We start from the raw sequence: 57,671 nt of genomic DNA on the forward strand, positions 1-57,671 counted from the left end.
GACGGCGGCGAGACGGGACTGTTCGCCGATATCGGCGCCGCGGAGCCGACACCCACGGTGGTCGTTCCGCCACTGGACAATTCGATGGTCGTCTTCGAATGCACGCCGCGGTCCTGGCACACCTTCCTCGGCGGCAACACCGCGGCCCGCAACAGTGTGGTGATGTGGTTGCACCGGCCCAAGGAGCAGGCGGCGAGCCGCTGGGGAGGGGACCGCATTGTCCAGTGGTGACAGCCGTCGAGTGTGCCTGCTCACCGGGGCGGGTGGGCGATTGGGCGATGCGTTCTGCCGCGCGTACTACCGGGACTACGACATCGTGGCCGTCTGCCGCAATCGGGTTCCGGCCGCGCCCTCCCAGGAGGAATGGTTCATCGATCCGCTGGAACCCTGGCAGCCGGTTCCGGAGAACGACTCCCGCATCTTCGTCGTGCGCGCCGATCTGCGCCGCGAGGGCGAGGCCGAGCGAGTGGTGGATCTGGCACTGGCGAAATTCGGCGGGGTCGATCTGCTGGTCAACAATGCGGCGCAGCTGGATCTGCAGCCGAACGGCCTGGTCGACGGCGACACCGCCCTCGACGCGCTCGCCCCGCAGTTCGCGATGAACGTCGAGGTGCCGCTGCGACTGGCGACGCGGCTCGCACAGCGTTGCTGGCTGCATCGCGGCGACGAGAATCGGGCGCGCAATCGCAATATCGTCAACGTCTCGAGTTTGTCCGGATCCCGGGTCTACTCCGGCGGGCAGGCCGTCTATTCCGCGACCAAGGCCGCACTCGACCACCTGACCAGGCATATCGCCGCGGAATTCGCCGAATTCGGGGTCCGCGCGAATGCCGTCGCCCCCAATTCCTTTCCCGCGCTGGTGCCGACGGAGCTGGTCGCGGCCGCGATCGCCGAACTCGACACCGGCACCATGACCGGCGGTATCTTCAGCGTCGGCGACACCGACGCACTCGAACCCGTCACGGCCGGCTCGGGACCGCCCGGGTGACGCTGCGCCCTGCCGGTCCGCGAAGACCCGGGCGCTCGCGCGGTGGCCTCGGCCCGAGCGAGCGGAGATCCGGACGCGGAGCAGCCACCCGAGTTCGGTCGGCTCGTGTGGAGTACGCGCACGCCCACCTGGGCGAACCCGGGGAACGGCGTGTTGCCGACGGGCGCTCGGACGGCCTCCTGCATACTCACACCCGAGCCGACCCAGGGACCGACGCAGCTCCCTCGATCCGAAAGTTTCGATACGACATGCGAGTAGACGGGCGGGAGATCCCCGTCTCCGGCAGTCTGCTGCAGCCGCGGATCAGGCGGACCAGCGACATCATTCGCGTGGTGTTGTCCGCCCTGCTGGTGGCGGTGGTGGTCGCCGGATCGCTCATCACCCGGCCGCGCTGGGAAGCCCTGGAGCGATCGGTCTCCGACATCGTCGGCTTCCTCACGCCCGAACAGTCCAACCTGGTCTATCTGCTCTACGGCATCGCGATTCTGGCATTGCCCTTCGCGATTCTCGTTCGCCTGATCTTCCGGATGCAATGGAAACTGCTCAGCGGCTACGTCACCGCGGGCCTGATCGCGGTCCTGGCGCTGTCCATCACCGAATCCGGAATCTCGGCGCCGCAGTGGCATCTGGCGGTGCCACGCCAGCTCGACACGTTCCTGTCGCAATTTCTCGACGATCCGCGCTGGATCGCGATGCTGGCCGCCGGATTGACCGTGGCCAGTCCCTGGCTGCCGGCATCCTGGCGACGGTTGTGGTGGGCGCTGTTGATCGCGTTCGTGCCGCTGCACCTGTTCGTGAGTCTGGTGGTGCCCTCGCGGGCGATGTTCGGGCTCGCGGTGGGCTGGTTCGTCGGTGCGGTGATCGTCCTGCTGGTCGGCACTCCGGCCTTGGAGGTGCCGCTGGAGGCCGCCGTCCGGGTGCTGGCCGGCCGCGGATACACCGTCACCGGATTCACCGTGCTGCGCCCGGCCGGTCCCGGACCGCTGCTGCTGAGCGCCGACACCGGGCCGCATCGCCAGCTGATCGTGGAGATGTACGGACAGAATCAGCGCAGCTGGGGAATGTTGCGGCAGGTCCGGCGCTGGCTGACCTTCCGCAGCAGCGAACGCACCCCCGCCTTCGCCTCGATGCGCCGCGCGGTCGAGCATCGCGCACTGATGGGTATCGCGCTCGGCGATCTGGGACTGGCCAGCAACAAACCGCTGACGGTGGCCGCGCTGAGCCGCGGCTGGACCCTGTACGCGCACACCGCGCCCCGGGGCCGGCAGCTGGCCCCCGGCGACAGTGAGGTGGTGCTGACCAACGTCTGGCGGTCACTGCAGAACATGCATCGCGCCCAGATCACCCACGGCGATCTGCGAGTCGAGGAAATCCGCATCGCCGAGGGGCGGGTGCTGTTCGGCGGCTTCATGGCGGCGGAATTCGGCGCCTTCGACTCCCGCTTCTCCGCCGATATCGCGCAGCTGTTGCTCACCACGAGTTCCCTGTTCGGGGCGGAAACGGTGGTGGCCACCGCCATGCACGTGCTGGGGGAACAGGCGGTGCTCGACGCCTCGCGCCGGCTCACCAAGAACGGAATCGGCACCCAGGTCCGCAAATCGGTGCCCGACAGCGGTGAACTGATGAAAACGGTCCGCGCCCAAGTACTCCAGCAGACCGGTAAGGATCGGATCGAGGCCGCGCGGATCACCCGCTACTCGCGCAACCAGATCGTGCAGCTGGTGCTGCTGATCGCGCTGGTGTACGTGGCCTACCCGTTCATCAGCCAGGTGCCGACCTTCTTCACCGAACTGCGCACCGCGAACTGGTGGTGGGCGCTGCTGGGGTTGACGATCTCGGCCGCCACCTATGTCGGCGCGGCGATGGCGCTGTGGGGATGTGCCGGGACCTCGGTGAATTTCCGCAAGCTGCTGGGCATGCAGGTCGCCAACACCTTCGCCGCGACCACCACGCCCGCCGGGGTCGGCGGGCTGGCGCTGAGCGTGCGATTCCTGCAGAAGAGCGGCCTGGGCACGGTGAAGGCGACCGCGGCGGTGGCACTGAACCAGGCGGTGCAGGTGATCACGCACGTGGTGCTGCTGATCGTCTTCAGCGTGGCCGCCGGTGTCTCGGCGAACCTGGAACATTTCGTGCCGAGTGCGACCGTGCTGTATCTGCTGGCCGGTGGTCTGCTGGGCGCGGTCGGTGCGGCCATGTTCGTGCCGACGGTGCGACGCTGGCTGCGCAACGAGGTGCGACCGCAGCTGGCGGAGGTGGTCGCGGAACTGCGCACGCTCTCGCGTGAACCGAAACGGCTGCTGATGATCGTCGGCGGCTGCGCGACCACCACGCTCGGCGCGGCGGGCGCGCTGTGGGCGGCCATCGAAGCATTCGGCGGCGCAACGACATTCGTGACCGTGACGGTCGTGACGATGATCGGCGGGACGCTGGCCTCGGCCGCGCCCACGCCACCGGGCGTGGGCGCGGTGGAGGCGGCGCTGATCGGTGGTCTGGCCGCCTTCGGCGTGCCCGCGGCGATCGGCGTGCCGGCCGTTCTGCTGTACCGGGTACTGACCTGCTGGCTGCCGGTCTTCTGCGGCTGGCCGCTGATGAACTGGCTCACCAGGCACGACATGATCTGAGCCGCACGCCGATTCGCACCGGTCGCGGAGCGAAACGCCCGCCCACGGGGCCGATACCGCGACGAGCCGCCGAGTGTCGACTCGGCGGCTCGTTCACGACCGGATATGCGGCGCAGGCCTGTTCTCGGCCGTGCCGGGCATATCCTTTGTCCGAAGGTCAGCCCGCGTATTCCTTGCGCAGCTGCACCTTCACCACCTTGCCGCTGGCATTGCGCGGCAGCTCCGGCACGATCACCAGATCCTTCGGATGCTTGTACCGGGCCAGGTTCTCGTTGAGGAACGGGGTCAGCTCCTCGAGGGTCAGCGTTTCGCCGTCGAGCAGCGCGACCACGGCCACCGGCACCTCGCCCCACTTCTCGTGGGCCCGGCCGACCACCGCGGCCTCGTGGATCTTCGGATGCGCGAACAGCACATTCTCCACTTCGGCACAGTAGATGTTCTCGCCGCCGGAGATGATCATGTCCTTCTTGCGGTCGACCACCCAGACGAAGCCCTCCTCGTCCTGGCGAACCAGGTCACCGGAGTGGAACCAGCCGCCGGCGAAGGCTTCCGCGGTCGCCTCGGGCTTGTTCCAATAGCCCTGCATCATGGTCGGCCCGCGGTAGACGATCTCGCCGATCTCGCCCGGCGCGACATCGTTCATCTCGTCGTCGACGACGCGGCTCTGGATGGTCGGGATGGGCTTACCGACCGAGCCCAGTTTGCGCAGCGCGTCCTTGCCCTCGAGTACGCAGGTGATCGGCGACATCTCGGTCTGGCCGAAGACCGCGACGTTCTGCGCGTTCGGGAAGCATTCGGCCATCGCCCGCAGCACGGTCTCCGAGGCGGGCGCCGCTCCCCAGCTCAACGTCTCCAACGCCAGCTTGCGCTCCTTGACCGTCGGATCCTCGCAGATCAGCTGCCACTGCGCGGGGACACAGAAGGCGGTGGTGGCCTGTTCTGCCTCGATGGCGTCGAGGAATTCGGTCGCGTTGAACGCGCCGAGCGGATGCAACACGGTCTTGGAGCCGAGCATGAACGCCGGGGCGAGGGAGCCCAGTCCGGCGATGTGGAACAGCGGCGAGGTGCAGAAGCCGATGCTGTCGGGGGTGGCGTTCATCGCCCGAATGCAGGTCAGCGCCTGGGCATTCAGATTCTCGTAGGACAGGATCGCGCCCTTCGGGCTGCCGGTGGTGCCCGAGGTGTACATGATCAACGCCGGAGTGTCCTCCGGAATGTCCTGCGGCACATGGGGTTCGCCGGTCTCGGCGAGGAAGTCGTCGTAGCCGATGACGCCCTCGCCCGTGGTGCCGCCGATGACGACGCAGGTATGCAGCGCCTCGCTCTGCGCCATCACACCGGTGGCCAGCGGCTGCAGCAGCGAGTCGGTGACGATCGCCGCGGCCCCCGAATCGGCCACGATGTAGGCGACCTCGGGCGGGGTGAGCCGGAAGTTCACCGGTACCGCGATCGCGCCCAGCGCGTTGATGCCGAACACGGCCTCCAGGTACTCGGTGTAGTTGAGCGCCAGAATCAGCACCCGGTCGCCGAAACCGACACCGCGCCGAGCCAGAGCATCGGCGAATTTCAGTGACCGCTCGTGCAGTTGTTTCCAGGTGGTGTCCTGCCCGCGGAACCGGATCGCCACCGCGTCCGGGCGCATCAGCGCATGCGTGGCGAGCTGGTTGTTCCAGTGGTTTCGACGCGACCGGATCGGTTCGTCGGTCTGGACACCGGTGGTCATGCAGGAACTCCTCTCGGACCGTCGGAGTTCGCCACCGAATGGGCCCGGCGGCGTCGACGGCTGAACCAACAGCGAGAATAGCAACTAACTTTTTGCCGTGACAAGGGTTACATACGAGAATCCCGGTTCACAGAACATTCGCACGAACGCGCCAACTCATGGCTATAACCTGGGTCTTTGGCTGAGTTCACAGTGACCTCAGTTCGCGATCCTTCGAGACTTTCGGAGCAAACTGCCGCTCACATCCTGTTGTCTCCGACGCGGTCGCCATGCCAGTATCGAGCCATCCGGGCAGGCCCGGCTCGCACGCGGCCAGGCACCCGAGGGGCGGCAGTCTGTGCACACACCGGCATCGAGGGGTGCCGGAGATGCCGGGCGCGTCGCCCCGAGTCGTACCGCGGCCAGGAGGACAACCAGATGTTGCGCACCAGATTCACCGAGATGTTCGGTATCGAACACCCGATCGTGCAGGGCGGCATGATGCACGTCGGCCGCGCCGAACTCGTGGCGGCGGTCGCCAACGCCGGGGCGCTCGGTTTCATCACCGCGCTCACCCAGCCGACCCCCGACGATCTGCGGCGCGAGATCGAGCGCACCCGGCAGCTCACCGACAAGCCGTTCGGCGTCAACGTCACCATCCTGCCGTCGATCAATCCGCCGCCGTACCAGGAATACGTTCAGGCGATCATCGAATCGGGCGTGAAGATCGTCGAGACCGCAGGCAGCAACCCGGAGCCGTTCCTGCCCTACTACAAGGAAGCCGGAATCAAGGTGCTGCACAAGTGCACCAGCGTCCGGCACGCGCTCAAGGCGCAGAAGATCGGCGTCGACGGCGTGAGCATCGACGGTTTCGAATGCGCCGGCCACCCGGGTGAGGACGACGTGCCCGGCCTGATCCTGATCCCGGCCGCCACCAAGGCGCTCGACATCCCGGTCATCGCGTCGGGTGGTTTCGCCGACGCCCGCGGCCTGGTCGCGGCGCTGGCTCTGGGCGCCGACGGCATCAACATGGGCACCCGCTTCCTGTGCACCGAGGAGTCCCCGGTGCATCGGAAGGTGAAGGAACAGATCGTCGCCCACACCGAGCGTGACACCCAGCTGATCTTCCGCACCATGCACAACACCGCCCGGGTCGCCGACAACGAGATCAGCCGCAAGGTGGTCGAAATCGAGGCCGCCGGAGGCAAATTCGAGGATGTGCGCGATCTGGTCGCCGGAGCCCGCGGCCGCCGCGTCTTCGACGAGGGCGACCTGGACGCCGGCATCTGGTCGGCCGGACAGGTGCAGGGTCTGATCGACGACATTCCCACCTGCGCCGAGCTGATCTCGCGCATCGTGGACGAGGCCGAGACGCTGATCAACGCGCGACTGGGTTCGCTGGTCGTCTGATTCGGCGTGCGGGGCGAGCCGCGACCGGCATGGGACGCGGCTCGTCTCGTCACTCTCGCCCCTGTGGCCTCAGCTGTCTCGACCTCTTCACCGGGCCCCGACTTGTCGGCATAATCGCTGGGGAACCTGCACTATGCGGGACACCCGCACCCGGTCGGCACTGTGAGCCGCTGCGCGAATCGCGCTCACATGCCACCCGACCGTCGTGCGACGGCGCCGGATACGGGGAGGACATGGCGGTGGGGCAGCGGGAACGGATCGGCACCTCGGCGGACGCGGCGGTAGCCGCCGTCGCGCACATGCTGGGCGCCGCACCCGAATCTGTCTCCACCACAGTGCCTTTCACCGATCTGGGCCTGAGCTCCGCGCAGCTCGCCCGCCTCGCGGGCGTGCTGGAAGATGCTCTGGGCGTGGAGATCTCGCTCACCGAGCTCTACGACAACCCGGATATCGAGCGGCTCGTCGACCATCTCGAGCGCCGATGACAGCCGCCACGCCACCGATATCGATCATCGGTATCGGATGCCGAGTACCGGGCGCTTCCGGCGTGAACGAATTGTGGCGCTTGCTGATCGAGAGCCGCAGCGGAGTCGGCGACCCGCCGCCGGGGCGCGACGGCGCGGGCCGCGGCGGCTATCTGGATTCGATCACGGAATTCGACAACGACCGCTTCTCGATCTCCGATCGCGAAGCGGCCCTGATGGATCCGCAACAGCGGCTGGCGCTGGAGGTCGCGGTCGAAGCGATCGACGATGCCGGAGTCGGCTATCGGCTGAGCGGGTCGGACACGGCGGTTCTCTTCGGCGCCTGCGGTTTCGACCACGGAGCGGTCGTCCTCGGCAGCGGCGGGCAGGACGCACCCTACGCGGTGACCGGGTCCGCGCTGAGCATCATCGCCAATCGGATCTCGTACGCACTGGATCTGCACGGATCGAGTGTGGTCCTCGACAGCGCGTGTTCGTCCTCGCTCGCGGCGGTGGACCTCGCCGTGCGGTTGCTGGCCGACGACGCCGTACCGTACGCCATCGTCGGCGGCGTGAATCTCGCGCTGCTGCCGCACACTTCGCAGTACCTCGAACAGGGTGGCTTCCTCGCCGCTGACGGGCGGTGCAAGCCGTTCGACGCGGCCGCCGACGGATACGTTCGCGGCGATGGGGCGACCGTGCTGGTATTGCAGCGCACGGCCGACGCGCAGCGTGAGGGCAACCGGTGCTACGCCGAGATCGCCGGCGCCGCAGTGGGTTCCGACGGCCGCTCGAACGGTCTCTACGCCCCGAACGGGCGCGCGCAACAACAGGTGATCCGCACAGCGTGGGCACGCGCCGGCCTGGATGCCCGCTCCGCCGGATACTTCGAATGTCACGGCACCGGAACACCGGTCGGCGATGCGGTGGAGATCGAGGCGCTGGCCACCGTACTCGATGCGCCGGGCGGCGCGGTGAAACCGTATGTCGGATCGATCAAATCGAATATCGGCCATCTGGAGGCGGCGGCCGGGGTGACCGGGCTGGCCAAAGTGGCGCTGTGCCTGCACCACGGAACCATCGTGCCCACCATCAACTTTCAGCGCGAGAATCCGCTGCTGCGGTTGTCCGAACGCGGGCTCCGGGTGCCGGGTGAAGTGGTCGGCTGGCCCACGGATTCCGGCATGCCGCGATGCGCGGGCGTCAGTTCGTTCGGATTCGGCGGCACCAATGCGCATGTGGTCCTGCGGGAGGTGGAGCCGGGACCGGTGCGCGAGGCGCGGCCTCCGGTGCTCATCGGCCTCACCGGTCGCGACGAGGACGAACTGCGTGACACCGCGACCGTTCTGGCCGGCGGCGAGATGTCGCTGTCCACCCTGGCCGCAACCGGACGCGCACTGCCCCAACCGGTTCGGGCCGCGATCGTGGCGGACGAGCCCGACGATGCAGGCGACGCACTGCGCGCGGTGGCGAGCGGCTCCCGTTCGCCGGCCCTGCTCGGCGTCGGTGGGCGACGGCGCGGACGAGTGCTTTTCCTGTTCTCCGGACAAGGTGGTCAGCATGCGCACATGGGGCGCGAGCTGGCGGCCCGGTATCCCGAATACGCCCGGGCGGCAGCCGAAACGGCCGACGCCGTGGCGAATGCGGGCGGGCCGCGAGTGTGGACGCCCCGGCACGGCTTCGCCGACAGCGTCGGCGCCACCGAGACGGTGCAACCGGCGCTGTTCGTCTACCAGGTGGCGCTGGCCCGGTTGCTCGCGGCGTGGGGAATCGAGCCGGATGCGGTGGCCGGGCACAGCCTCGGCGAAATCGCGGCCGCGGTGATCGCGGGCGCCCTGTCCCTCGACGATGCCGCGCATCTGGTCACCGTGCGCTCACGGGCGCTGGGGCGGCTGGCCGGGCAGGGCATGATGGCGCTGCTCGAGGCGACGCCGGATCAAGCGCGGCGGCTGGTCGAGCCCTTGCGCGCGGAGGTCGCGGTGGCGGCGGTGAACGGGCCCCGGGCGGTGGTGGTCTCCGGGACCACGCGATACATGGAGACATTGCTGCGGCGAGCGCGGCGGCGGCAGTACTACGTACGACCCGTGCCGGTGGATTTCGCCGCGCACAGCCCGCAGGTTCGCGCGCTCGCCGACGAATTCACCACCGCGCTGCGAGCGCCGGTGCCGCGGGCCCCCCGCGTGCCGGTGTTCTCGACGGCACGATCCGGCCGGGTGATCGATTCCGCCGCGATGGATACCGACTATTGGATCGACAACCTCTGTGGCACCGTCGATCTGGACGCGGCCGTCGAATCCGCCGTGGGCCGGGGCTACACCTCGGTCGTGGAAATATCACCGCATCCGGTGCTGGCGCCGGCCGTGCGCGACTATCCCGAACTGGCCGACGCGGTCTTCTCGGCCGCGCATCGCGACGGCGAGGTCACCGCCCTGCTCCGCACGGTCGGCGCCATGTATCTGCGAGGGCGTGATGTCGATTGGTCGATCCAGGGCGCGACGGCCGGTCCTGCGGTCGAACGGCGTTGGCGGCGAAAAACTTTCCCGTTGCTCACCCGGACCGCGACCGATCCCGGCCGCGAACGACTGGACGATCACGTGGTGAACGGTGTGCCGACCGTGCCCGCCGCGTATTGGATTCGGCGCCTGCTGGATTCGGTTCCCGGACCGATCCGGCTGGCCGACTTCGCGGTTCACGAACGCACGGACATCGCGGATCTCGCCGCGGTCGGCTACCGCAGCGGATCGGATCTGCGCGTACTGCTGGGGCCGGTGTCGCTGGCCTCGGCGCGGGCGGAGACCGCCGCCTCGCCCGCCGACATTCTCGGGTGGATGCGTACGGTGGACGACCATCGCATCTCCGCCACGACAGCGGACGAACTCGATATCGACGAGTTCTATACGTCCTTGCGCACCCGTGGACTCGACTACGGTCCGCGCTTCCGGACGCTAACCGCCGTGCGTGCCGGAAACCGCGGCGCCGTCGGAGTTTTCGATTCGATCCCGCTGACCACGGCCGCGCTCGACGGCTGCTTACAGCTGATCGCCGCCGCCGGCCGGGAAATCCTGCCCGCGGCCGGGCTCGCGGTACCGGTAGCCATCGGGTCCGTATGGCTTTCCGATGCGCCCCGTGTACTGCTGACCGAGGCGCACGCGTTCGTGCGCGGGCACGAGCCGGGCGGGCTGCTGTGCGACGTCATCGCGGTGGACCAGGACGATGCCCCGGCAGTGGCACTGCTCGACGTGCGAATCACATTCGCGGACAAGGCTTTCGACTCCCGGCAAGCGGCGAGAGATCCGTCCGGGCACACGGTCGTCTACCGGCCGCCCGGAAACGCCGGCTTCGACGGCGACCGTCCCGACGCTGCCACCGATGACGGTCTGTACGCCCAACCCCGGATGACTCGTGCGGCGGTGCCGGACGATGCGCCGCGCGAACGCGCGAGTGCCGGTGTTGTTTCCGGAGTCGCCACCGGCTCGGGAATGAACCTGCTTCTCGAGCGCACCGCCGGGCGCGGACGAGCCGAGTACGACGCGACGGTCGCCACGGCACCGGAGTGGGCGAACTCCGTACTGCGCGAGGAACAGTGGATTGCTGTGCCGTTCTCCGCGGACGCCGCGCGGGCGGTGCACCCGACCGTCGAGCGGGCGTCGGTCGTCGGAGAATCGCGCCTCGCGAAGTCGATCGCCCGCGCGCTGGACCGCCACCTCCCCGCCGAGCGGATCGCCCGCGAGCCCGGCGAGTCGACGGCCTTGGCGGCAGCGGCACAAGGACGGGCGCCCACAGCCGTGGTGCTGGTCTGGGCGGAAGCACTCTCGGTGCCTCGGCACGACGCGTTCGGCCCGGGAACCGACACGAGTCCGGTCGTCCCCGCACTAGAGCGAGCCTTGCGCGTCCTGCAGCAGGTGATCGCCGCGGAAACGACGGCGAGCCTCACCGTGGTGCTGCGGGATCCGGCATCCGTCGAACACAATGCTGTCGCCGCGCTGGTCCGGACCCTGCAGCTGGAATCCGGCCGACCGGTGCGCCTGATCTGGTCCGACGAATCGGGCGCCGACATCGTGCGCGAGCTCGTGCTCGACTCGCGGGGGCCGGCGGAAGTGCGCGTGGAAGGTGCGCGGACGCTGATGCGGCGGTTCCGGCGACTCGGCGGAGCGGGCTCCGGGGTCCCGATCTGTGCCGACGGCACCTACGTGGTCACCGGCGGGCTCGGCGCGCTGGGGGCCGCCGCGGTGCGGTGGCTGCTCGAGCAGGGAGCACGCGATGTGGTCGTCCTGACCCGGCGTCCGCGACCGCTGCCGCCGCTGCTCGACGGCGCCGAGGACCGCGTGGTGGTCGTGCGCTGTGATGTCGCCGATCGCGCGGACCTGGCCAACGCCCTCGACGACATCCGAGCGTGCGGATCGACGATCCGAGGTCTGGTGCATTCCGCCGGTGTGCTGCACGACGCCGAATTCGACCGCGTGACAGGCGAATCTCTGGCCTTGCACTTCGAACCGAAAACGACCGCGGCCGTCTCGCTGCTCGAACTGACGGCGAGCGACCCGGTCGACTTCACCCTCCTGTTCTCCTCCGCCACCGGTCTGTTCGGGGCACCCGGACAGGCCGCGTACGCCGCCGCCAACGCGGCAGTGGATGCGCTCGCGCACGGCGCCACCGGCCGATCGGTGACCAGCATCGCCTGGGGCAGCTGGGACGCCGGGCTCGCCCGCTCCGCCGGAGGCGCCGCACATCTGCGGACCGCCGGCATCACCCCTTTCGATGCCGCTCGCGGCATGTCCGTGCTGTCCGCGATTCTCGGCCGCCCGCAGGCGGTGGTGCTCGCGCTGGACTACACGCCCACCGACGACCCGGGACCGGTCGCGGCCAGACTGCGCGAGGCGCTGGCTCCCGCGAGTTCGCTCGGGGCCGATTTGCCGGGTGGACGCTCGCCGGGCTCGGCAAACACTGCGGCCGACAGACGTCTGTCCCTAGTTGCCGACGCGGGCGAGGATGTACAGCGAATCGTGCGCGCCACGGTCGCGAACGTACTGTCGCGAGACGTCGAATTCGTCGATCCCGAAGCCGATTTCGCGACACTGAATCTGTCCTCGCTGCTGGCCATAGATCTGCGACGCCGTCTGGAGCACCGGCTGGGAATCCGGATCGCCACCGCCGAGCTGTTCGACAACCCCTCTGTCACGGCGTTGTCGGCCGCGTTGGCGCTTCGAATGCCGCGCCAGGAGCGACGATGATCAACCGCTTGGCGGCGACCGTCGCGGACCGGGCAGCGAAAACACCGGACGATCCGGCCTTCACCGCGCTGTCGTACCCGGGCGGCCAGCGTACGGCGGCCACCGTCACAGTGTCCGAATTACACAGTGCGGCAGGCGCATTGGCCGAGCGGCTTCGCGAGCGGACATCGCCCGGTGATCGTGTCGCGATCCTGTGCGAGCACGGTCTCGACTATGTCGTCGCCTTTCTCGCCTGCCTCTACAGCGCCCGCACCGCGGTTCCGTTGTTTCCGATGGCGATGCGCCGCAATGCCGAACGGCTACGGACGATCCTCGTCGACGCCGAGCCGCGTCTGAGCCTCGTCTCGCCACGCTTGCCGACCGGCACGCCCGAATGTCCGGATGCCGACGCCATGCCGTACGGCGAACTCCTGACGGCGGATGTGCATGCCGGCACCGGCGACGTCCGAGTGGATCCGGCCGGCGCGCATCCCGCCTATCTCCAGTACACCTCCGGCTCCACCATTTCGCCTGCGGGAGTGTGCATCACCCACGCCAATCTCGCGGCGGCACTCGATCAGTTGCGTACGGCTCTGGCACCGGCCGACGACCGTCCGATGGTCACCTGGCTGCCGTTCTTCCACGATATGGGCCTGGTTTTCGCCCTGTCGCTGCCGCTGTATCTGGGCGTTCATGCGATCACGATGCCACCGGCCGACTTCGCCAAACGGCCGATCCGATGGTTGCGCGCCTGCAGCGACTATCGCGCCGCCGCGACCGCCAGCCCGAATTTCGGTCTGGCACTGGCCGTTTCGGGCACAACGGCGGCGGAGCGCGACGGTCTCGATCTGTCCTCGCTGGATCTGCTGCTCAACGGGGCCGAACCGATCCGCGCCACCGCTCTGGACGCCTTCACTCGCACCTTCGCCCCGTACGGATTCCGTCACCGGGCCCACACCGCGGGATACGGCCTGGCCGAGGCAACCCTTCCGGTGACCATCTCGCGCCCGGAGGCGGAACCGGTATGCGTCGACTTCGACCGCGCCGCCCTGAGCTCGGGCCGGGCGACCGTCGCGTCCGCGCGCCACGACGGTATCGCGCTGGTCGACTGCGGCCGTCCCGCCGGGCAAACCGTGCGCATCGTCGATCCCGTGACGGGCATACCATGCGACGACGGTGCCGTCGGTGAGATATGGGTGCGCGGTCCGAATGTCGGCGCGGGATATGCGGGGCTGCGTGAGCGGACCGCGGACACCTTCGGCGCGGTATTGCCCGGACAGTCCGGAACGTGGCTGCGCACCGGAGATCTCGGTTTCATCCACGACGAGGGGCTCTACATCGCGGGCCGCCTGCGCGACACGATCGTCATCGATGGCCGCAACCATTTCCCCGCCGATATCGAAGCCACCGCCGCCGACTCCGTGCCCGAACTGCGTCCCGGGCATATCGCGGCGTTCGGTGTCGATACCGGTGAACGCGAGGACCTCGTGGTCGTCGCCGAGGTGGTGAGCCCACCGGCCGCCGCGAGCGATATCGGCCGGCGGGTACGGGCCGCGGTGGCGACCGTGCACGGCATCGCACCGGCGGACGTGCTGTTGTTACCGCGCGGCGCGATTCCGAAGACCTCGAGCGGAAAGGTGCGCCGGGGCGAATGCCGCACCCGCTATCGGGCAGGGGAGTTCAGCGAGGAATTCGGCACCGACGCGGGCGCCCTCCGCGCGAACTCAGGTCGAATCCCGGCCGAGTAGCCGATCGGTTTCGCGGCGTTCGCGCTTGGTGGGGCGTCCGGCGCCGCGGTCGCGCTTGGGCATCGCGGCGACGATTTCCGGTGCGGGTGGCGGAGGGCTCTTGTCGATATAGCATTGCGTCGCGATCGAAGCGCCGACGCGTTTCACGACCGGTCGGACCACGACGACGATGCGTTCGGCCCCGGCATTGCGGACCCGCACCTCATCACCGGGCTTGATCTGTTGAGCGGGTTTGACCGTCGTGCCGTTGACACGCACATGACCGCCGCGGCACGCGGTGGCTGCGGCGGATCGCGTTTTGAACAGCCGGACAGCCCAGATCCAGGAGTCGACCCGAGCTGTAGCTGGTTGTGCCTGTTCCAGTTTCGCTCCTCACAGTAGGCCCGGCGGGTCACCGCCGGGCCGTGCTGTCGAGCGAAAACGACTAGGCGACGCGGCGTGCGGTGACGATCGAGTCGGGGTCCAGATGCGCGTAGCTGACGGTCTCACCCGACTGCGGCGCCTGGAGAATCTTGCCATCCCCGGCGTACATGGACACGTGGCCGCCACCGTTCTGGATGACGAGGTCGCCCGGCTTCAGGTCCTGGAAGGCGACCGGCTTGCCGACGTGCGACTGTTCGAAGCTGGTACGCGGCAGCTGAATTCCGGCCTGCTTGTACGCCCACTGCACCAGACCGGAGCAGTCGAAGTTCGAAGGACCGGAAGCGCCCCACACGTAGTCGGCGCCGATCTTGCTGCGCGCAGCGTCGAGCGCGACGTCACCGACGCCGTGCTGCTGCTGCGGCTGGCCGAACATGCCACTCATCGGGTTCTGCGCGGCGTTGGGGATGCTGGGCGCGATCGCCTGCGAGCTCAGCGCCTGCTGAACTCCCTTGATCTGATCCGCGTGATCGGCGAGCACCTGGTTCGCCTGGCTGACTTGCTGGTCGAAATCCGAACCCAGCGGAACGTCGAAGTTGCCGACGCCGGGAACGTTGATTGTGGCCGCCATGGCCGGAATCGCCGGAATCGCACCGGTTGTGGCCGCTACTGCGCCGCAGACCAGCGCACCCTTGACGGAATTCGGCAGCCGAGATTCCCGTTGCAGACTGTGTTTACCCACCGAGCTGAGTCTCCTGTTTCTTCCTTGCCCACGCGCCGACCGGGTTAGCTGACGGGTTCGGACCGGGAAGATTCGGCCCTACCCCATCGACCTTGCGACCGAAGAGGATTCACCCCAGTAACCTGGGTCCCCGGTTCAGCGATCGAGCTGCCCACTCGACTGCTGATTAGGCGGTGACTCAGCGGGCCGCCCCTCTAATGAAGCGACATACTCCGCGAAGTCACGAAGAGATTACGACGGCTCGGTGTTGTTGTCCACCCCACACGACGGCGTGTCTGCCCGCGTGTCGCCAAAACGCCAGGACCACCCCCGATTACAGCCCGACGAATCCATCTGCTATGGAGATCACGGCGCGGTATCCACGGCTCTGCCCTCGTTATCGAAACGAGTCGCCCGGGGCGTTACATCCGTGGCATTTCGTCGGCGGCATTAGATCGGCGGCCGATTCACGCCTCACCGTGCGGACGGACCGCCCGCTCGAGTTCCGCGATGCGTCCTCGCGCGTCCGCCAGTTCTGTTTCCAGCCGACCCAGCGCGATCACGAGCGGACCGACCGCCAGATCCGCCACCAGTTGCGGATCGTCGTACCCCTGCGCGATCGCGTGCAGGATGTTGTCGCGAATCTGCCGGGCGACGCTCGCTCCGGCCGGCACGTCCCAGGACCCGACGACCTCGGCCACCGTGGGGTTCGGCCGATCGCCGGACTGCTGATCTTCCGAATCGGTGGACATGACCCCTCCTGCGGACATTTCGGACCTCGATCAGCCACCAGCGTAGAGAGCCCCTCGCGCCCGGTCATCCCCGCACAGCGGCTGCCATTCGCTCGGATAGCGCAATCTAGGACATCCCCTATATATCCCGAGATTTCGGTGCGAACGCGCTACGGTGTCGGGGCATGGACCCCGTGCGGAATCCGTATGCCCCGGGCGCCGGCCAGCGCCCGCCCGAACTCGCCGGGCGCGACAAACAGCTCGACGCGTTCGACATCGTGCTCGAACGCATCTCGCGCGGGCGTCCCGAACGCAGTGTGATGCTCACCGGCCTACGCGGCGTGGGAAAGACCGTGCTGCTCAACCAACTTCGGTCCACGGCCCGCTCGCGCGGCTGGGGGACCGGCAAACTGGAGGCTCGCCCGGATCAGGAATTGCGGCGACCGCTGGCATCGGCGCTGCATATGGCGGTGCGCCAGATCGCGGTCGCCCACCGCAATCCCGAGATGGTCGACGATTTCCTGGGCATCCTCAAGGCCTTCGCCCTGCGCGCGACCGCCGACAAGGGGATGCGGGAACGCTGGCAGCCCGGTATCGACGTCCCGGCCGTCACCGGGCGCGCGGACTCCGGTGACATCGAGATCGATCTGGTGGAGTTGCTGCTGGAGGCCGCCCAGCTCGCCCGAGATATCGGCGTAGGCATCGCCGTGTTCATCGACGAGATGCAGGATCTGGGACCGGCCGATATCTCCGCGATCTGCGGCGCCTGCCACGAATTGAGCCAGGAGACAGCGCCGTTGATCGTGGTGGGCGCGGGCCTGCCACATCTGCCGGCCGTTCTCTCGGCCTCCAAGAGCTATTCCGAGCGCCTTTTCGGCTACCACCGTATCGACCGACTCGATCGCGATTCCGCGGACCGCGCGCTGATCGCCCCCGCCGAGCGCGAGGCGGTGGAGTTCACCGAGGAGGCCCTGAAAGCCCTGTACGACAAGGCGGATGGGTACCCCTATTTCGTCCAGGCCTACGGTAAGGCCACGTGGGATGTGGCCGCCCGCAGCCCGATCGGCGCCGAGGATGTGGAACTGGCCGCCCCCGCGGCCGAGGAGGAGTTGGCGGTCGGATTCTTCGGCTCCCGCTATGAACGGGCAACTCCGGCCGAGCGCGAGTACATGCGGGCGATGGCCGATCTGGCCGGCGACGACGGGCCGGTGCCGACCGCGGCGGTCGCCCAGGAGCTGGGCCGCAAACCCGCGTCGTTGTCTCCGGCCCGGGACGGACTCATCAAGAAGGGGCTGATCTACTCCGCCGAGCGGGGCACCATCGGCTTCACGGTGCCGCATTTCGGGCGGTACCTGCGCGGCGTGCAGTAATTCTTCGACCGCCGATTTCGCCGGAGGCCTACCGGCGGGTAACCAAGCCTTCTACACTCAAATGTGATCCTGATCACGTTTCGAGGGAGGGTCCCATGGCGACAGCCGCGAAAGTTCACGCCACCGAAGAGCAGGCCCGCGCACTGGTCGAGGAGTCGCGCGAAAGTACCTGGGCCAAACCGTCGTTCGCCAAGCAGATGTTCCTCGGCCGGTTCCGGCTCGACCTGATTCATCCGTATCCACAGCCGGCTCCCGACGACGCGGCGCGGACCGAGGCCTACCTGGAACGGCTGCGGGCCTTCTGCGAGACGCTGGACGGGTCGGTCATCGAGGCCGAATCGAAGATCCCCGACGACTACGTTCGCGGCCTGGCCGAACTCGGCTGCTTCGGACTCAAGATCCCGCCGGAATACGGCGGGCAGGGCCTGTCGCAGGTCGGCTACAACCGGGCGCTGATGCTGGTCGGCTCGGTACACGCGAGCCTGGGCGTGCTGCTGTCGGCGCATCAGTCGATCGGCGTGCCGGAACCGCTGAAGTTGGCCGGCACCGAGGAACAGAAGCGCGAATTCCTGCCCCGATGCGCGCGGGGCGCGGTCAGCGCCTTCCTGCTGACCGAACCGGACGTCGGATCCGATCCCGCCCGGATGGCGAGTACCGCGACCCCGACCGCCGACGGCGAGGCCTACGAACTCGACGGAGTGAAGTTGTGGACGACCAACGGTGTGGTCGCCGAACTGCTGGTGGTGATGGCGCGGGTGCCGAAGGGGCCCGGACATCGCGGCGGGATATCCGCCTTCGTGGTGGAGGCCGACACCCCCGGCATCACCGTCGAGCGCCGCAACGCCTTCATGGGTCTGCACGGGATCGAGAACGGTGTGACCCGCATGCACAAGGTCCGGGTGCCGGCGCGCAATCTGATCGGTCGCGAGGGCGACGGCCTGAAGATCGCGCTGACCACACTCAATGCCGGACGGCTGGCGATTCCCGCGCTGTGCACCGCGGCGGCGAAGTGGTCGCTCAAGATCAGCCGCGGCTGGTCGGCGGCGCGCGTGCAGTGGGGCCGCCCGGTCGGTGAGCACGCGGCGGTCGCGTCGAAGATATCCTTCGTCGCCGCAACCGCTTTCGCGCTGGAGGCGGTGCTCGAGCTGTCCGGGACGATGTGCGACGAGGCGCGCAACGACATCCGCATCGAAGCCGCACTGGCCAAACTGTGGGCCTCCGAGATGAGCTGTCGCATAGCCGACGAGCTGGTGCAGATACGCGGCGGGCGCGGCTACGAGACCGCCGCCTCCCTGCGCAGCCGGGGTGAGCGGGCGGTGCCGGCCGAACAACTGGTGCGCGATCTGCGAATCAATCGGATCTTCGAAGGCTCCAGCGAGATCATGCGGCTGCTGATCGCCCGGGAGATGGCCGATGCGCACATGGCCGCCGCGGGCGCACTCGTGGACCGTCATGCGGCGTTGAAGGACAAGGCCACCGCAGCGGTCGGGGCGAGTGGCTTCTACGCGAAGTGGTTCCCGCAGTTGGCGGTCGGCCGTGGCACCCTCCCTGCCGGATATACCGAATTCGGCCCGCTGGCAACACATCTGCGCTTCGTCGAGCGCATGTCGCGCAAGCAGGCGCGCGAACTGATGTACGCGATGGCGCGCTGGCAGGCGAAACTCGAATACCGGCAGGGGTTCCTGGGCCGTCTCGTGGATATCGGCGCGGAGCTGTTCGCCATGTCGGCGGCCTGTGTTCGGGCGCAGGCCATGCGCGCCGAGGACAGCCGGGACGCGGCCGCGGCGACGGAACTGGCCGATACCTTCTGCCGCCAGTCCCGGTTGCGGGTCGAGGCCGCCTTCGCCGCGCTCTGGGACAACACCGACGACGCCGACACCGCGCTGACTCGGCAGGTGCTCGAGGGCCGCTACGAATGGCTGGAATCGGGCGTGCTCGACCCGAGCGAGGGCACCGGCCCGTGGATCGCGGAATGGGAATTCGGGCCGTCCACCGAGCACAATCTGCTCACCCCGTTCCTGCCGTCCACGCGCGCGGCGGCCGACGCGTAGCGATCCATCGGGAAATCTAGGGCTGTCTAGCTTTAACGATCGAGAGCCTTAGATTTCCCGATGAAACGTCGCTCAGCCGAGATTGCCGAAGAAGGTGCGCAGGTCCGCCGCATATGCCCGCGGTTGATCCATCGCGATGAAATGGTGCCCGGGCGGATTGCCCTCGGGCCAGTGCACGATCTTCGCGGTGCGCTCCGCGAGCCGCCGGATACCCGGCGCACCGCTGTACACCCCGGTCGGGACCTGCGCCGAACCGGTGGGCCAGGCGAAGCCGCTGCTGTCGTAATACGACCACGCGGAGGTGCCGAAACTCTGAGTGAACCAGTAGATGCTCACGGTGGTCAGCAGCGCATCGCGGTCGATCGCCGCCTCGAGCGAGCCGGCGGCGCTGAATTCGGTGTACTTCTGCACCATCCAGGCCAGTGCGGCGGCGGGTGAATCGTTCCATCCGATCGAGAAGGTCTGCGGCGCCGCACGCAGCAGGCCGTGATGATCCACGCCGTTGACCCAGTCCGCCGCCATCATCGCCTCGTAACCGGCCCGTTCCGCGTCGGTCAGGATCGGGAGATCGGCCTCGGTGGGAAAGCCCGGACCGGCGGTGAGGTAGAGCCCGGCCACCCGGTCCGGCGCTGCCTCGGCCATCGCGGTGCCCACGTAGGTGCCGAGATCTCCGCCCTGGACGCCGTACCGCTCGTAGCCGAGCCGGCGCATCAGCTCCACCCACATCCGTCCGACGCGCTCGGTGCTCCACCCGGTTTCGGCAGGCGCCGCCGAGAATCCGTATCCCGGCACCGACGGTACGACCACGTGGAAGGCCCGCGCGGGATCGCCACCGTGCGCCCGGGGATCGACGAGAAGATCGACGAGATCGGCGAATTCGGTGAAGGTGTTGGGCCAGCCGTGGTTGAGGACCAGGGGCAGCGCCTCGGGTTCGGGCGAGCGCACATGCAGGAAATGCACATCGAGACCGTCGATCTCGGTGCGGTATTGCGGGAACCGATTGAGCCGGGATTCCTCTGCCCGCCAGTCGTATTCGGTGCGCCAGTACTCGGCCAGCTCGCGGAGCCGAGCCACCGGGACACCCCGGCTGCCGGCCGCGCCGGGCAATTGCGGCGCCCACCGCGTCCGGGCGAGGCGTTCGTGCAGATCATCGACGTCGGACTGCGGCATATCGATGCGGAAGCTGCGGATCTCTGCGCTCATGAACGCCACGCTATGGGCGGTATAGGCCAGATTCCGTCCTAGTACGGCGGGAAGGTCTCGATGCCTTTCTACGGCTGTCTACAGAAGTCGGTAGATACGCGAAGATTCTCCCGATCACCGCCCCGCCGGATCGTCGGCGTCCCAGCGGCAGCAATTGTGCAACTTCTGCATAACACCAGGTTAGAGCGGTTAACGCGACGGCAATCAATGACGACATCCGGGCAGGAACGGACTCTGCAGGAGGACGTCATGTCCACGACGATCGCCACCCGCGTCACCGTCTGCGCCGACGACGGCACCCCGCTGGCCGCCTGGACCTTCGGCCCGGCCACGGCCTCGGTGACGGTGGTCTTCGTCCACGGTCACTGCCTGCGGACCGAATCCTGGTGGTTCCTGCGGGATGAACTGCTGCGGCAATGGGGCTCGGACACCCGGATGGTGTTCTACGACCACCGCGGTCACGGCGATTCCGCCGGCGCCGATCCCGCGACCTACACCATCGACCAGCTGGGCCACGATCTCGACGCGGTCCTGCGCGCGGTCGCGCCGACCGGTCCGGTGGTTCTGGTCGGCCATTCCATGGGTGCGATGGTGGTCCTGGCCTACGCTCGCCTGTTCCCGGCCACGATCGGCACCCGCGTGGTCGGCGTCGGGCTGATCGCCGGAGCGGCCGCCGGTATCACCGCGGTGGGGCTGGGCCGATTGCTCAACCGGCACACCGTGACGTCACTGCGGGTCGCGGTACAGCGGGCGCCGCGGGCGCTACAGGTCTCGAAGCGATTGGGGCGCCGCGTTTTCGAGCCGATGGTGCGCGAAGCGAGTTTCGGCTCGCGGCGGGTGAATCCACGCATGGCCGCTCTCGCCACCGCGATGCTCAACGACACCCCACTGCCCACCATGGCCTACTTCCTCGATTCGCTCATCCGCTTCGACGAGACGCCGACGCTGCGACTGCTGTCCGATCTTCCGGCCCTGGTCCTCGGTGGATCGGCCGACATCATGATTCCGTTCGCGCATTCGGTGGTACTCGCCGCGCAACTCGGCCGTTCGGAACTGGTGCGGCTCGACGGCGCCGGGCACAGCGTGATCCTGGAACGCGCGGAGGACGTGGCCGTGGCCGTCGCGGCACTCGTGGACCGCGCGCTCGGGACGTCGGCCGGGACCTCCGAGAGCCGTCCGGCCGTCACGGCCGTACTTCCGGTTCTCGCACCTCTCGGCGAGTTGGAGCCGCCCTCGGTGACGGTGACCCTGCCGGCCGCCGGATGAGACTCAGATCCAGCGCAGGTGACGAGATCTTTTTCCATGGGCGACGAGCCAGAACGCAAATGATCACGTAATGTGTTGTAGATCACGATGTGCGGTCCGTCACAGGTTTGATCTTGCCCTCGGGCGAGATCCGAGCCGGTGATCGGCCCGGAAGCACCAGGAGGTTTCGATGACACGCAGTGAGATCGCTGAACTGCGCTTCGCAGTCGGACAGCTCCGGCAATGCGTCGGCGCGTTGCGCACCCATTACGGAGATGCCAATTCGGTCCGCCGGCTGGAGAACGATCTCGAACGACTCACCATCGATGCCGAGGAGTTCGAACACACCCCACCACCCGAGGTGGACAGCCGCCGCCAGCAGGAGGTCATCTACGTGCCGGACAGCAAGTCCGACGAGGCGGCATGGATGGGCGCGCAGGACGAAGGCCTCGGCTTCCATTCGCGGCCGCGCACCAAGTAACCGAACATTCACCAGCAGCACGGGCCGTCGCGGCGGCTGTCCATTCCGCCGTGACGGCGCTGCGGCCCGTCGGTTCCCACCCCACCGTATTCGCGAAGAAGGTCTGAAGTAGCTCGTCATTCACTCGTTGCACCGCCGCCGTCGCGCGCCCAGAGAATGTGGCGCAAATCATAGGACGGGGCGGCGATAGATCTTGCCTGGACCGGCCTCGAGTCATAGCCCGGTTGTCGTATGGTGCTCAGCATCACATTCGACGCCGGAGGTAACGATGACGTTCCACGGGGTAGACCAGCGAGGCAGCTTGCAGTGAGCGCAGCACCGACACGCGCCCCCGAGGCGGGCACGGGAGTTTTCAGCAAAGGCCGGGCGGCCATTTCCACACGCACTCTGCGTACCGACCGATGGTGGGTCCCCCCACTGCTCACGGTGCTCGGACTGGCCGCATTCATCATCTACGCAACCGTGAGAGCCTTTGTGCGATCGGCATATTGGGTCTCCGACTACCACTATCTGACGCCGTTCTACTCACCGTGCGTGAGTACCTCGTGCGTCGAAGGTTCGAGCCACTTCGGGCACTGGGTCGGCGACCTGCCGATGTGGATTCCGCTCGGTTTCCTGGTGCTGCCGTTCCTTCTGCTGTTCCGGTTGACCTGCTACTACTACCGCAAGGCCTACTACCGCGCGGTGTGGTTCTCGCCGCCGGCCTGCGCGGTCGCCGAACCGCACGGCAAATACACCGGTGAGACGCGGCTTCCGCTGATCATCCAGAACGTGCACCGCTACTTCTTCTATGTCGCGGTCGTCGTGTCGGTGGTCAACACCTACGACGCGGTCATGGCGTTCCACGGCAAGGACGGCGGCTTCGGCTTCGGCCTGGGCAACATCGTCCTGGTGGTGAACGTCGTTCTGCTGTGGGCATATACGATCTCGTGCCACTCCTGCCGGCATATCACCGGCGGCCGTCTCAAACACTTCTCCGCCCATCCGGTGCGCTACTGGATGTGGACGCAGGTGTCGAAGTTGAACACACGGCACATGCAGCTGGCGTGGACCACGCTGGCCACCCTGGCGATCACCGACTTCTACATCATGCTGGTCGCCAGCGGGACCATCTCCGATCCGCGTTTCGTCGGCTGATTCCGGTGACAGATAACGCCATAGAGCCCAATTCCTCAGTGTCCCAGGAGTATTCGTTTCATGCCTGAAGTCGAACGGCACAAGTACGACGTCGTCGTGATCGGTGCCGGTGGCGCCGGCCTGCGTGCGGTGATCGAGGCGCGCGAACACGGTCTGTCGGTGGCGGTGGTGTGTAAATCGTTGTTCGGCAAGGCCCATACGGTCATGGCCGAAGGCGGTTGCGCCGCCTCGATGGGCAATGCCAACGAGAAGGACAACTGGCAGACGCATTTCCGCGACACCATGCGCGGCGGAAAATTCCTCAACAACTGGCGCATGGCCGAACTGCACGCTCAGGAAGCGCCCGACCGGGTGTGGGAGCTGGAGACCTACGGTGCGCTGTTCGACCGGACGCCCGACGGGCGGATCAGTCAGCGCAACTTCGGCGGGCACACCTATCCCCGCCTCGCCCACGTCGGCGACCGCACCGGCCTCGAGATCATCCGCACCATGCAGCAGAAGATCGTCTCGCTGCAGCAGGAGGACTATGCCGCGACCGGCGACTACGAGGCTCGGATCAAGGTGTTCGCCGAATGCACGATCACCGATCTGCTGAAGGACGGCGATGCCATCTCCGGTGCCTTCGGGTACTGGCGGGAGTCGGGGCGGTTCGTCCTGTTCGAGACTCCCGCGGTCGTCCTGGCCACCGGCGGGGTGGGCAAGTCCTACAAGGTCACCTCGAATTCGTGGGAGTACACCGGCGACGGCCACGCGCTCGCACTGCGCGCCGGCGCCTCGCTGATCAATATGGAATTCCTGCAGTTCCATCCGACCGGCATGGTCTGGCCGCCGAGTGTGAAGGGCATTCTGGTCACCGAGGGTGTGCGCGGTGACGGTGGCGTGCTCAAGAACACCGAGGGCAAGCGCTTCATGTTCGAGTACATCCCGGCGGTGTTCAAGGGGCAGTACGCCGAGACCGAGGACGAAGCCGATCAGTGGTTGCGCGACAACGATTCCGCGCGCCGCACCCCGGACCTGCTGCCCCGGGACGAGGTGGCTCGCGCGATCAACGAAGAGGTCAAGGCCGGGCGCGGCACCCAGCACGGCGGGGTGTACCTCGACATCGCCTCCAGGCTGCCGGCCGCGGAGATCATGCGGCGGCTGCCGTCGATGCATCACCAGTTCAAAGAGCTGGCCGATGTCGACATCACGAAGGAGCCGATGGAGGTCGGGCCGACCTGCCACTACGTGATGGGCGGAATCGAGGTCGATCCCGATACCGGCGCGGCCACCGTGCCCGGATTGTTCGCCGCCGGTGAATGTTCGGGCGGTATGCACGGATCCAACCGCCTCGGCGGCAACTCGCTGTCGGACCTGCTGGTCTTCGGTCGACGCGCCGGCTTGGGCGCGGCCACCTACGTCGAACAGCTGGCACAGCGGCCGGCGGTCGCCGACGCCGATATCGACGCGGCCGCGAAATCCGCACTGGCGCCCTTCGATCCGCCGACCACGGGGACCGGAGAAAATCCGTACACCCTGCACACCGATCTGCAGCAGACGATGAACGACCTGGTCGGCATCATCCGCAAGGAGCACGAGCTGGAACAGGCCATCGTGCGCCTGGGTGAATTGCGGGAGCGCTACGACGGCGTGACCGTCGAGGGCCACCGGCAGTTCAATCCCGGCTGGCATCTCGCACTCGATCTGCGAAACATGTTGCTGGTCAGCGAATGTGTCGCGCAGGCCGCGCTGCTGCGCACCGAGAGCCGGGGTGGTCACACCCGCGACGACCATCCGCAGATGGATCCGCAGTGGCGCAATCGGTTGCTGGTGTGCCGGACCGATCCGGACGGTGTCGGCCAGACCGTGCCGCCGGTGGTGGTCACCTCGGAGGATCAGAAGCCGATGCGACCGGACCTGCTCGCCCTGTTCGAGTTGAGCGAGCTGGAGAAGTATTACACCCCGGCGGAGACCGCCGCTCATCCCGCGGCCGCCGAATCATCCGCGAAAGGGGATGAGTAGCAATGGGTTACGATGCCCACTTCCGCGTATGGCGCGGTGACGACGACAAGGGCGAACTGCAGGACTACACCGTCGAGGTGAACGAGGGCGAGGTCGTCCTCGACATCATTCATCGGTTGCAGGCCACCCAGGCCCCGGATCTGGCGGTGCGCTGGAACTGCAAGGCCGGCAAGTGTGGTTCCTGTTCGGCGGAGGTGAACGGCCGGCCGCGTCTGATGTGTATGACCCGAATGTCGACCTTCGCCGCCGACGAGGTGGTGACGGTGACCCCGTTGCGCACCTTCCCGGTAATTCGCGATCTGGTGACCGATGTGTCGTTCAACTATCAGAAGGCCAGGGAAATACCGTCTTTCACTCCGCCGGCCGATCTGAAGCCGGGCGACTACCGCATGCAGCAGCGGGATGTGGAACGCTCGCAGGAGTTCCGCAAGTGCATCGAATGCTTCCTGTGCCAGAACGTTTGTCACGTCGTGCGCGACCACGAGGACAACAAGAACGCCTTCGCCGGGCCGCGCTATCTGATGCGGGTGGCCGAGTTGGAGATGCATCCGCTGGATGTGGCGGACCGGCGCGAGATGGCGCAGGAGGAGTTCGGACTCGGCTTCTGCAACATCACCAAGTGCTGCACGGAGGTGTGCCCGGAGCACATCAAGATCACCGACAACGCCCTCATCCCGATGAAGGAAAGAGTTGCGGATCGCAAATACGATCCGATCGTCTGGCTGGGTAACAAATTGTTCCGGCGATAAATCTACGGCGGAATCGGAGAAGAATTTCTTCGCCGATTCCGCCGTTTCTCACTTTGTTCGAATAACGGTAACCACGTAGCCGGTCGGTTCGCCGACCGGCTACAGCATTGTCACCACACCGATCGCGACTACCGCGACCAGCGCTCCTACCAGCAGTGACGAGAGCATGGCACCGGTCAGTACGTACACCCCGACAGCCGATACCACGAACAACATTCCGACGATAAGGTGTTCTACCCAGTCACCCGGAAGCAGTTTGCGGTACCGAGGTGAGGTATTTCTCAGCCCGCGATCCATGTAGTTCTGATTACCCGAACGGGCCCGGGGTAAACATAGATTCGTTGCGAAACGGGTGTGGTTTCGTGATCTGCCGGCAAATATTCGGGGCGCGCATCCCCGGCGGCGGCGCGGCGGCATGCCCGGAGTGTTCGCAGGTGGCGACGCTCGGACGGATGCGAAAAGTCCTTTTCTCCCAAGCTGATTCGGTGCTGGCGGTTCGCTGAGAATCGGACGGGATCGGCGATTCTGCCCCGCGCAGCGACGATCTGATGGATGCTGAGAGTGTGCTCGCAGCGGGGCCCCGGAGTCGGCTCGCCGGGCACAGTCGGGTATCGCATGCAGGAACGAGGAGTCATGGCTGTTCATGTCATCGGGTCGTCGTTGATGACCAGCGAACTTTCGTCCGCTTCGACCGGCCGCGCCGCGACCGGACCACAGGATCCACCAGCTCCACCGCGCCGCCGGTTCGCGGCGGGGGTGTCCGAATGCAACTGACGAATCTGCACCTGCCGGTCGCCGGACTGCTGCGCTGCGGCGCCGATCCGGGCATCATGACCGTCGAACAAGCCCACGCCGCAATGCAACTGCACCTCGACTGCACCGTCGATACGTGCGTGGTCAGGCGGCGGGCGCGGGCGGTGCTGGTCGAACAGGGCCGCTGCGTCCTCGACGATCGGGCCATCCCGTGACCGCGTTCGCCGGGGGAGGCGCCCGGCATGCCGCCCACCGGCACGCACGGCACCGGGTCGACGGCGGCCACCGCGCGGCGGTCTATCTCCCGGACACCCGGCCGCTACCCGTGGGCGGCGGCGCCCACCGCCCACGCCATGCCCGCCGCAGCGGACCGGATCTGTACGACCGCATCGTTCTCGCGATTGCCGGTTGGCTGCTGGCGATCCGGATCGCATTCGTCGGGGAGCACGTGATCGACGAGGTCTAGTGGCGCGCGCCGGACGCTCGGGGATGACGTCCGGCGGCTGCGCGCGCGCCGGACGCCCGCCCTGAAGAGACGGGGGTTGCGGGTCGCGCCGATCCACCTATTCTTCTTCGGTAACGGGCGGGGTCCGCGTGTCCAGGTTCCTGCACGACCGAGAGGAACCACATGGCCCGCAACCAGTACGCGGAGGAACGCTGGCCCGAGGTCCCCGAGGAGGAGTACTGGGCCGACGAGCCCGTCGCCGCGGACGATCGCTGGGAACCGCCGCCACCGCGCCGGGCCGCCAATCCCCGGGTCGCCGAACCGCCCGACGAACGGTGGGAAACCACGACGAACCGGCGGCGGCCGGCGCCCGACGCCGAGGAGGACCGATGGGACGGCGCACCCAACCGCCGCCGCACCGGACGGCTGCGGGTGGAGGTGCCGCCGATCGTCAATCCGTACGCGATCGTCGCGCTGGTGGCCGCGCTGCTCGGATTGTTCCCGGTGGCCATCGTATTCGGCCTGATCGCCTTCAGCCATCCGCGCGGACGGGTGATGGCGATGTCGGCCCTGCTCCTGGGACTGGCCGAGGTGCTGATTCTCGCTGCGGCGCTGGTGCTTTCGGGTGTCACCCTGCCGCACACCACGCTGGGCGCGGTTCCGGCCGCCCTCAGCACCGAGACCGTCACCTCGAACACCGCCGCGACCCGGACCGCGGTACCGACGACGGTGGTGACACCGCCGCCGACCGCGCCGGCCACGACCACGACCGCTCCCGCCGGGCCCGTCTCGGCGGCCAAAGGCGAGGTGTGCACGCAGGCGCAGGCCGGATTGATCGGGTCCGCGACCGACGGCAGCACGCTGCTCTGCCTGCACGGCAGCAGCGGCTACCGCTGGACCGGGCCGTATTCGGTGTCGACCGCCGTGTACGAGGGCGGGGCGAAATGCGATCCCAATCTGGACAAGACGGCCCGCACCCCGGACGGGCACGCGCTGGTCTGCGAGGGGCAGGGGCGCAGCAGCATCTGGTCGCTGTGGGTGGAATAGCGGCTGCCGCCGCGGTGGGTGGAATAGCGGCGCGTACCGTTCCTTCCCAGCGAATGTTCCGAGAGGTACAGGAGGACCGCCAATGGCTGAACGCGTTGCCGTCGTCACCGGCGCGGCACGAGGCATCGGTGCCGCGATCGCGACCCGGCTGGCTCAGGACGGACTGCAGGTAGGCGTACTCGACCTGGACGCGGCGCACTGCGCCGACACCGTCCGGGCGATCACCGACGCCGGCGGCCGGGCCGTCGCGCTGGGCGCCGATGTCTCGAACGAGGATTCCGTCGCCGCCGCGGTGACGAAGCTGGCCGACGAGCTCGGACCGCCGACCGTCCTGGTCAACAACGCCGGCATCCTGCGCGACAACCTGCTGTTCAAGATGAGCGTCGACGACTGGGACGCGGTGATGAACGTGCACCTGCGCGGCGCGTTCCTCATGAGCCGCGCGGTGCAGAAGTACATGGTCGACGCCAAATGGGGTCGCATCGTGAACATGTCGAGCAGTTCGGCACAGGGCAACCGCGGCCAGGTCAACTACTCCGCGGCCAAGGCCGGCCTGCAGGGCTTCACCAAGACCCTCGCGCTGGAACTCGGCAAATTCGGCGTCACGGCCAATGCCATCGCCCCAGGATTCATCGTCACGGATATGACCGCCGCGACCGCCGAGCGGGTGGGCGTGCCGTTCGAAGACTTCCAGAAGGCCGCCGCCGCGCAGATTCCGGTGCAGCGCGTGGGCCGGCCGGAGGACATCGCGCATACCGCGTCGTTCCTGGTCAGCGAGGGAGCCGGCTTCGTCTCCGGGCAGGTCGTCTACGTCGCCGGCGGTCCGCTGGACTGAGCGAGCCCGGCGCCGCGCCGCTGCGGCGACGCCGCTACCGGGTGACCGGTAGCGTCATCTGCTGTGAACCGACGAGCGGTTCGTCGTGCCGTGACGAGTTGGATACTGCTGGCGCCGAGCCTGTTCGGGATCGGGATTTTCCTGATCCTGCCGATCGTGCTGGTGGGCTGGCTCAGCCTGCACAGCTGGAATCTGCTCGGGCCCATGGAATTCGTGGGCCTGCGCAACTGGCGCTCGGTGCTGTCCGATGACGCATTCGGCCACTCGCTCCTGGTAACGGCCGCGCTCACCCTGCTCGTGGTGCCGCTGCAGACCGTCCTCGGATTCGCGGTGGCCGCGCTGCTGGTGCGCCGCCGTGCCGGTGGCGCGTTCCGGGTGCTGTTCGCGCTGCCCTGGATGTGCGCGCCGGTGGCGGTGGGCGTGATCTGGCGCTGGCTGTTCGCACCCACCGACGGCGCTCTCAACGCACTGCTGGGCCGGCGGATCGAATGGCTGGCCGATCCGGCGCTGGCCCTGCCTTCCGTTGCGGCGGTGAGCATCTGGTCGAACTTCGGCTATGTGGCCCTGTTCTTCGTCGCGGGGCTGCGGGCGATACCTCCGGAGATCCACGAGGCGGGGGCGCTGGACGGGGCCACCGGCTGGCGGCGGATTCGCTGGTTGACACTGCCGCTGCTGCGCCCCACTCTGTTCTTCGTCCTGGTAACCGGGACCATCACCGCGTTCCAGACCTTCGACACCGTGTATGCCCTGACCAAGGGCGGTCCGGGCGATCGCACGAATGTGGTGGCGATGCAGATCTTTTCGGAAGCGTTCGACGCCGCGCGGCCTGGACGGGCCGCGGTCATGGCGATCGTGGTCTTCGGGATCATGCTGGCGATCACCGTGCTCCAGCATCGCTACTTCCGCACCAGGACCGGCTATGAATTCTGATGCCCGGCATCGCCGTTCGGCGGGTGCGCGATCGGCCCTCGCCTACGTGCTGCTGCTGGCGGGCGCGGTGTGCACGGTGGCGCCGCTGGCGCTGGGCGCGTTCACGGCCGTGAAGACGCCGGGGCAGTTCGCGTCGGAATCTCCGCTCGCACCGCCGGATCCGATGACCTGGGACAACTTCCGCGCGGCGTTCGACCAGGGGTTCGGCCGCGCGGTGCTGGTGACGGCGTTGATGACCGCGTTCATCACCGTCGGGCAGCTGGTCACCTCGATCGCCGCCGCATATGCGTTCGGCTGCACCGAGTTCCGCGGTCGCGACCTGCTGTTCTGGATCTACCTGGCGACGATGATGGTGCCGCCGATCGTCACCTTGATTCCGCTGTATCTGATGTTCGCGCATCTGGGTTGGCTGAACACGTTCTGGGCACTGGTGCTGCCGTTCGTATTCGGCTCGCCGTATGCGATCTTCCTGCTGCGCCAGTATTTCCGGGCCATTCCGCGCGAGTTGATGGGCGCGGCGCGGCTGGACGGCGCGAACACTCTCGACGTGATCGTGCATGTCGTGGTGCCGATGAGCCGTCCCATTCTGGCGACGCTCGCGGTGATCACCGTGGTGACGCAGTGGAACAGCTTCCTGTGGCCGCTGGTCGCCGGCTCGGGCCGCTGGCAGGTGCTCACGGTGGCCACCGCCGATCTGCAGACCCGCTACAACGAGCAGTGGACGCTGGTCATGGCGGCGACGACCCTGGCGATCGTGCCGCTGCTGGTGCTCTTCGTGATCTTCCAGCGGCAGGTGCTGCGGTCCATCGCGTGGACGGGCCTGAAATGAGAGCCGTGAAGACCTCGACGCTGAGCGTGCTGGCCGTCGCACTCGGCGTGGTGCTGCTGGTGACCGCGGCGCTGTGGCTGGGCCACGACAGTACGGGCGGATCGGGTCGCACGGTGATCCGGCTGCGGATCTGGGATGCGAGTTTCGTACCCGCCTATCGCGCCGCACTCGACGAATTCCAGCGCGCCGAACCGGATGTCGAGGTGCGGATCACGGTGGTGCCGTGGGCGTCCTATCAGCAGAAGTTGCGTCTCGACGTGGCGGGCGCAACGGTGGACGACCTGTTCTGGACGAATCTGTACACCGATTACGCCGATGCCGGCCGACTCGCCGATATCGGCGCGATGCTGGGCCCCGAGACGGTGCGGCAGTGGGATCCGGGTGCGGTGGAGCAGTACACACGTAACGGAAAGCTCTGGGCGGTACCGCAATTCGTGGACGGCGGTACGGCGGTCTACTACAACCGCGATCTGCTGAGCGCGGCCGGAGTCGACCCCGCGGAATTGGCACGCGCGACCTGGAATCCCCACGGGCCGGATACCTTCGAGCCGATTGTGCGCCGGATCGCCGCGGCGGCGCCCTGGGCTTACAACGCCGCCAACGATTTCCAGTCGCTCTCGCTGCCGTATCTGGGATCGGCGGGCGGGCAGTTCCAGGATGAGGATCGGTACGTCTTCGACAGTCCACAGGGTGTGGATGCCTTCGGATATCTCGTGGGGCTGGTGCGGGCGGGGCTCACCCCTCCGGCGGCGGATACCCGCAGCGGCAGTGATTTCGCGAAAAACGCCTTCCTGCAGGGCAAGCTGGCGTTGTTCCAATCCGGAAGTTTCAATCTGGCGCAGATCGCGCAGCAGGCTCGCTTCGGCTGGGGGATCGCGATGATTCCGGCCGGGCCCGCAGGCCGGGTGAGTACCGACAACGCGATCGGCATCGCCGCCGATGCCCGCACCGCCCACCCCGATGCGGTGCGGCGGGTGCTGGCCTGGCTCGGCAGCCCCGCCGGCAACCGGTATCTGGCCGCCGGTGGGCAGACCATTCCGGCCGTGGTGGCCGATCAGCGGCTGTATCGGGAGTATTGGGCGGACCGGGGCATCGACGTGTCGCCGTTCTTCGATGTGCTGCGCGGGCCGCGGATCGCTTCGGGTGGCGGACCGGGTTTCGCGGCCGCACTGCAGGCGATCGACCCGATTTTCGACGAGATGTTCCTCGGCCGCATTCCGGTACCCGAGGCGTTGCGTCGCGCCCAGACCACCGCACAGGCCACGGCGCAGCGCTGATCCGCTCAGATCCGGCTGTGGTCGACCAGGGGAGTCCGCGGGCCGAACGCCGGCTTGCGCGCCTGCCCCGATATCTCGAGCAGCCGGATCGCCCGATAGCGGTGCGGGCGTAGCGGTTCCAGGTAGTCGACCATGCCCTCGTCGTCGAGCGGGCGGCCCAGCAGCGTCCAGCCGACGATCGCGGCCAGATGGAAATCACCGACCGACAGCGCATCGGCGTCGCCCAGGGCTCGCTGCGCGATCTCCGCGGCCGTCCACACTCCGATCCCCGGCACGGTGCACAGCCGCTCGGCGGCCCGCTGCGGCGTCATCGTCGCGGCGGCTTCCAGCTTCTCGGCCATCCGGGCGGCGGTGACGATCGTGCGCGAACGCTGCGGATCGACGTTGGCGCGGTGATAGACCCAGGAGGGGATGTAGCGCCAAGTCTGCGCCGACGGCGGCACCCGCATCGGCGCGGGCGTGGGTCCGGGCGCCGGTTCGCCGTACTGCCACATCAGCTTTCGATACGAGCCGCGAGCGGTGACGGTGTGCACCCGCTGCTCGAGCACGGCCGGCACCAAGGCTTCGAAGACGAGTCCGGTGCGGAGCATGTGCAGGCCGGGATGACGCCGGTGCGCCTCGGCGATGCGGGGATGTTCGGGGGCGAAGTCGTCGAGCTCCTCGTCGACGCACAGCATGCGGGGCAGGTGCTCGAGGAATTCCGCCGCACCCGGACCCCAGGCCCGTGCCGCCACGACATTCGATTCGGCCTGGACGAGGCGATAGGTCACCGGGCCGCTGGCCATGCGCGACGCTCGCCAGTGGGCGCCGTCGGGAGTGACGCGGTGGCACGGGTCGCCCTGACCCCGGCGCAGCGGGGCGAGAGTATGTGCGAGGGCTATCGGCCGCGATGTGGTGACGGTGCGGGCCGCCCCGTCGCTCTCGGCGCGAGCGGGGTCGTGGGTCGTTCGGGAGGGACTGTGCCGTCCGGCGATCACCCCGGATCGGGGGGAGTCGATCATCGGCCTGCTTCGTCCTCGCACCGACTCATTGTGCGCCGTGCCCGAGGCCGACCGGGCGGGACCCGCGGGGTCGGGGCCGAACCGGCCGCCGGGCAGCCGCGTCTCGAGGAAACTCCCAGGTATTCCTATGGCGCGGGTCACGGATTCGGGGAAGCATGTAACGATATGATTAAGCGCGCCGATTTCGCCGAAGAATGGTTCAACAGCAATCATTCGGCAATGCCACAACGGAGGTGTCCATGCTTACCAACATTCTGAATTGGCTGCTCAGCGCGTGGGGCGGAGTATCCGCCGGTAGCTCGGGCTACCAGATCCCTCCGGGCACCCTGCCGTTCGGTAGCTGATCCCGGCACCGCCCTCGCCCGCCGCCACTCGGCGCGGCGGGCGTGCGCGGTGAATCACCGGCGCGACCTCCCGCCATCTGAATCATCGATCAGTCAGATATTGCGCGAGGTGACGGCCCCGGCGCCCGGCCAGGTGATCGGCCTGGGTGCGGCACGAGAATCCGTCCGCCAGGAAGGGGGTCTCCGGATCGGCCGCATGTAATGCCGGGAGTAACCCGCCCTCCGCTACCGCGACCGAAATCTCGTAATGTCCGGATTGCATTCCGAAGTTCCCGGCAAGTCCACAGCATCCACTGATTTCGGTGATCTCGGCCCCCATTCGCCGCAATAGCCGCCGATCGGCGTCGAACCCTGTCACGGCATGCTGATGACAATGCGGCTGCAGCACCACCGGCTCGCCCGATCGGTCCGGTGGCTGCCAATCCGGTTGCTCCGTCAGGAATTCGGCGAGGGTGCGCACGGCCCGGGCGGTACTCGCCGCGCGCGGATCGTCGGGTAGCAACTGCGGGAGATCCGCTCGCAGCGCCGCCGTGCACGAGGGCTCCAGGCCGATCACCGGGCCGCCCTGTCGAACGTGATCGTCGAGTGCGTCCAGGGCGGCTCGCAATCGCTGTCGCGCCCCGTCGAGCTGGCCGGTGCTGATCCAGGTGAGGCCACAGCACACCCGGCGCTCCGGGATACGGACCCGGTATCCGGCCGATTCCACGAGTTCCACTGCGGCCCAGCCGATTTCCGGTGCGAAGGCATCGGTGAAGCTGTCGATCCACAGCATCGCCACCGGGCCGTCCGGATGCCGGTCGCTTCCGCGGTCCGCCCACCGGCTGCGGAACGAGCGCGGCGCCAGTCGCGGCGCGGGACGCCGCGGATCCATTCCGGCCACGCGCATACCCGCCCGCCGCAACCATCGAATGCCGGTGAGCGCGTTCACGGTTCGGGGCATCCTGGTGCCCACCGCCAGCCACTGCGGCAACCGGCCGAGCACATAGTGGTCGATCGGGCGCGGCCGTCCCCGGTACGCGCGATACAGCGTCTCGGATTTGTAGGTCGCCATATCGACACCGGCCGGGCAGTCGGAGGAGCAGGCCCGGCACGACAGGCACAGGTCCAGCGACTGCGCGACCGCCTCGTCGCGCCAGTCGAGCGCGCCTCGGACCACCTCCTGCAACACGCGCGACCGGCCCCTGGTGCTGTCCTTCTCGTCCGCGGTGGCGAGGTAGGACGGGCACATGAAACCGCCGGTCGCGCGAGTGTCGGCGCGGCATTTTCCGACCCCGACGCAGCGGTGTACCGCCGTGCCGATATCGCCGTCGGCGGTGAATGCGAAACCGCCCGCATCCGGGACCGGGCGCAGCCCGGGCAGACGCAGACCGGTATCGACCGGTGCGGGGCGGACCAGAACGCCGGGGTTCAGGATCGCGTCCGGATCGAAAAGCCCTTTGAATTCGGCGAATACACGCAAGGCGTCCGGTGAGTACATGCGCGACAGCAGTTCCGAACGGGCGCGGCCGTCCCCGTGTTCACCGGAGGCCGATCCGCCGTAGCGCACCACCAGATCGGTGGCGTCGAACAGGAAGTCGCGGAACCGTTGTGGCGCACGGGCGATCGGGAGATCCAGCCGGACGTGGATGCACCCGTCACCGATGTGCCCGTACAGCAGGCCGTCCACCCGGTGATCACGCATCAGCCGATCGAAATCGCGAAGGTAGTCACCGAGCCGTTCGGGCGGGACCGCGGCGTCCTCCCAGCCCGGCCAGGCCGGTTCGCCCGCGGGTGTGCGCCCGGCGAGGCCGGCGCCGTCGGCGCGAATCCGCCACAGCCGGGCAGCGGTTCGCTCGTCGGTGACGATCCGGGTGTCGAGTGCGGCGCAGGCGGTGGTGACCGCGGCCGCACTCTCGTAGGCGGATTCCGCGGTGTCCCCGGCGAATTCGACGAACAGCCACGCACCGCCGGCGGGTAGTTCGGGTACCGGGCGTCCGTGCGCGCGCACGACATCCACCAGGCGGGCGTCCAAGCCCTCGACCGCGATCGGCCGGCCCGCCATGACGGCTTTCACGTCGTCGGCGGCGGCGGGCATATCGGGATATCCGAGGATCGCGACCGCGGTCGCGCTGGGCAACGGGACCAGATCGACGGTCGCGTCGAGCACGAGGCCGCAGGTGCCCTCGGACCCGACGAATGCCTTGGCGATCGACGCGCCGCGTTCGGGAGTCAGGTGCTGCAGTCCGTATCCTGAGGCCTGCCGGTCGAACCGGCCCAGCTCGGTGCGCAGCGTCGCCAGATTGCGACGGGTGAACTCGGCCAGCCCCGCCACCACCGACAGATCGGTGCCCAGGCCGCGCTCGGCGCCGGTGCCGTCGAGAATGCGCAGCTCACGCACGGTATCGGAGGTGCGCCCCCAGGCCACCGCGCGGGGGCCGCAGGCATTGTTACCGATCATGCCGCCGAGCGTGCAGCGGTTCTGCGTCGACGGGTCGGGGCCCAGTCGCAGGCCGTGCCGCCCGGCGGCCTGTTGCAGGCCGGACAGCACGACCCCCGGCTGCACCCGGGCGCAGCGACGGTCGGCGTCGATCGACAGTACGGCGTTCATGTACCGGCTGAAGTCGAGGACCAGTCCGGGCCCGATCGCATTGCCCGCCACGGAGGTTCCGCCACCGCGCGCGGTGATCGGCCTGCCTTCCTCGCGGGCGAACCGCACGGCCGTGGCCACATCCTCGTCCCCGCGCGGGTAGATCACCGCCGCCGGGAGGACGCGGTAGTTCGAGGCGTCCGAGGAATACTCCGCGCGGCGTCGGGCATCGTCGTCGACCTCGCCGTCGATCCGGTCCCGCAAGGCCCGCACCCAGGAGTCGGTCATATCGCCAGCGTAGAACGCGAAGTTCTCCGGAGCGGCTACGGGAGCAGGACGATTTTGCCGAGTCCGTGCCCGGTTTCGCTGTCGCGCTGGGCGGCGGCGGCCTCGGACAAGGGGTACGTTCGTGCGGCGCCGGGCAGGCGGAATTCCCCCGCGGCGACGAGCTGCGCGACGCGGGCCACGATATCGAGGGCGGGGCCGCCGGTGCGGGCGAAGAAGGTGACGCCCTTGTCGGCGGCGGCGCCGTCGGCGATGGTGATGATCCGATCGGTTCCGCCCCGCAATTCGATTGCGGCGTCCAGGAATCCGTGACCGGCACAGTCGTAGACCGCGTCGACCCCGTGCGGTGCCAGCTCGCGCACGCGGTCGGCGACGCCGGGACCGTAGGTGGTCGGCACCGCACCCAGCGTGCGCACGACCTCCTGATTGGCGGCCGAGGCGGTGCCGACGACCGTGGCCCCGCGCGCCCGGGCCAGCTGCACCACGAACGCGCCGACCGCGCCCGAGGCGCCGTTCACCACCACCGTCTCGCCCGACTTCACGGCCAGTTCGTCCAGTCCGGTACCGGCCGTATTGGCGGCGACCGGGATCGCCGCGGCTTCGGGGAAGGACAACTCCGCCGGTTTGGCGACGAGCTGGGTGCCCAGCGCGTACTCCGCGTAGCCGCCACCCTGTGCCCAGCCCAGCACCTCGTCACCCGGCCGGAACCGGGCGTCGGGGCCGGCGGCGTCGACCACGCCCGCGATCTCGAATCCGGCGCGGCGCGGGAATCCGGGCGGACCGGGCATCAGGCCGGCGCGCATCTTCCAATCGGCCGGATTGACGCCGGCGGCCCGGATCGCCACCCGCACCTGCTCTCCGGCGGGGTCCGGAATCGGCACCTCCACCTGCGCCAGCACCTCGGGTCCACCCACTCGCTCGTACTGGATCGCTCGCATGCTGTGGTTCGACGACATGATGTCGACCTTAGGAGGCGGACGGACCGCGGCCGAGCGCAGCGCCGCAGCGCCCGTCGCCCGGCGCGTTTCGCCCGTGGCGAACCGGGACTACTTGCTCTCAACCTTTGTTGAGGTCTTAATGTCGGTGGCCCGGAGTTCAATGAACCCGGCAGCGGAAGGAGATGCGGATGAGCATCGAATCGGTCGCGTGGAGTCAGCTGTACCGGCAGGCGCACGCACCTCAGCAGCGGCGTGGTCTGCGCCGGGAGACGGCCGCGCGCATTCTGCGATTCGCGCGCCCGCATCGGGCTCAGCTCATCGGCTTCCTGGTCTTCAGCATCGCGTCGGCGTTGCTCACGGTGGCCAACCCGGTGCTGGCCGGGCGAGTGGTCAACGACATCGTGGGCCATGCCGCGCCGCGCTCGGTCCTCACCCTCGCCGCGGTGATCGCACTGGTGGCCGTGCTGGACGCGGGCCTGGGCATCGTGATCAGGTGGCTGTCCGCGCGGATCGGGGAGGGGTTGATTCTCGATCTGCGCACCGCGGTGTTCGACCACGTGCAGAAGATGCCCGTCGCCTTCTTCACCCGCACCCGCACCGGGGCGCTGGTCAGCCGGCTCAACAACGACGTGATCGGCGCCCAGCGCGCGTTCAGCACGACCCTGTCCGGCGTGGTCACCAACATCGTGACGCTGCTGTTGACCGTGGTGGTGATGGTGCGGCTGTCCTGGCAGATCACCCTGCTGGCACTGATCCTGTTGCCGCTGTTCATGTTTCCCGCCCGCAAGATGGGCACCCGGATCGCGAGCATCCAGCGCGAAGCCGCCCAGCTCAACGCCTCGATGAGCACCCAGATGACCGAGCGGTTCTCGGCTCCCGGCGCCACGCTGGTGAAACTGTTCGGACGCCCGGATCAGGAGTCCGCGGAATTCGCGGTGCGCGCCGGGCGGGTACGCGATATCGGCGTGCGGACGGCGATGCTGCAGACGGTGTTCGTCACCGCGTTGACGCTGGTATCCGCGCTCGCCGTGGCATTGGTCTACGGCCTCGGCGGCTGGTACGCCCTGCGCGGACAACTCGATGCCGGTGCGGTGGTCGCGCTCTCGCTGCTGCTGACCCGGCTCTACACCCCGCTGACGGCGCTGGCCAGCGCTCGGGTGGACATCATGTCGGCGCTGGTGAGCTTCGAGCGGGTCTTCGAGATTCTCGACCTGAAGCCGCTGATCCAGGATGCGCCGAATGCGGTGGCGGTTCCGGCGGGACCGGTGTCGGTCGAATTCGACCGCGTGCGTTTCGGTTATCCGTCGGCCGACAAGGTCTCGCTGGCGTCGCTGGAGGATGTCTCGACGCTCGACCATCGCGGCGGCAGCGAGGTGCTGCACGATATTTCGCTGCAGGCCGAGCCGGGGCGGATGATCGCCCTGGTCGGATCCTCGGGTGCGGGCAAATCGACCATCGCGCAACTGGTTTCGCGGCTCTACGACGTCGACGACGGCGCGGTGAAGCTCAACGGTGTCGACGTGCGGGAGCTGAGCACGCGCTCGATTCAGGACACGGTCGGACTCGTCACCCAGGACGGCCACCTGTTCCACGACAGCATTCGCGCCAATCTGTTGCTCGCCCGGCCCGAGGCGAGCGAGGCGGAGTTGTGGGATGCACTGGAGCGGGCACGGTTGCGCACGGTGATCGACGCGCTGCCCGACGGTTTGGACACCGTGGTCGGCGAACGCGGATACCGGTTGTCCGGCGGCGAACGCCAGCGGTTGACCATCGCCCGGCTGCTGCTCAAACAGCCGCGGGTCGTCATCCTCGACGAGGCCACCGCCTCCCTGGATTCCACCTCCGAGGCCGCGGTGCAGGAGGCCCTGACCGAGGCGCTGGAAGGGCGGACCGCCCTGGTCATCGCGCACCGGCTGTCGACCATCCGGAATGCGGACGAGATCCTGGTGATCGAGGACGGCCGGATCGTCGAGCGGGGCAGTCATGCGCAACTGCTCGCCGAAGAGGGAAGATACGCAGAGCTCTACCGCACCCAGTTCGCCGACGATACGGAAGTTGCTGCGGCATAAGGGATCAGCGCGGAGGTGCGGTTCGTACCTCCGCCCGCGGTCCGGCTCAGCCCGACCAGGCCCAGGGCCAGCACGCCCAGCCCCGCGCCGATCCAGGCCACCGCCGAGTAGTCCGCGCCGGCGCCGATGACGAGTCCGCCCAGCCACGGGCCGAGTGTGATGCCGACGTTGAACGCCATCACATTGCCGGCCGCGCCGAGTGTCCCGGCGGCCGGGGCCAGGGTGAAGACCCGGCTGTTCAACACCGGATTGGTTCCGAAACCGAAGGCGCCCAGCAGGAACGACGCCACGGCGACCGCCGGCCAGTAGTGCGCGGTGAGCGCCAGCACCGCGGAGGCCAGGACCAGGCCCGAGATGCCGACGGTGAGGCTGCGGAGTGGATGGGCATCCGCGGTGCGTCCGCCGATCGCGATGCCGGCGAAGGAGCCGAGCCCGTAGATCCCCAGCACCACCGGTACCCAGTTCTCGCCGATCCCGGTCGTCTCGGTGAGCAGCGCGCCGAGGTAGCCGAAGGTGACCAGCAGCGCGGCGGTGGCCGTCACGGTGGTGCCGTACAGCAGTGCCACCGGTCGGGTTGTCAAGGCGCGCAATTCTTTTCGCACCGGCGGTGCCTGCTCGGCGCGTTGTCCGGGCACCGCGATCGCCACCGCGACCATCACCAGCGCACATCCGGCCGCCACGGTCCAGAACGCCGCCCGCCAGCCCAGATGCTGACCGATGAAGGTGCCCGCGGGTAAGCCGAGAATGGTCGCGATGGTGAGCCCGCCCGCGACGACGCTCATCGCACGCCCACGAGCCGTCGGCGGCACCATCCCGACCGCCGTTGCCGAGGCCACCGACCAGAAACCCGCGTAGACGAAGGCACCGACGACGCGCGTGCCGACAAGCACGCCGTAGTCGGAGGTCAGCGCCGCGACGACGTGGGTGGCGACGAAGACGGCGAGAAACGCGAGCAGAGCGGTTCGCCGCGACCAGCGCGCCGTGACGACGGCCAGAATCGGCGCGCCCACCAGCATGCCGACGGCGAAGGCCGAGATCAGCAGTCCGGCCTGCGGAACGGTCACGCCGAGATCGGCGGCCATTCCCGTGAGCAGGCCGGACAGCATCATCTCCGACGTGCCCTGCGCGAAGATCGCCAGGCCGACTATGTATACCGCCGAGGGCATTCCGTTTCCTTCCTATTTTGGATCATTCAGTTCAAAACGAAGGTGTGCGCGAACGCGAGTGACGGCCGGGCCGGTGGGTCGATCAGAGACAGCGCAGGGCGACTTCGGCGATACCGGCCAACGTGTCCCGGGAGGCGCCGCCGCGCGCCGCGACTCTCATACCGCCGATGGTGGCGACGACGAATTGGGCCAGATCGGACGGATCGGCGCGCCCGTCGATCTCATCCGACGCCTGTCCGGCACGAATCACGCCGACCAGGGCGGACATCCGACGGTCGAGGTCGGCACGCAGCATAGCGGCGACCTCGGGGTCACGGGGGCCCATCTCCACCGTCGTATTCACGACCAGACATCCCAATGGATCGTCGTCGGGTGCATCCACCACCCGCCACAGCAGCGCCTCGATCTTGTCGCGCACCGAGCCGGGACCGTCGAGCAAGGCGAACGTGTCCGCATTCTTGGTCTCCATGTACCGCCGCAGCGCCCGCTCGAACAGATCGTGCTTACTGGTGAAGGTGTTGTAGATACTCGAGCGGCCCAAACCGGTGGCCGCGCAGAGGTCTTGGGTGGACGTGCCCTCGTAACCGGCGCTCCAGAAGGCTCGCATGGCCGCTTCCACCGCGCCCGGCTCGTCGAACTGCTTGGGTCGTGCCATGAGCTCACGCTAGCACATTTTGGATAGATCAGTACAAAATTGAGGTGAGCGAGCGGCGAACGTCCGATCCGGACGCCCGCCCGCTCGATCAGAATTCGCCGGCCACCGCGAGGACGGTGCGCCCGGAGTGGTGACCGCTGCGAATGGCGTGCAGTACCGCTTCCGCCTCGGTGATCGGCGCCACATGCTCCAGCGTCGACAGATGCCGGGGCTTCAGGTCCTTGCCGAGCCGGGCCCACAGCGCGCGCCGCTGCTCGATCGGGAAGTTCACCGAATCGATGCCGAGGAGACTGACCCCGCGCAGGATGAACGGCATGACGGTGGTGGGAAGTTCGGTCCCACCGGTGAGCCCGCTGACCGCCACCGACCCGCCGTAGCGGACGGTGCTGAGGATGTGGGCCAGCGATTTTCCGCCGACGCTGTCGACCGCGCCGGCCCACTGCGCCTTACCCAGCGGACGAGGCTTGGCATCCGGATCCTCGGGCAGACGGCCGATCACCGCGGCCGCGCCGAGGGTGGACAGCAACTCGCCGGCATCGGTCTTCCCGGTGGAGGCGGTGACCTCGTAGCCGAGGCCGGACAGGATGTCCACCGCGACACTGCCGACGCCGCCGGTCGCGCCGGTCACCAGCACCGGTCCGTCACCGGGATTCAGGCCGCGATCGAGCAGTGCCTGCACACTCATGGCCGCGGTGAATCCCGCGGTGCCGAGGGCCGCTGCCTCACGCGGGCTCAGCCCCTCCAGCTTGACCACCCATTCGGCGGGCACGCGCGCGTATTCGGCGAAGCCGCCGTTGTGCGCGACGCCGATCTCGTACCCGTGCGCGATCACGAGATCACCCACCGTGAACGCGGCGTCCTCGGAGGCGACCACCTCGCCGGTCAGGTCGATACCGGGAATGATCGGGTAATTGCGCACCACACCGCCGCGCGGGGTGATGGCCAGCCCGTCCTTGAAGTTCGCACTCGAATAGTGCACCTTGATCGTCACCGTGCCCGGCCCGAGGAAATCCTCGCCCACCTCCTCGCGGGCCAGTACCACGCCGTCGTCGGTCTCGTGCGCAACCATCGCCTGGAACTGCATGCGTCCGAGCATAGGGGGAGCGATGCCCCACGGCTATGGCAGTCAGCGGCCGAATGCCGCCACGCCCACCGGTCCCACCCCGATACACACGTCCAAACCCGGTGTGCGCGAGCCGATTCGCACGATCTCACCGCCACCGACGAGATGGACGAAGACGGTGTGCACGCCTGCTTGCACCGGCGCCACCACGACGTCGCCGTGCTCGAGCGCCACGGTGATCCGGCCGTCGCGGTTGGCGAAATAGTTGATCTGCGCGGTCCAGCCGTGGTCCAGCATCGGCCCGTCGAGCCACAGGGCCACCGGTTCGGCGCCGTCGACGCGATATCCGCAGCCGGGTTCGGGGCCCGCCAGAATCCGGCGGTTCCACCACACCGACGCGTCCACCAGCGTCCCGTCGTCGGTGAGCATCCGCAGCTGCGGCGTGGCGACACCGAACGCCCCGGGGCCGGCGATCGGCCCGAGCACCTGCGCGATGAGGTTCTGCGGATAGGTCATCGGCGTCAGCACCCCCCACGGCACCTCCTGCTCCAGCAGCGGGGCGCCGTGGCGATCCGCCAGTGCGGCACGGGCATTCGTGAGGTAGGTGCGCGTCGGCGAGATCTCCCACGACCGGGCGAACGATACGGTCGTGCACACGCTGCTGACCACGAACGCCGCGGTCAGCCCGATCGCCGCGAACCGCGATCCGGCCACGCGACTCTCCGAACGAGGGCGGCGGGGACGGGCGGCAAGCAGCAGCGCGATCGCCGCCGCCAGCACCACGGCGACATCGGCCAGATAGCGCAGCGACTGCATGAGTTCGGCGGCGGTGTTCGGCCCGCCGCGGATCAGCACGATCGGAAGCTGAACGACCAGAACGTATCCCGCGACCAGGACCCACACCGGCAGCACTCGGCGGCGCAGTCGCAGCGTCACCAGCACCACCGCGGCGAGGATCAGCCAGGCGAGCACGACGGTCCACCCCGGGGGCGTGGCCCACGGTGTCGACGGCAGCCAGCGCGCCCACACCCACGGCCCGCCGAGCAGGGTCGGGACGATCCCCAGGGAGATGGCGCTGTGGAGCAGTCGCCGTGCCCCGGCCAGGCTGGTGTCCACCGCGATGTGGTCGGCGACGGTGAGATAGGCCGCGACCCAGCCCGCGAGAATCAACGCCGAACCGGCCCACAGCGCCGCTCCGGCGCGCGTCACGTCGCGAACCGCCGCCCAGGCACTCGGGCCGGCATGATCACCCGTCGGCTCTGCCTCATCGGTATGCGCGGCACCGACGGTGCGGGCGCCGACGATATAGCGCTCCAGCACCGCGACGGCGAAGGCGACGAACGGCACCACCACTGCCTTCTCGAAGAACAACAGTCCCACGATCAGCACCAGCAGACCGGAGATCGCATAGCGCCCGCGTCCCGTGCGCACCAGCAGCACCGCATCCGCGATCACCCAGGCCAGCGCGAACTGCAGCGGCAGCGCGTTGAGCGAGGCCGCCCACCAGGCGAATGCCGGAAGGGTCAGCGGACTGAACAGATAGCCGATCAACGGAATCAGCACGCCCCAGCGCAGGGCTCCGGCTCGCCGTGGAAGAAGCACCAGCAACATGCGCAGCACCGCGACCGAGGCCGCGAGCTGCAGCAGCACCATGGTCACCACCGGCCCGGCCCACTGCAGCGGCGCGATGCGGGTCACCACCCACGCGGTCGCGAAGGCCAGCGGCATGAAATGGCCGTCGTGGTCGTAGAGCAGCAGATCGGCGGACCAGAGCGGATAGCGATCGGCGCGGCCCACCAGAATGAGGTCGTCCCAGTAGAAACAGCCGCGCCCGGCCACCCAGCCGCGCAACCCGAGCTGCGCGAGGATCAGCAACACCGCCACCAGCAGAACGGGACGACGGATCACCGTGCGGAGACCGGCGGAAACGACGCGCAGCGCGGGCGCCGATCCAGCGTGGTCCACGGCGGGCGAGCCGACCGGGGCAACCTCCCTCGGCCGGTATCGGGTGCCGGACGAGGCGACCTGCGCAACGGCGCCGAGAGGAGCACTCCCGCGATCGTTGCGATCCGGGGGTCCGTCGCCACGGTCTTCGTGCCCGTCGCCCGGCCGACGAGGCGACCGCGCCGGGACCCACCCGCGTGCGAAGCCGGGCGCGGAGAACATGGCACCCCACCCTAGTGGCCCACGACCGGGCTCGCTCGCGGCGACGGTCAGGCCCTCACTCGAAGACGGGGGCGCGCTTGCCGAGGAATGCCGAGATGCCCTCGGTGCCGTCGGGCGAATCGGCACAGGCCGAGATGAACGCCGCCTCGCGTGCGGTCTGCTCCTCGAGCGTGTGCGAGGAGCTCACCAGCAGCAGCTTCTTGACGCTGGCATTCGAATGCCGGGGCCCGGCCGCGAATTCCGCGACCACTTCGTCCACGGCGGACGCGAGTTCGGCATCCGGCACCACGCGATGCACGAGATTCCAGTCCAGCGCCTCGGCCGCGGTCAGGGTGCGGTTGGTGAACATGAGCTCCTGCGTGCGGCGCAGGCCGATCAAGCGGGGCAGATAGTAGGAGGCACCGCCGTCCGGACTCAGTCCGGCCCGGGTGTAGGCCATGGTGAATGCCGCCGATTCGCCCGCGAGGACCAGATCACCGGCCATCGCCAAGCTGAAGCCGGCGCCCGCGGCCACACCGTTGACCGCCACGACGAGCAGGGCGTCCATCCGGGCGAACGACGAGAGGGCCTCGTGCAGGTCGTCGGCCAGTCCCTTGACGTAGTGGCCGGCGCCGCCGCCCTGGGCAGCCATCGCCTTGAGGTCGCCACCGGCGGAGAAGAACCTGCCCGCACCGGTCAGCACGACGACCTTCAGCGCCGGATCGTCCACGCACTGTCCCGCGATATCGGCCAGTTCCCGGCCGAGGACGTGGTCGATACCGTTGGCGGCCTTCGGCCGGTTCAGGGTGATCCGGGCGACGGGGCCGGTCCGCTCGAAGGTGATCGTCTCGTACTCGCTCATGGCTGCCTTTCGGTCGAGTCTGCGGGCCCAGCATGACAAACGGCCGCACTGCGCGCGACGCCGCCACCACCGAGGCATATCCGGCATCCCGGCACGGAAACGCGGGGACCTGGCTATTGCGGGACGAGCTCGAGTCGCACCCCGAGCAGCCGGACCGGCCGATCGAGTTCGAAACGGTCGATGATCTCGAGTGCGACCGTGGTGATCGCCTCCGCGTCGATCGTCGGTTCGGGCAACTTCTTCTGCTTGGTGCGCGTATAGAAGGTGTTGGTACGCACGGTGACTCCCACCCGCGTGCCGATCCGGCCGGCCGCCGCCATCTCCTCGGCGACCTCGCGGGCCAGCCGCGCTACCTGCGCACGAATTTCCTCGCGATCGGTCAGATCGTGCGGGAAGGTTTCGGATCTACTGCGGCCCACCGGGATACGCGGCTCGGTCACCACATCGGTGTCACCGGCGCCGTGGCCGAGAACCCAGAGGTAGGGCCCGGTGGTGGGGCCGAATTCGGCGGCCAGGACATTCCGGTCGGCGGCGGCGAGCTGGGCGACGGTGTCGATACCGAGGGCCGACATTCGCTGCGCGATGCGATTGCCGATACCCCACAGCGCGCTGGTCGGCCGGTGCGCCATGAGTTCGTTCCAGTTCTCGGCGGTGAGCCGGAAGATGCCCGCACCGAGGTCGGCGGCCGGAGGTGCCCCCGCTGCCTCGCTGTGCGAATTCTCCTGTCCCACCGCTTCTTCCGAAGCTGGGATCACGCCCTTCGAGGCCGTGCTGTTCGCACCCGTGGCGTCCGTGCCTTTGCCGACGCTCTTCGCGAATCCGGTCGCCAGTTTCGCGCGCAATTTGTTGTCGCCGATACCTATCGAACAGGTGAGGTTCAATGTCGCTATCGCACTGCGGATTTCGCGAGCGAGCTGTTCGGGATCGTCGGTGTCGGCGGCGAGGAAGGCCTCGTCCCAGCCCAGCACTTCGACCCGCACCGGAAAACTCCGCAGCACCTCCATGACCTCGTCGGAGGCCTCCTCGTAGGTGGTCATGTCCAAGGGCAGGAACACTCCGTCCGGACACTTGCGGACGGCGGTGCGCAGCGGCATTCCGGCCCGCACGCCGAAGGTCCGCGCCTGATACGACGCGCAGGTGACCACCTTGCGCGGTTCGTTCGGATCACCGTTGCCGCCGACGATCACCGGCTGCCCGCGCAGCTCGGGATGGCGGCGGAACTCCACCGCCGCCTGGAATTGGTCGAGGTCGACGTGCAACAGCCACCTGGCCACGAGACCGTTCTTACCGCACGGCACCGACAGCCGGAGGGACTTCGCAGGTAGTGCCTTGCGCCGACGCCGAAACAGAACTAAATTCTGGTTATGAAGATTCGAGATCGGTTGCTGCTGGCGGCCGAGCGGCAGTTCGCCGAGCACGGGACGCTCGACGCGACGCTGAGCCGGATCAGGGCCGACGCGGGAGCGAGCGTCGGCGCGCTGTACCACCACTTCCCGGACAAGGCCGATCTGTACCGGCAGGTATGGGCCAATGCGCTGGCCGACTACCAGCGCACTTTCTGGGCGAGCATCGCCGACAGCACCGACGCCGAGAGCGGAGTCACCGCCGGAGTCACCGAGCATCTGCGCTGGGTCACCGAAAACCAGTACCGCGCAACAATTCTCATGTCACCGCGGCCACCCGGAGTACGCGACAGCGACAGCAATCGGGAATTCCTCACCTCCGTCGCGCGCTGGTGGCGCACCCACGCCCGCTACGGCACGGTTCGAGACCTGGAATTCGACCTGCTGTACGCGCTGTGGCTGGGCCCGGCGCAGGAGTACTCGCGGCAGTGGGTGAGCGGCAGCATCCGCACCGCGCCGACCGATGTCGCCACGGAATTGGCCGCGGCGGCGTGGAAGTCGTTGCGTAACAACTGACAACTCCGACAGCAGAGGACAGTGCAGATGGACGAGGTTACCGCGTCACCACCGCGACCGGCTGGTGTATCGACCGACAAGCTCACCGTAGAGCAGGCCCGCGCGGTATTGGCCGCGCAGCCGTTCGCGCAGCACGTCGGCACCGAGATCACCGAGTTCGAGGGCGGTGCGGCCACTTTGGTGATCGACGTGGGTCCCGAGCACGCTCAGCAGTTCGGTTTCGTGCACGGCGGGGTGATGGCCTATCTGGCCGACAACGCGCTCACCTTCGCCGCCGGATCCGCGCTGGGCCCGAACGTACTGACCGGCGGCTTCACCGTCACCTACCTGCGCCCCGCGCGGGGCGGGCGGCTTCGCGCGCACGCGACGGTCACCGACGCCACCCGCCGCCAAGCCGTCACCCGCTGCGAGATCTATTGCGACAGCGATGGTTCCAGCACGATATGTGCCGTCGCGCAGGGCACGGTGCGCGTGGTCGAGCGAGCTCTGCCCACCAACGGATCACGTGAGCCGTAGGCGGGGATCACCGCGAGCGCACCGGCGGGGAACCCTTACGCCGCTGCACAGCACCGCGGTCGGCGAGCACGGACACCCGGCACGGCAGCACACGTGGGTGCTGCGCCGACCGATATGCCGGGCGCGCACCGCACGTAGGATTTCGGCATCACGACCATGAGGATGTGCCGATGACCGAATCCCCGGACCGCCGCCCGGACATCGCCCGTGGCCGGCCGGCCCCCACGGTACGCATCACCGACCACGAACGCGCCCAGGTGGAGCGGCTGCTGCGACTGGCTCTGAACGACGGCTCCCTCGATCTCGCCGAGCTCGACCGGCGCCTGGCCGTCGCCTACGCGGCGGACACCCGCGAGGAGCTCGCCGCAGTCACCGCCGATCTGCCGGTGGCGGCCGCGCGCGAACCCCTGGTGCTGAGCACCGTCAGTGGGTCGCTGCGCAAGGACGGTCGGTGGATCGTGCCCGCCGAGATCACCGTCTCCGCCGCCTCCGGTTCGGTGCGCCTGGACTTCACCGAGGCGATCTGCCCACACGCCGTCGTGGATTTGCACGTCGGAATCGCCTCCGGCAGCCTGCGATTGACGGTGCCGCACGGCTGGCAGGTGGATCTGGACCGGGTTTCCTTCGTCAGCGGGAGCGCGAAGAACCGGGTGACCGAACCACCGCTGCCCGGCTGTCCGACCCTGCGCATCGACGGATCGATCACCTCCGGCTCGATCCGCGCCCGCTACCCGAAACCGCCTCGCCGCTCCTTCTGGGCTTGGTTGCTGCGCCGCCCGCGCCGCTGACCGGCACGGCCGGATGCGGGCCGGAACACGGCGAGAGGCCGTTCACCCGGAAAGGTGAACGGCCTCTCGACTCGTGACGGCCGATCGTTGCGGATCAGGCGCTGGCCGCGAATGCCTCGTAGGCCGGTTCGGCGACCGGTTCGATGGCGTAGGCCAGGATGTCGGCCACGTCGGCGACGGGGCGGACATCCAGTGCGGCGAGCACCTCGGCGGGGACCTCGTCCAGGTCCGGCTCGTTGCGGGCCGGGATGAAGACCGTCTTCAAACCGGCACGCTGGGCGGCCAGCAGCTTCTGCTTCACGCCGCCGATCGGCAGGACCCGGCCGTTCAGCGTGACCTCGCCGGTCATGCCGACGTCCGCACGGACCTGCCGGCCCAGGGCCAGCGACACCAGGGCGGTAACCATGGTGACGCCCGCGGACGGACCGTCCTTGGGCACCGCACCCGCCGGGAAGTGGATGTGGATATTGCGATCCAGCACCTTCGGTTGGATGCCGATCTCTTCCAGGTGCGAGCGCACATAGGTCAGTGCGATCTGCGCGGATTCCTTCATGACGTCACCCAGCTGGCCGGTCAGGGTCAGTGAGCGTTCGCCCTCGGCGGCATTGGCCTCGATGTAGAGGACGTCGCCACCGGCACCCGTGACGGCCAGGCCGGTCGCCACACCGGGGACCGAGGTGCGTTCCACCGAATCGGGGGTGAAGCGCGGACGGCCCAGGTAGTCCTTCAGATCGCCCAGACCGATCACCAGTGGCTCGGAACCTGCTGCCGCACCGGGCTTTTCACCGTAACCGAGCCCAGGCTCGTAGCCCAGGTCGATCACCGTGGCGTCCGAATCGCCGTCCGCCGCAACCGTCTCCGCACCGAACTCGTCCTGCGACAGCCGAGTCGCCGCCTTGCGCAACGCCTTCGCGAGCAGCCGCTCCAGCTGACGCACACCGGCTTCCCGGGTGTAGTTGGCCGCGATCTCCCGCAGCGCCTCGTCGGTGAACGACACCTCCTCGGCGGTCAGCGCATTCCGTTCCAGCTGCCGGGGCACCAGGAAGTCGCGGGCGATGGCCACCTTGTCGTCCTCGGTGTACCCGTCGACGGTGATCAGTTCCATGCGGTCCAACAGCGGGCCGGGAATGGTCTCCATGACATTCGCGGTCGCGATGAACAGCACATCGGACAGATCCAGGTCCAGATCCAGGTAGTGGTCGCGGAAGGTGTGGTTCTGCGCCGGATCCAGCACCTCGAGCAGCGCGGCCGCCGGATCACCCCGGAAGTCCGAGCCGACCTTGTCGATCTCGTCCAGCAGGACAACGGGATTCATCGAACCCGCCTCCTTGATGGCACGCACGATCCGGCCGGGCAGGGCACCGACGTAGGTCCGCCGGTGACCGCGGATCTCGGCCTCGTCGCGCACACCGCCCAGGGCGACGCGCACGAACTTGCGGCCCAGGGCCCGCGCCACGCTCTCGCCGAGCGAGGTCTTACCGACACCGGGAGGGCCGGCCAGCACCATCACGGCGCCGGAGCCACGACCGCCGACGACCTCCAGACCACGCGCGGCCCGGCGGGCGCGCACGGCCAGGTATTCGACCATGCGGTCCTTGACCTCTTCCAGCCCGTGGTGATCGGCGTCCAGCACCGCGCGAGCAGCCGAAACATCGGTGCTGTCGGTGGTTTTCACCGACCACGGCAGATCCAGGACGGTATCCAGCCAGGTGCGGATCCAGCCCGATTCCGGACTCTGATCGCTGCTGCGCTCGAGGCGGTCGACCTCGCGGAGCGCGGCCTCGCGCACGTTGTCCGGCAGCTCGGCGGTCTCCACCCGGGTGCGGTAGTCGTCCGCGCCGTCGGGCTCGCCTTCGCCCAGTTCCTTGCGGATCGCATTGAGCTGCTGGCGCAGCAGGAATTCCCGCTGCGACTTCTCGACGCCCTCGCGCACATCCTCACTGATCTTCTCGGTGACCTCGACCTCGGCGATGTGGTCCTTGGTCCACCCGATCAACCGGGTCAGGCGCTCGGCGACATCGGGAGTGTCGAGCAGTTCACGCTTCTGCTCATCGGTCAGGTACGGCGCGTAGCCGGCGGTATCGGCCAGGGCCGACGGGTCGGTCAGCCGGTTGACCACATCGATGACCTGCCAGGCCTCGCGACGCTGCAGGACCGAGACGACCAGCTGCTTGTATTCGGCGGCCAGCTCCTTCGTGTGCGCGTCGGGTGCGGGTGTGTCGACCGGTTCGGCCTCCACCCACAGCGCGGCGCCCGGACCGGTGACGCCGTGTCCGATCTTCGCCCGGTGCTCGGCCTTCAACACCGCAGCAGCGGCGCCGCCGCGCATGCGGCCGACCTGTTCGATGGTCGCGATCACACCGTAGGCGGCATAGCCCTCGTCCAGACGCGGTGCGAGCAACACGGAATCCGACTTCGCGGCCCGTGCGGCGTCGATGGCGGCCTGTGCCGATTCGTCGAGCTCGATGGGGACGACCATGCCCGGCAACACGACCGGATCGGTCAGAAACAGCACCGGCAGACGCTGTGGAGTACTCACAGATTCAGCCCCTTCCAAAGCATGCCCCGGATCCTGTGTTTCTTCGCCTCCAGGGTTGAGCGCTACCTACTCAACTACATGGTGTGCCGAGTTGTTCCAACCCCCTGTTCACCGGCAGCGAACGACGTATTACCGGCGGCTACGCGACTCGTAAGAGAGTGATGCGCGAACTGTCTCACTGTGTTAAACAGGTCACCTACGGCAAGGAGGCGGTTGTGGAGCGTCCGTATCGGCTCGTGATCTGGGGGCCCGGGGACATGGGTGGGCGAGCGCTGCGGACCGCGCTCGAATCGCCGGACTTCGAGGTGGTCGGGGTCAAGGTGTTCAGTCCGCACAAGCACGGCCGGGATATCGGCGAACTGGCCGGGCTGGCGCCGGTGGGGGTCGCGGCGACGACCTCGAAGGACGAAATCCTGGCCCTGGACGCCGATTGCGTCGTCCATACCCCGACCACACCCGCGCTGATCCAGGGCGCCGACGCGGACGTCGTCGATCTGCTGGAATCCGGCAAGAACGTCGTCTCCGCGGCGAGTTATCACAATCCGTCGATGCCGACCTGGCTCTCCGCCTCGCGGAGTCCGCTGTCGGTCCTGCGCACGGTGGCGGATATGAAGGTCACCGGTGATGCGTTCGGCGCCCGGCTGCGACCCGCGTTGCGGGCATTGCGGGCCGGGATGCGCGCCGTGGATTCGGCGCCCGCGCGGCCGTTGCGCCCGGTCCTCGAACGGCTGGCCGGCCCGATCGTCGATCGCGCCCTGCCCCGGCGGGCGCTGGGCAGCCGGTTGCAAGCGGCGTGCGAGGCGGGCGGAGTGTCGTTGCACGGCACGGGATTACATCCGGGTCTGATGGTCGAACAGCTGCTGCTGCGGCTGGCCGGACTGCTGGACGAGATCACCGAGGTGCGATTCCTGGAGGTCGGTGACCTCTCGGCCGCACCCGACGGGATGTGGGGCGGTTTGGAAAGCCTCGGCTTCGGCATGCCGTTGAGCGCGGTGGACACCAACCATGCGATCGGGCTGATGCAGCACTTCTACTTCGACGCGGTGCTCGGCAATGTGGCGCACGCGCTGTTCGGCGCCGGTCCGGACGAGGTGCGCGTGGAACGCCACATCTCTCCGGTGCCCGCGCGGGAGCGAGTGCGAGCGGGCGGAACCGTGATCGAACCCGGCAGCGTCGGCGCGATCCACATGACCTATCGCGGCTATCTCGGCGACCGCCTGTTCATGACGAATTCCGAATGCTGGCACGTCGGTGGCGGCAATGCGCATCTGGGACCGGACCATCCGCGCAGCCGCTCCGGCGGCCATGTGATCACCCTCGACGGCACCCCGGCCCGCATCGAGATGCGCAACGAGATGGACGACGAGGCCTACAGCGCCGACTGGTCCGCGGTGACCGACATCTCGGTGCGCGCGATGCTGAGCACGATCCCCGAATTATGTTCCGCACCACCGGGAGTGGTGATGCCCGACCTGGATCCGCGCTATCGGCTGGAGACCGTATGAGCACCCCGATCATCCCCGTCGCGGTGCTGGGCACCGGGCCCCTCTCCGACCTGCTCGCCGCCCGCATCGACGCACGCTCCGATCTGCGATCGGCCGGGCGGATCACGGCGGCGCAGCCCGCACCGACGGAAACCGAGTGCGTGGTCTACGTGCCGACCGTGGACGAAACCGGTGGGAATCCGAGCACGAAGGTGCTGCGCTTGCTGGCGGACGGCCTGGATGTCGTCTCGGCCCTTCCCGTCGACGGGCTCGCCGAGATTCGGGACGCCGCCCGGCGTGGAGGTTCGACATTCCATGCGACGGGGGGCTTTCCGACCCAGCTCGCCGCCCGGATCACCCGCGCACTGGCCGAGGTCACCCGCGATATCCGCCGCGTGGAACTCGAGGAGGAGCTCGCACTTCCCGAATGCGGCATTCATCCCTGGAACAACCTGGAGGACACCGGCATCGGCACGTCCACCGCCGCGCGGGCGAAGGCGGCCGCCGCGGCCGTGAGCGGCTACTACGAAGCCGGACTGCGGGTGCTCGAGGAAGCGGTCTTCGGTGAGCGGTCCGAACCGGAGGCCACGCTGTCGATCGAAGTCGTCACCACGGACACCGGAATCGTCGACACGGTGATCATCGAACGCGAACTCGGCTCACGACTGAGCTACCGGTCGACCTGGACCGCCCGCGCGAAAGACACAGCGCCTCTGCGATATCGGCTTACCACGGCTACCGACACCGCGCGCGGCACGGCGACGGTCGAATTCCATGACACCGCCGGAACCCATCCCGCGGACCATGTCACCGCGGTGGCGGTTCTCGACGCGATCCGCCCGATCCACGAGAGCGCACCGGGCATCGCCCACCGCGACCTGTCGATCACCCCTCTGAAACCCGACCCTCGGCTGACGCTGCACTGATCGTGCAAACCTCGCCGGTTTGTGCGGATTTCTCGCATTTCCGTCGAGGTTTGCACGGAAAGTTCACCTCGTCCCCGCACCCGGACCGGACGCAACCGAAGCTCATTCGCGCGGGAGTCGGTGATTTAAACTCGACCGCGTGGCGATTCCCTCCCCGTCCGAACCGGCCCCGATCGGGGGCCGGCAGGCGCGGTGGCAAACGCACAACGACCGGCGTCGGAGCCGGATCGTCGGGGCGTTGATCGAGCTGCTGGAGGAGTCCGGCGGGGGCGCCGAGATCTCGATGCAGCAGATCGCCGCGCGGGCAGGGCTGGCCAAATCGGTGGTCTACCGGCAGTTTTCGGGGCGGGACGAACTCGATCGGCGGGCTCGGACCGCGATCAGTGAGCAGTTCATCGATACCGTCGACGCGGCGCTGGATATCTGGGACGGATCCATCCATCGAATCCTGCACCGCACGATCGCCGCGGTCGCGGACTGGCTCACCGAGCACCCCCGGCTGTACGACTTCGCGCGCGGCGGGCCGGCGATGGGGGATCCCGACGATGTGGACGCGCTCAGCAGTATCAAGGCCACCATCGCGGCTCGGACCCGGCTGCTGGTGTCGAGCCTGGCGGGGGTGATCGGCGTGGTCGACGAGGCCACGGCCGACACGATGACCTTCGCCATCGTGTCGATGACCGAGGCGACCGTCAGCCGGTGGGCACGCGATCCCAGCCCGCTGCTGAGTCGCGAACAGCTGATATCCGAGGTCGCCGGCTACGCCTGGAGCGTGCTCGACGGCGCGGCGCGCGCCCACGGATTGACCCTGGATCCCGAACTGCCACTGATCGAACTGATCAACGCGCTGGCCGAGGGAGCCGACGACACCCCGTGAGCAGGCGCCGCCGGGTCCCGGCAGGTCAGGCCGCCAACCAGCCGACGAGGGAGCCGACCACAGGCAACCTGTCCGCCATCGCGGCCGCCGCGTTGCGCCGCTCGGGCTCCCCGCGATACCGCGACGGTTCGCCGTCGACATGCAACAGCGACCACAGCTTGCGGGTCACCGGATTCATCAACCCCAGCTCGTCGGCGAGTTTGCGCATATCGCCGAAGTAGCCGGACAGGATCCGCCGTGCGTGCGGGGCATCCCAGAACGCCTCCCGGATGACCTCGCGCGGAATGTCGAATTCCTTCGCGAACGAGCGCGGGGGCGCCATGATCTCACCGGCCAGCCAGCGCATCGTGATCGGAAACGCCAAGGCGCACATGGCTTTACCGAACGGGCTCATCCGCTCGATATGCGCCTTCAGGAACTCGCCGGCGAAGGAGATGTGCCGGGCCTCCTCGGCGATGTGGATCTGCATGGTGCGCAGCACCACGGGGGGCATCGCCTCGCCCTCCCGGATGATCGCCTTCTGATAGTGGTCGATCGGCTCCTCACCACCGAGAATGCCGATGAACAGGATGGCGTGCGCGTAGCCGCCGGCCACGCCGATGAAGGGCGACAGCGCGCGGAACAGCGGGCGCATCCCCGGGACGTCCACGCCGATCCGGTTGATCAGCTCCTGGAACATCTGGATGTGATTGCACTCTTCGGTCATCTCGTGCAGGCAGTAGCGAAACTCCGGAGATCCGTTGGGGAGCTTCATGATGTACTGCATCATGCCGCGGATGAGAATGCTCTCGAAGGCGGCGCCGACCTTGATCACGTTGGCCGTGCGCCACTTTCCGATCTCGATCCTGCGCTCCAGCGGCAACGACCTGTACCAGTCGGTTCCGCCGAGCGGGTCGAGCTCCGGCGAGAGCACCCATCTCGGATCGTCGGGATCGATCGCCAACTCCGGTGAATCCCAATCGATATCGAGATAGGGGTCGAAATTGCGATGGACGGATCCCTCGGACAGGATCGCCAGCATTTCTCGGTAGTCCGGGCCGAATATGTCGGTACGAACGGATTTCGACAGCGTCATCGATGTCTCCTGTGCTCTGCGGGACCCCCGCACCCGTTCGGCCCGGCGAGCGGGCTTCGCAGTGTGGCTCATCGGGCCTCCTAGCTCCCATCCGCCGAGGCGCGGCCCCGGCGGCGGTCGACACCCGGCAGGTGTGGTCCTTCGAGGATATATGGGACTCACAGTCCCACACAATCCCCGAACCCCGGAGAGTCGCCCGGCGCCCGCAGTCCTGCCGAACGGAACCGCGATGACGGTGCGATACTCGATCGGGCCCGCGGGTCCGCCCGCCCGATCCAGAGGAGTAGCCCGACATGCTGGCCGCACGCCTTCACCTGGGACCACAGCGCCGACTGGAACTGGATGACGTGCCGACGCCGGAGCCGGGCCCCGACCACGTCCTGGTCAAGGTCGAAGCGGCAGGGGTCTGCCTGTCCGATGTCCATCTCATCGACGGGACGCTGACCCCGGTGATGCTCTCCGGTGACGTGGTGACACTCGGCCACGAGGTCGCGGGGACCGTCCACGCTCTCGGGCCGGATGTGACGGGCGCGAAGGTCGGAGATCGGGTGCTGCTGCAGGCCGGCGAACGACGCGGCGGCGCGGTGTTCACCCGCGGAGTCGACTACGACGGCGGGTGGGCGGAATACACCCTGGCCCGGGTCGACACCCTCGTACCCATTCCCGACGATCTGCCCTTCGAGCAGGCCTGCTTCATCCCCGACGCGGTCTCCACGCCGTGGGCCGCGATCACGGCGACCGCCCAGGTACGGCCCGCCGAGCCGGTCGGCGTCTGGGGTGTGGGCGGCCTCGGCGCCCACGGGGTGCAATTGCTGCGCATGGTCGGTGCGGCGCCGATCGTGGCGGTGGATCCGCTGCCGGCGGCACGGGAACGGGCGCTCGGTTTCGGTGCGGATCTGGCCTTCGATCCGGCCGATCCCGAACTGCGAGCACAGATTTTCGCCGCGACCGGGGGCGCCGGCTTGGCGGCCGCCTTCGATTTCGCCGGCGTGGCAGCGGTGCGCGAACAGGCCGTCACCTGCCTGGGACCGGGTGGGCGACTGGTTCTGGTAGGCCTGACCGACAAGCCGATCACGATCACCGGGGGCATCGGTTTCAGCTTCTTCCAGCAGCAATTGCGTGGACACTACGGCTCGCAGCCCGAACACGTCACCGAACTGGTGACGCTGCGGCGGCTGCATCGTCTCGATCTCGCCCGCTCGGTCAGCGCGGTGCTGCCGCTCTCGCAAGCACCGGACGCGGTGCGGGCGCTGGAAACCAAACAGGGCAATCCGATTCGACTCGTCCTGCGCCCCTGAACGGGGTGCGTTTGCCCCGCCGACCAGGGCAAGTGCCGCCCCGCCGCATTGACACCGTCTGGCCCCGGTGAGAATGTGGGGACCCAGTCAACTCGCAAGTCCGCACGGCGCAAGGGGGATCCACGATGGCGGTAGTCGCCGGCGGTGTGTTCATCGACTGGGAACAACTGACCGGACAGTCCAAATTCGTCGTGGACCTGATCACCTTCCCGATCTTCAGCGCGGTGGCCGGCTGGCTCACCAACTGGACCGGCGTGCTGATGTTGTTCTGGCCGTTGCAATTTCGCGGCGTCCGGATTCCGGGACTGAAGGTGCTGTACCCCTATTTCCCACGCCGGGTGCAGGTGCTGCCGACGTTTTCCGGCGACGGTAGACAACTCGGTTTCCAAGGCTTCATCCCCGCTCGCGCGGAGAAGATGGCCAGCATCTGCGTGGATATGGCGATCATGCGGATCGGCAGCCCGCGCGATTTCATCCACGAACTCGATCTGGAAGGTATCGCCGACTACATCGCCGACCGCGCGCACGAACAGTTGCAGCAGATCGTCGACGATGTGATGTACCGCGAGAATCCGGAACTGTGGCGAGCCGTACCGCGCCCGGCGAAACAGATTCTCTACCAGCGCATCGACCGCGAACTGCCGAAACTGTGCCGGCGTGGATTCGAGCAACTCGGTGACAATGTCGACCACCTCATCGACATCAAGAGTTTCGTCATCCGCTATCTGCAGGCCAATCCGGAGATCCTCAAGGATCTGACCACCACGATCGCCGCGCCGGAGCTGCGGTTCATGGTGCGGATCGGCCTGCTCGGCGCCCCGTTCGGCGTCCTGCTGGCGCTGTACAT

The 57,671-nt window shown here is 68.1% G+C and carries 46 protein-coding genes and 1 riboswitch (2 of these 47 only partly in view); of the genes, 30 read left to right on the forward strand and 16 right to left on the reverse strand.

All coding sequences use genetic code 11. The features are described 5' to 3' along the window. From A5780_RS27955 to A5780_RS27965, 3 genes are all read left to right on the forward strand, one after another. A protein-coding gene (locus tag A5780_RS27955; RefSeq protein WP_064910214.1) for a 2OG-Fe(II) oxygenase crosses the window boundary here: on the forward strand, positions 1-231 show its 3' end. Its footprint begins 543 nt before the window's first position; the window shows 231 of its 774 coding nt (coding positions 544-774); its start codon lies off the left edge, out of view; its stop codon occupies positions 229-231. Then, the gene (locus tag A5780_RS27960) at positions 218-988 is read left to right on the forward strand and encodes an SDR family NAD(P)-dependent oxidoreductase (protein ID WP_227463097.1); all 771 of its coding nucleotides are present in this window, start codon (positions 218-220) and stop codon (positions 986-988) included. Before A5780_RS27955 ends, A5780_RS27960 begins: the two co-directional genes overlap by 14 nt. A gap of 248 nt (positions 989-1,236) precedes the next feature. Further along, a complete protein-coding gene (locus A5780_RS27965; RefSeq protein ID WP_064910216.1) occupies positions 1,237-3,609 on the forward strand; it encodes a lysylphosphatidylglycerol synthase transmembrane domain-containing protein in 2,373 nt (790 codons plus the stop codon). Between the two features lie 157 nt (positions 3,610-3,766). Here A5780_RS27965 and fadD5 read toward each other — a convergent pair whose 3' ends face one another. Then, positions 3,767-5,332 carry a fatty-acid--CoA ligase FadD5 gene (gene fadD5 / locus A5780_RS27970; RefSeq protein WP_063014344.1) on the reverse strand — a complete coding sequence of 522 codons (1,566 nt, stop codon included), beginning with the start codon at positions 5,330-5,332 and terminating at the stop codon, positions 3,767-3,769. 417 nt (positions 5,333-5,749) lie between these two features. On the opposite strand from fadD5, the gene A5780_RS27975 reads away from it, so the two are divergent. The 4 genes from A5780_RS27975 to A5780_RS27990 all read left to right on the forward strand — a co-directional run bounded on the left by A5780_RS27975 (position 5,750) and on the right by A5780_RS27990 (position 14,143). Beyond that, a complete protein-coding gene (locus A5780_RS27975; RefSeq protein ID WP_030514128.1) occupies positions 5,750-6,721 on the forward strand; it encodes a nitronate monooxygenase family protein in 972 nt (323 codons plus the stop codon). 233 nt (positions 6,722-6,954) lie between these two features. Continuing rightward, positions 6,955-7,206 carry an acyl carrier protein gene (locus tag A5780_RS27980; protein ID WP_063014346.1) on the forward strand — a complete coding sequence of 84 codons (252 nt, stop codon included), beginning with the start codon at positions 6,955-6,957 and terminating at the stop codon, positions 7,204-7,206. Further along, positions 7,203-12,416, forward strand: a complete 5,214-nt coding sequence (locus A5780_RS27985; protein WP_064910246.1) for a type I polyketide synthase — start codon at positions 7,203-7,205, stop codon at positions 12,414-12,416. The genes A5780_RS27980 and A5780_RS27985 overlap by 4 nt, the downstream gene beginning before the upstream one ends. Continuing rightward, on the forward strand, positions 12,413-14,143 hold the full coding sequence (locus A5780_RS27990) for a fatty acyl-AMP ligase (RefSeq protein ID WP_064910248.1): 1,731 nt from the start codon (positions 12,413-12,415) through the stop codon (positions 14,141-14,143). Before A5780_RS27985 ends, A5780_RS27990 begins: the two co-directional genes overlap by 4 nt. On the opposite strand, the gene A5780_RS27995 is transcribed toward A5780_RS27990, so the two are convergent. The 3 genes from A5780_RS27995 to A5780_RS28005 form a co-directional block, all read right to left on the reverse strand. Beyond that, the gene (locus A5780_RS27995; protein WP_063014350.1) at positions 14,120-14,506 is read right to left on the reverse strand and encodes an RNA-binding S4 domain-containing protein; all 387 of its coding nucleotides are present in this window, start codon (positions 14,504-14,506) and stop codon (positions 14,120-14,122) included. The two genes, A5780_RS27990 and A5780_RS27995, sit on opposite strands and share 24 nt — an antisense overlap. Before the next feature lie 61 nt (positions 14,507-14,567). Next, positions 14,568-15,245: a C40 family peptidase gene (locus A5780_RS42890; protein ID WP_063905996.1), complete on the reverse strand. Its 678-nt coding sequence runs from the start codon at positions 15,243-15,245 to the stop codon at positions 14,568-14,570. 18 nt (positions 15,246-15,263) lie between these two features. After that, positions 15,264-15,428: riboswitch (cyclic di-AMP (ydaO/yuaA leader) on the reverse strand. A 263-nt stretch (positions 15,429-15,691) separates the two neighbouring features. Then, on the reverse strand, positions 15,692-15,976 hold the full coding sequence (locus tag A5780_RS28005; protein WP_063014352.1) for a hypothetical protein: 285 nt from the start codon (positions 15,974-15,976) through the stop codon (positions 15,692-15,694). A 164-nt stretch (positions 15,977-16,140) separates the two neighbouring features. Here A5780_RS28005 and A5780_RS28010 point away from each other — a divergent pair, with 164 nt between their 5' ends. Both A5780_RS28010 and A5780_RS28015 read left to right on the forward strand, forming a co-directional pair. Then, on the forward strand, positions 16,141-17,325 hold the full coding sequence (locus A5780_RS28010; RefSeq protein WP_030514121.1) for an ATP-binding protein: 1,185 nt from the start codon (positions 16,141-16,143) through the stop codon (positions 17,323-17,325). Between the two features lie 95 nt (positions 17,326-17,420). After that, the gene (locus A5780_RS28015) at positions 17,421-19,376 is read left to right on the forward strand and encodes an acyl-CoA dehydrogenase family protein (protein ID WP_063014354.1); all 1,956 of its coding nucleotides are present in this window, start codon (positions 17,421-17,423) and stop codon (positions 19,374-19,376) included. 72 nt (positions 19,377-19,448) lie between these two features. On the opposite strand, the gene A5780_RS28020 is transcribed toward A5780_RS28015, so the two are convergent. After that, on the reverse strand, positions 19,449-20,579 hold the full coding sequence (locus A5780_RS28020) for an epoxide hydrolase family protein (RefSeq protein ID WP_064910287.1): 1,131 nt from the start codon (positions 20,577-20,579) through the stop codon (positions 19,449-19,451). A gap of 249 nt (positions 20,580-20,828) precedes the next feature. Between A5780_RS28020 and A5780_RS28025 the strand changes: the two genes are divergently transcribed. The 12 genes from A5780_RS28025 to A5780_RS28085 all read left to right on the forward strand — a co-directional run bounded on the left by A5780_RS28025 (position 20,829) and on the right by A5780_RS28085 (position 32,308). Further along, positions 20,829-21,845: an alpha/beta fold hydrolase gene (locus A5780_RS28025; protein WP_082976769.1), complete on the forward strand. Its 1,017-nt coding sequence runs from the start codon at positions 20,829-20,831 to the stop codon at positions 21,843-21,845. A 169-nt stretch (positions 21,846-22,014) separates the two neighbouring features. After that, positions 22,015-22,305: a hypothetical protein gene (locus tag A5780_RS28030; protein ID WP_030514117.1), complete on the forward strand. Its 291-nt coding sequence runs from the start codon at positions 22,015-22,017 to the stop codon at positions 22,303-22,305. Positions 22,306-22,611: 306 nt separating this feature from the next. Then, entirely contained in the window at positions 22,612-23,442 is an 831-nt protein-coding gene (locus tag A5780_RS28035; RefSeq protein ID WP_062966449.1) for a hypothetical protein, read from the forward strand. Positions 23,443-23,502: 60 nt separating this feature from the next. Next, the gene (locus A5780_RS28040) at positions 23,503-25,443 is read left to right on the forward strand and encodes a fumarate reductase/succinate dehydrogenase flavoprotein subunit (protein ID WP_063014356.1); all 1,941 of its coding nucleotides are present in this window, start codon (positions 23,503-23,505) and stop codon (positions 25,441-25,443) included. 2 nt (positions 25,444-25,445) lie between these two features. Then, positions 25,446-26,192 (forward strand): succinate dehydrogenase/fumarate reductase iron-sulfur subunit, encoded by a 747-nt coding sequence (locus tag A5780_RS28045; protein ID WP_063014358.1) that lies wholly within the window; start codon positions 25,446-25,448, stop codon positions 26,190-26,192. A gap of 764 nt (positions 26,193-26,956) precedes the next feature. After that, positions 26,957-27,160 carry a hypothetical protein gene (locus A5780_RS28055; protein WP_063014360.1) on the forward strand — a complete coding sequence of 68 codons (204 nt, stop codon included), beginning with the start codon at positions 26,957-26,959 and terminating at the stop codon, positions 27,158-27,160. Beyond that, complete coding sequence (locus A5780_RS28060) at positions 27,157-27,411, forward strand: hypothetical protein (RefSeq protein ID WP_063014362.1); 255 nt, start codon at positions 27,157-27,159, stop codon at positions 27,409-27,411. Before A5780_RS28055 ends, A5780_RS28060 begins: the two co-directional genes overlap by 4 nt. 162 nt (positions 27,412-27,573) lie before the next feature. Next, on the forward strand, positions 27,574-28,437 hold the full coding sequence (locus A5780_RS28065; RefSeq protein ID WP_063014364.1) for a DUF4190 domain-containing protein: 864 nt from the start codon (positions 27,574-27,576) through the stop codon (positions 28,435-28,437). 82 nt (positions 28,438-28,519) lie between these two features. Next, positions 28,520-29,272, forward strand: a complete 753-nt coding sequence (fabG, locus tag A5780_RS28070) for a 3-oxoacyl-ACP reductase FabG (protein WP_063026015.1) — start codon at positions 28,520-28,522, stop codon at positions 29,270-29,272. A gap of 63 nt (positions 29,273-29,335) precedes the next feature. Continuing rightward, on the forward strand, positions 29,336-30,202 hold the full coding sequence (locus tag A5780_RS28075; RefSeq protein WP_064910250.1) for a carbohydrate ABC transporter permease: 867 nt from the start codon (positions 29,336-29,338) through the stop codon (positions 30,200-30,202). Beyond that, positions 30,192-31,031, forward strand: coding sequence for a carbohydrate ABC transporter permease (locus A5780_RS28080; RefSeq protein WP_064910252.1), 840 nt, complete (start codon positions 30,192-30,194; stop codon positions 31,029-31,031). Before A5780_RS28075 ends, A5780_RS28080 begins: the two co-directional genes overlap by 11 nt. Further along, complete coding sequence (locus tag A5780_RS28085) at positions 31,028-32,308, forward strand: sugar ABC transporter substrate-binding protein (RefSeq protein ID WP_063014372.1); 1,281 nt, start codon at positions 31,028-31,030, stop codon at positions 32,306-32,308. The genes A5780_RS28080 and A5780_RS28085 overlap by 4 nt, the downstream gene beginning before the upstream one ends. 5 nt (positions 32,309-32,313) lie before the next feature. Here A5780_RS28085 and A5780_RS28090 read toward each other — a convergent pair whose 3' ends face one another. The 3 genes from A5780_RS28090 to A5780_RS28100 all read right to left on the reverse strand — a co-directional run bounded on the left by A5780_RS28090 (position 32,314) and on the right by A5780_RS28100 (position 37,460). After that, positions 32,314-33,309 carry a DNA-3-methyladenine glycosylase gene (locus A5780_RS28090; RefSeq protein ID WP_231983123.1) on the reverse strand — a complete coding sequence of 332 codons (996 nt, stop codon included), beginning with the start codon at positions 33,307-33,309 and terminating at the stop codon, positions 32,314-32,316. 426 nt (positions 33,310-33,735) lie between these two features. Then, complete coding sequence (locus tag A5780_RS28095; protein WP_064910254.1) at positions 33,736-36,507, reverse strand: FAD-binding and (Fe-S)-binding domain-containing protein; 2,772 nt, start codon at positions 36,505-36,507, stop codon at positions 33,736-33,738. A 35-nt stretch (positions 36,508-36,542) separates the two neighbouring features. Beyond that, complete coding sequence (locus A5780_RS28100) at positions 36,543-37,460, reverse strand: NADP-dependent oxidoreductase (RefSeq protein WP_231983124.1); 918 nt, start codon at positions 37,458-37,460, stop codon at positions 36,543-36,545. Between the two features lie 170 nt (positions 37,461-37,630). Between A5780_RS28100 and A5780_RS28105 the strand changes: the two genes are divergently transcribed. Then, a complete protein-coding gene (locus tag A5780_RS28105; protein ID WP_063014418.1) occupies positions 37,631-39,511 on the forward strand; it encodes an ABC transporter ATP-binding protein in 1,881 nt (626 codons plus the stop codon). Here the strand turns inward: A5780_RS28105 and A5780_RS28110 are convergent. From A5780_RS28110 to A5780_RS28135, 6 genes are all read right to left on the reverse strand, one after another. Next, on the reverse strand, positions 39,466-40,677 hold the full coding sequence (locus tag A5780_RS28110; protein ID WP_064910256.1) for a Cmx/CmrA family chloramphenicol efflux MFS transporter: 1,212 nt from the start codon (positions 40,675-40,677) through the stop codon (positions 39,466-39,468). The two genes, A5780_RS28105 and A5780_RS28110, sit on opposite strands and share 46 nt — an antisense overlap. 82 nt (positions 40,678-40,759) lie before the next feature. Then, positions 40,760-41,332: a TetR/AcrR family transcriptional regulator gene (locus A5780_RS28115; protein WP_063014376.1), complete on the reverse strand. Its 573-nt coding sequence runs from the start codon at positions 41,330-41,332 to the stop codon at positions 40,760-40,762. Between the two features lie 88 nt (positions 41,333-41,420). Next, positions 41,421-42,416 (reverse strand): oxidoreductase, encoded by a 996-nt coding sequence (locus A5780_RS28120; protein ID WP_063014420.1) that lies wholly within the window; start codon positions 42,414-42,416, stop codon positions 41,421-41,423. A 42-nt stretch (positions 42,417-42,458) separates the two neighbouring features. Next, complete coding sequence (locus tag A5780_RS28125; protein ID WP_231983127.1) at positions 42,459-44,303, reverse strand: hypothetical protein; 1,845 nt, start codon at positions 44,301-44,303, stop codon at positions 42,459-42,461. Positions 44,304-44,616: 313 nt separating this feature from the next. Further along, a complete protein-coding gene (locus A5780_RS28130; RefSeq protein WP_064910258.1) occupies positions 44,617-45,402 on the reverse strand; it encodes an enoyl-CoA hydratase/isomerase family protein in 786 nt (261 codons plus the stop codon). Positions 45,403-45,515: 113 nt separating this feature from the next. After that, positions 45,516-46,676, reverse strand: coding sequence for a DNA polymerase IV (locus tag A5780_RS28135; protein ID WP_064910260.1), 1,161 nt, complete (start codon positions 46,674-46,676; stop codon positions 45,516-45,518). 90 nt (positions 46,677-46,766) lie between these two features. On the opposite strand from A5780_RS28135, the gene A5780_RS28140 reads away from it, so the two are divergent. The 3 genes from A5780_RS28140 (at position 46,767) to A5780_RS28150 (ending at position 48,625) form a co-directional block, all read left to right on the forward strand. Then, the gene (locus A5780_RS28140) at positions 46,767-47,321 is read left to right on the forward strand and encodes a TetR/AcrR family transcriptional regulator (RefSeq protein ID WP_063014382.1); all 555 of its coding nucleotides are present in this window, start codon (positions 46,767-46,769) and stop codon (positions 47,319-47,321) included. 27 nt (positions 47,322-47,348) lie between these two features. Continuing rightward, on the forward strand, positions 47,349-47,837 hold the full coding sequence (locus tag A5780_RS28145; protein WP_063014383.1) for a PaaI family thioesterase: 489 nt from the start codon (positions 47,349-47,351) through the stop codon (positions 47,835-47,837). A 170-nt stretch (positions 47,838-48,007) separates the two neighbouring features. After that, positions 48,008-48,625, forward strand: a complete 618-nt coding sequence (locus tag A5780_RS28150; protein ID WP_064910262.1) for a DUF1707 domain-containing protein — start codon at positions 48,008-48,010, stop codon at positions 48,623-48,625. A gap of 94 nt (positions 48,626-48,719) precedes the next feature. On the opposite strand, the gene lon is transcribed toward A5780_RS28150, so the two are convergent. After that, positions 48,720-51,164 (reverse strand): endopeptidase La, encoded by a 2,445-nt coding sequence (lon, locus tag A5780_RS28155; RefSeq protein WP_156769696.1) that lies wholly within the window; start codon positions 51,162-51,164, stop codon positions 48,720-48,722. Between the two features lie 161 nt (positions 51,165-51,325). On the opposite strand from lon, the gene A5780_RS42895 reads away from it, so the two are divergent. From A5780_RS42895 to A5780_RS28170, 3 genes are all read left to right on the forward strand, one after another. Further along, positions 51,326-52,669, forward strand: a complete 1,344-nt coding sequence (locus tag A5780_RS42895; RefSeq protein WP_082976771.1) for a hypothetical protein — start codon at positions 51,326-51,328, stop codon at positions 52,667-52,669. Then, on the forward strand, positions 52,666-53,574 hold the full coding sequence (locus A5780_RS28165; RefSeq protein WP_064910264.1) for a hypothetical protein: 909 nt from the start codon (positions 52,666-52,668) through the stop codon (positions 53,572-53,574). The genes A5780_RS42895 and A5780_RS28165 overlap by 4 nt, the downstream gene beginning before the upstream one ends. Positions 53,575-53,713: 139 nt before the next feature. Beyond that, positions 53,714-54,451, forward strand: coding sequence for a TetR/AcrR family transcriptional regulator (locus A5780_RS28170; RefSeq protein WP_063014388.1), 738 nt, complete (start codon positions 53,714-53,716; stop codon positions 54,449-54,451). Positions 54,452-54,476: 25 nt separating this feature from the next. Here A5780_RS28170 and A5780_RS28175 read toward each other — a convergent pair whose 3' ends face one another. Then, positions 54,477-55,526, reverse strand: a complete 1,050-nt coding sequence (locus A5780_RS28175) for a diiron oxygenase (protein ID WP_064910266.1) — start codon at positions 55,524-55,526, stop codon at positions 54,477-54,479. A 293-nt stretch (positions 55,527-55,819) separates the two neighbouring features. Between A5780_RS28175 and A5780_RS28180 the strand changes: the two genes are divergently transcribed. Together A5780_RS28180 and A5780_RS28185 are read left to right on the forward strand one after the other, a co-directional pair. Then, on the forward strand, positions 55,820-56,824 hold the full coding sequence (locus A5780_RS28180; protein WP_030514094.1) for a zinc-binding dehydrogenase: 1,005 nt from the start codon (positions 55,820-55,822) through the stop codon (positions 56,822-56,824). Between the two features lie 125 nt (positions 56,825-56,949). Further along, positions 56,950-57,671, forward strand: the 5' portion of a protein-coding gene (locus A5780_RS28185) for a hypothetical protein (protein ID WP_063014392.1). Its footprint extends 634 nt past the window's final position; the window shows 722 of its 1,356 coding nt (coding positions 1-722); it begins with the start codon at positions 56,950-56,952; its stop codon lies beyond the right edge, outside the window.

The sequence above is a fragment of the Nocardia sp. 852002-20019_SCH5090214 genome (assembly GCF_001665865.1).
In the GTDB taxonomy this organism is placed as follows: Bacteria; Actinomycetota; Actinomycetes; order Mycobacteriales; family Mycobacteriaceae; genus Nocardia; species Nocardia nova.

Excerpts from the sequence above, each read along its gene's own strand:
- A5780_RS28120 (WP_063014420.1), bottom strand. The coding sequence starts at position 42,416 with ATGCAGTTCCAGGCGATGGTTGCGCACGAGACCGACGACGGCGTGGTA.
- A5780_RS28100 (WP_231983124.1), bottom strand. The coding sequence starts at position 37,460 with ATGTCGTCGAACCACAGCATGCGAGCGATCCAGTACGAGCGAGTGGGT.
- A5780_RS28090 (WP_231983123.1), bottom strand. The coding sequence starts at position 33,309 with ATGATCGACTCCCCCCGATCCGGGGTGATCGCCGGACGGCACAGTCCC.
- A5780_RS28020 (WP_064910287.1), bottom strand. The coding sequence starts at position 20,579 with ATGAGCGCAGAGATCCGCAGCTTCCGCATCGATATGCCGCAGTCCGAC.
- A5780_RS28140 (WP_063014382.1), top strand. The coding sequence starts at position 46,767 with ATGAAGATTCGAGATCGGTTGCTGCTGGCGGCCGAGCGGCAGTTCGCC.
- A5780_RS28145 (WP_063014383.1), top strand. The coding sequence starts at position 47,349 with ATGGACGAGGTTACCGCGTCACCACCGCGACCGGCTGGTGTATCGACC.
- A5780_RS27990 (WP_064910248.1), top strand. The coding sequence starts at position 12,413 with ATGATCAACCGCTTGGCGGCGACCGTCGCGGACCGGGCAGCGAAAACA.
- A5780_RS28040 (WP_063014356.1), top strand. The coding sequence starts at position 23,503 with ATGCCTGAAGTCGAACGGCACAAGTACGACGTCGTCGTGATCGGTGCC.
- A5780_RS28055 (WP_063014360.1), top strand. The coding sequence starts at position 26,957 with ATGCAACTGACGAATCTGCACCTGCCGGTCGCCGGACTGCTGCGCTGC.
- fabG (WP_063026015.1), top strand. The coding sequence starts at position 28,520 with ATGGCTGAACGCGTTGCCGTCGTCACCGGCGCGGCACGAGGCATCGGT.
- A5780_RS28130 (WP_064910258.1), bottom strand. The coding sequence starts at position 45,402 with ATGAGCGAGTACGAGACGATCACCTTCGAGCGGACCGGCCCCGTCGCC.
- A5780_RS28175 (WP_064910266.1), bottom strand. The coding sequence starts at position 55,526 with ATGACGCTGTCGAAATCCGTTCGTACCGACATATTCGGCCCGGACTAC.
- A5780_RS28010 (WP_030514121.1), top strand. The coding sequence starts at position 16,141 with ATGGACCCCGTGCGGAATCCGTATGCCCCGGGCGCCGGCCAGCGCCCG.
- A5780_RS27985 (WP_064910246.1), top strand. The coding sequence starts at position 7,203 with ATGACAGCCGCCACGCCACCGATATCGATCATCGGTATCGGATGCCGA.
- A5780_RS28105 (WP_063014418.1), top strand. The coding sequence starts at position 37,631 with ATGAGCATCGAATCGGTCGCGTGGAGTCAGCTGTACCGGCAGGCGCAC.
- A5780_RS28080 (WP_064910252.1), top strand. The coding sequence starts at position 30,192 with ATGAATTCTGATGCCCGGCATCGCCGTTCGGCGGGTGCGCGATCGGCC.
- A5780_RS27980 (WP_063014346.1), top strand. The coding sequence starts at position 6,955 with ATGGCGGTGGGGCAGCGGGAACGGATCGGCACCTCGGCGGACGCGGCG.
- A5780_RS27965 (WP_064910216.1), top strand. The coding sequence starts at position 1,237 with ATGCGAGTAGACGGGCGGGAGATCCCCGTCTCCGGCAGTCTGCTGCAG.
- A5780_RS28015 (WP_063014354.1), top strand. The coding sequence starts at position 17,421 with ATGGCGACAGCCGCGAAAGTTCACGCCACCGAAGAGCAGGCCCGCGCA.
- A5780_RS28065 (WP_063014364.1), top strand. The coding sequence starts at position 27,574 with ATGGCCCGCAACCAGTACGCGGAGGAACGCTGGCCCGAGGTCCCCGAG.
- A5780_RS28150 (WP_064910262.1), top strand. The coding sequence starts at position 48,008 with ATGACCGAATCCCCGGACCGCCGCCCGGACATCGCCCGTGGCCGGCCG.
- fadD5 (WP_063014344.1), bottom strand. The coding sequence starts at position 5,332 with ATGACCACCGGTGTCCAGACCGACGAACCGATCCGGTCGCGTCGAAAC.
- A5780_RS28110 (WP_064910256.1), bottom strand. The coding sequence starts at position 40,677 with ATGCCCTCGGCGGTATACATAGTCGGCCTGGCGATCTTCGCGCAGGGC.
- A5780_RS28025 (WP_082976769.1), top strand. The coding sequence starts at position 20,829 with ATGTCCACGACGATCGCCACCCGCGTCACCGTCTGCGCCGACGACGGC.
- A5780_RS28165 (WP_064910264.1), top strand. The coding sequence starts at position 52,666 with ATGAGCACCCCGATCATCCCCGTCGCGGTGCTGGGCACCGGGCCCCTC.
- A5780_RS28115 (WP_063014376.1), bottom strand. The coding sequence starts at position 41,332 with ATGGCACGACCCAAGCAGTTCGACGAGCCGGGCGCGGTGGAAGCGGCC.
- A5780_RS28030 (WP_030514117.1), top strand. The coding sequence starts at position 22,015 with ATGACACGCAGTGAGATCGCTGAACTGCGCTTCGCAGTCGGACAGCTC.
- A5780_RS27975 (WP_030514128.1), top strand. The coding sequence starts at position 5,750 with ATGTTGCGCACCAGATTCACCGAGATGTTCGGTATCGAACACCCGATC.
- A5780_RS28045 (WP_063014358.1), top strand. The coding sequence starts at position 25,446 with ATGGGTTACGATGCCCACTTCCGCGTATGGCGCGGTGACGACGACAAG.
- A5780_RS28180 (WP_030514094.1), top strand. The coding sequence starts at position 55,820 with ATGCTGGCCGCACGCCTTCACCTGGGACCACAGCGCCGACTGGAACTG.
- A5780_RS42895 (WP_082976771.1), top strand. The coding sequence starts at position 51,326 with ATGCGCGAACTGTCTCACTGTGTTAAACAGGTCACCTACGGCAAGGAG.
- A5780_RS28095 (WP_064910254.1), bottom strand. The coding sequence starts at position 36,507 with ATGACCGACTCCTGGGTGCGGGCCTTGCGGGACCGGATCGACGGCGAG.
- A5780_RS28005 (WP_063014352.1), bottom strand. The coding sequence starts at position 15,976 with ATGTCCACCGATTCGGAAGATCAGCAGTCCGGCGATCGGCCGAACCCC.
- A5780_RS28085 (WP_063014372.1), top strand. The coding sequence starts at position 31,028 with ATGAGAGCCGTGAAGACCTCGACGCTGAGCGTGCTGGCCGTCGCACTC.